The organism is Anabaena sp. CA = ATCC 33047 (assembly GCF_963870205.1).
GTDB lineage: Bacteria > Cyanobacteriota > Cyanobacteriia > Cyanobacteriales > Nostocaceae > Trichormus.
Genome location: NZ_CAWMSA010000073.1, coordinates 55365 through 102856, shown reverse-complemented (window position 1 = coordinate 102856; position 47492 = coordinate 55365). Strand labels below are relative to the sequence as shown.

The 47492-nt window shown below is 42.0% G+C and carries 39 protein-coding genes; 24 read left to right on the top strand and 15 right to left on the bottom strand.

Annotation, left to right across the window (positions count from 1 at the left end; all coding sequences use genetic code 11):
* Positions 1-246: 246 nt before the first annotated feature.
* Positions 247-2145, top strand: a complete 1899-nt coding sequence (ilvB, locus tag AACS98_RS21780) for a biosynthetic-type acetolactate synthase large subunit (protein ID WP_066383985.1) — start codon at positions 247-249, stop codon at positions 2143-2145.
* 659 nt (positions 2146-2804) lie between these two features.
* On the opposite strand, the gene AACS98_RS21775 is transcribed toward ilvB, so the two are convergent.
* The 4 genes from AACS98_RS21775 to AACS98_RS21760 all read right to left on the bottom strand — a co-directional run bounded on the left by AACS98_RS21775 (position 2805) and on the right by AACS98_RS21760 (position 7012).
* Positions 2805-3920, bottom strand: coding sequence for a Gfo/Idh/MocA family protein (locus tag AACS98_RS21775; RefSeq protein ID WP_066383983.1), 1116 nt, complete (start codon positions 3918-3920; stop codon positions 2805-2807).
* A gap of 129 nt (positions 3921-4049) precedes the next feature.
* Positions 4050-4517 (bottom strand): DUF4870 domain-containing protein, encoded by a 468-nt coding sequence (locus tag AACS98_RS21770; protein ID WP_066383981.1) that lies wholly within the window; start codon positions 4515-4517, stop codon positions 4050-4052.
* A 71-nt stretch (positions 4518-4588) separates the two neighbouring features.
* Positions 4589-5752 (bottom strand): DUF1822 family protein, encoded by a 1164-nt coding sequence (locus AACS98_RS21765; RefSeq protein WP_066383979.1) that lies wholly within the window; start codon positions 5750-5752, stop codon positions 4589-4591.
* An 84-nt stretch (positions 5753-5836) separates the two neighbouring features.
* Entirely contained in the window at positions 5837-7012 is a 1176-nt protein-coding gene (locus tag AACS98_RS21760) for a sigma-70 family RNA polymerase sigma factor (protein ID WP_066383978.1), read from the bottom strand.
* Between the two features lie 82 nt (positions 7013-7094).
* Here AACS98_RS21760 and AACS98_RS21755 point away from each other — a divergent pair, with 82 nt between their 5' ends.
* The gene (locus AACS98_RS21755) at positions 7095-7889 is read left to right on the top strand and encodes a hypothetical protein (RefSeq protein ID WP_066383975.1); all 795 of its coding nucleotides are present in this window, start codon (positions 7095-7097) and stop codon (positions 7887-7889) included.
* A 134-nt stretch (positions 7890-8023) separates the two neighbouring features.
* Here the strand turns inward: AACS98_RS21755 and AACS98_RS21750 are convergent, their stop codons facing one another.
* From AACS98_RS21750 to AACS98_RS21740, 3 genes are all read right to left on the bottom strand, one after another.
* The gene (locus AACS98_RS21750; RefSeq protein ID WP_066383972.1) at positions 8024-8431 is read right to left on the bottom strand and encodes a hypothetical protein; all 408 of its coding nucleotides are present in this window, start codon (positions 8429-8431) and stop codon (positions 8024-8026) included.
* A 266-nt stretch (positions 8432-8697) separates the two neighbouring features.
* Entirely contained in the window at positions 8698-9129 is a 432-nt protein-coding gene (locus tag AACS98_RS21745; RefSeq protein ID WP_066383969.1) for a CAAD domain-containing protein, read from the bottom strand.
* Between the two features lie 215 nt (positions 9130-9344).
* Positions 9345-9869: a signal transduction histidine kinase LytS gene (locus AACS98_RS21740; RefSeq protein WP_066383966.1), complete on the bottom strand. Its 525-nt coding sequence runs from the start codon at positions 9867-9869 to the stop codon at positions 9345-9347.
* A 488-nt stretch (positions 9870-10357) separates the two neighbouring features.
* On the opposite strand from AACS98_RS21740, the gene AACS98_RS21735 reads away from it, so the two are divergent.
* The 6 genes from AACS98_RS21735 (at position 10358) to AACS98_RS21710 (ending at position 19871) form a co-directional block, all read left to right on the top strand.
* Positions 10358-13510: a hypothetical protein gene (locus AACS98_RS21735; protein ID WP_066383964.1), complete on the top strand. Its 3153-nt coding sequence runs from the start codon at positions 10358-10360 to the stop codon at positions 13508-13510.
* A 556-nt stretch (positions 13511-14066) separates the two neighbouring features.
* Entirely contained in the window at positions 14067-14837 is a 771-nt protein-coding gene (locus tag AACS98_RS21730) for a pentapeptide repeat-containing protein (protein WP_066383963.1), read from the top strand.
* A gap of 98 nt (positions 14838-14935) precedes the next feature.
* Positions 14936-15559 (top strand): TenA family protein, encoded by a 624-nt coding sequence (locus AACS98_RS21725; protein ID WP_066383958.1) that lies wholly within the window; start codon positions 14936-14938, stop codon positions 15557-15559.
* A gap of 348 nt (positions 15560-15907) precedes the next feature.
* Positions 15908-17599, top strand: a complete 1692-nt coding sequence (gene ilvD / locus AACS98_RS21720) for a dihydroxy-acid dehydratase (protein ID WP_066383956.1) — start codon at positions 15908-15910, stop codon at positions 17597-17599.
* A gap of 239 nt (positions 17600-17838) precedes the next feature.
* Positions 17839-19152, top strand: coding sequence for a cytochrome P450 (locus AACS98_RS21715; protein ID WP_066383954.1), 1314 nt, complete (start codon positions 17839-17841; stop codon positions 19150-19152).
* Positions 19153-19181: 29 nt separating this feature from the next.
* A complete protein-coding gene (locus AACS98_RS21710) occupies positions 19182-19871 on the top strand; it encodes a hypothetical protein (protein WP_066383950.1) in 690 nt (229 codons plus the stop codon).
* Positions 19872-20019: 148 nt separating this feature from the next.
* Here the strand turns inward: AACS98_RS21710 and AACS98_RS21705 are convergent, their stop codons facing one another.
* The 7 genes from AACS98_RS21705 to topA all read right to left on the bottom strand — a co-directional run bounded on the left by AACS98_RS21705 (position 20020) and on the right by topA (position 29786).
* Positions 20020-21162 (bottom strand): NAD(P)/FAD-dependent oxidoreductase, encoded by a 1143-nt coding sequence (locus tag AACS98_RS21705; protein WP_066383947.1) that lies wholly within the window; start codon positions 21160-21162, stop codon positions 20020-20022.
* 118 nt (positions 21163-21280) lie between these two features.
* Positions 21281-22189 (bottom strand): isopenicillin N synthase family dioxygenase, encoded by a 909-nt coding sequence (locus AACS98_RS21700; RefSeq protein ID WP_066383945.1) that lies wholly within the window; start codon positions 22187-22189, stop codon positions 21281-21283.
* Positions 22190-22466: 277 nt separating this feature from the next.
* Positions 22467-25103 carry an HD family phosphohydrolase gene (locus AACS98_RS21695; RefSeq protein ID WP_066383943.1) on the bottom strand — a complete coding sequence of 879 codons (2637 nt, stop codon included), beginning with the start codon at positions 25101-25103 and terminating at the stop codon, positions 22467-22469.
* 131 nt (positions 25104-25234) lie between these two features.
* Positions 25235-26173, bottom strand: a complete 939-nt coding sequence (locus AACS98_RS21690; RefSeq protein ID WP_066383940.1) for a hypothetical protein — start codon at positions 26171-26173, stop codon at positions 25235-25237.
* A 57-nt stretch (positions 26174-26230) separates the two neighbouring features.
* Entirely contained in the window at positions 26231-26680 is a 450-nt protein-coding gene (gene aroQ / locus AACS98_RS21685) for a type II 3-dehydroquinate dehydratase (protein WP_066383937.1), read from the bottom strand.
* 19 nt (positions 26681-26699) lie between these two features.
* Positions 26700-26837 (bottom strand): hypothetical protein, encoded by a 138-nt coding sequence (locus AACS98_RS21680; RefSeq protein WP_197480108.1) that lies wholly within the window; start codon positions 26835-26837, stop codon positions 26700-26702.
* Between the two features lie 315 nt (positions 26838-27152).
* Complete coding sequence (gene topA, locus AACS98_RS21675; RefSeq protein WP_066383935.1) at positions 27153-29786, bottom strand: type I DNA topoisomerase; 2634 nt, start codon at positions 29784-29786, stop codon at positions 27153-27155.
* A 1082-nt stretch (positions 29787-30868) separates the two neighbouring features.
* Between topA and AACS98_RS21670 the strand changes: the two genes are divergently transcribed.
* The 16 genes from AACS98_RS21670 (at position 30869) to AACS98_RS21595 (ending at position 46437) form a co-directional block, all read left to right on the top strand.
* A complete protein-coding gene (locus AACS98_RS21670; RefSeq protein WP_066383934.1) occupies positions 30869-31180 on the top strand; it encodes an RNA recognition motif domain-containing protein in 312 nt (103 codons plus the stop codon).
* Between the two features lie 201 nt (positions 31181-31381).
* Complete coding sequence (locus AACS98_RS21665) at positions 31382-32626, top strand: hypothetical protein (RefSeq protein ID WP_066383933.1); 1245 nt, start codon at positions 31382-31384, stop codon at positions 32624-32626.
* An 87-nt stretch (positions 32627-32713) separates the two neighbouring features.
* Entirely contained in the window at positions 32714-32911 is a 198-nt protein-coding gene (gene rpmI / locus AACS98_RS21660; protein WP_066383932.1) for a 50S ribosomal protein L35, read from the top strand.
* Positions 32912-32937: 26 nt separating this feature from the next.
* Positions 32938-33294, top strand: coding sequence for a 50S ribosomal protein L20 (gene rplT / locus AACS98_RS21655; RefSeq protein ID WP_066383930.1), 357 nt, complete (start codon positions 32938-32940; stop codon positions 33292-33294).
* Between the two features lie 12 nt (positions 33295-33306).
* On the top strand, positions 33307-34134 hold the full coding sequence (locus AACS98_RS21650; protein ID WP_066383924.1) for a transporter substrate-binding domain-containing protein: 828 nt from the start codon (positions 33307-33309) through the stop codon (positions 34132-34134).
* A gap of 148 nt (positions 34135-34282) precedes the next feature.
* The gene (locus tag AACS98_RS21645) at positions 34283-34807 is read left to right on the top strand and encodes a tetratricopeptide repeat protein (protein WP_066383922.1); all 525 of its coding nucleotides are present in this window, start codon (positions 34283-34285) and stop codon (positions 34805-34807) included.
* Between the two features lie 591 nt (positions 34808-35398).
* Complete coding sequence (locus AACS98_RS21640) at positions 35399-37378, top strand: primary-amine oxidase (RefSeq protein ID WP_066383920.1); 1980 nt, start codon at positions 35399-35401, stop codon at positions 37376-37378.
* A 290-nt stretch (positions 37379-37668) separates the two neighbouring features.
* On the top strand, positions 37669-38016 hold the full coding sequence (locus tag AACS98_RS21635) for a hypothetical protein (RefSeq protein WP_066383918.1): 348 nt from the start codon (positions 37669-37671) through the stop codon (positions 38014-38016).
* A 231-nt stretch (positions 38017-38247) separates the two neighbouring features.
* Positions 38248-39774, top strand: a complete 1527-nt coding sequence (bchB, locus tag AACS98_RS21630) for a ferredoxin:protochlorophyllide reductase (ATP-dependent) subunit B (RefSeq protein ID WP_066383917.1) — start codon at positions 38248-38250, stop codon at positions 39772-39774.
* A gap of 469 nt (positions 39775-40243) precedes the next feature.
* Positions 40244-41440, top strand: coding sequence for a site-2 protease family protein (locus tag AACS98_RS21625; RefSeq protein ID WP_066383914.1), 1197 nt, complete (start codon positions 40244-40246; stop codon positions 41438-41440).
* A gap of 270 nt (positions 41441-41710) precedes the next feature.
* Entirely contained in the window at positions 41711-41923 is a 213-nt protein-coding gene (locus tag AACS98_RS21620) for a hypothetical protein (RefSeq protein WP_066383910.1), read from the top strand.
* Positions 41910-42182, top strand: a complete 273-nt coding sequence (locus AACS98_RS21615) for a type II toxin-antitoxin system RelE family toxin (protein WP_066383907.1) — start codon at positions 41910-41912, stop codon at positions 42180-42182. The genes AACS98_RS21620 and AACS98_RS21615 overlap by 14 nt, the downstream gene beginning before the upstream one ends.
* A 102-nt stretch (positions 42183-42284) precedes the next feature.
* A complete protein-coding gene (locus tag AACS98_RS21610) occupies positions 42285-44912 on the top strand; it encodes a protein kinase domain-containing protein (RefSeq protein ID WP_066383905.1) in 2628 nt (875 codons plus the stop codon).
* Positions 44913-45006: 94 nt separating this feature from the next.
* The gene (locus AACS98_RS21605) at positions 45007-45333 is read left to right on the top strand and encodes a DUF433 domain-containing protein (protein WP_066383903.1); all 327 of its coding nucleotides are present in this window, start codon (positions 45007-45009) and stop codon (positions 45331-45333) included.
* A complete protein-coding gene (locus AACS98_RS21600; protein WP_339373732.1) occupies positions 45320-45736 on the top strand; it encodes a DUF5615 family PIN-like protein in 417 nt (138 codons plus the stop codon). The genes AACS98_RS21605 and AACS98_RS21600 overlap by 14 nt, the downstream gene beginning before the upstream one ends.
* A gap of 86 nt (positions 45737-45822) precedes the next feature.
* The gene (locus AACS98_RS21595; RefSeq protein ID WP_066383899.1) at positions 45823-46437 is read left to right on the top strand and encodes an HD domain-containing protein; all 615 of its coding nucleotides are present in this window, start codon (positions 45823-45825) and stop codon (positions 46435-46437) included.
* Positions 46438-46686: 249 nt separating this feature from the next.
* Here AACS98_RS21595 and AACS98_RS21590 read toward each other — a convergent pair whose 3' ends face one another.
* Positions 46687-47406: a lipoate--protein ligase family protein gene (locus AACS98_RS21590; protein ID WP_066383897.1), complete on the bottom strand. Its 720-nt coding sequence runs from the start codon at positions 47404-47406 to the stop codon at positions 46687-46689.
* Positions 47407-47492 lie beyond the last annotated feature (86 nt).

The following is a 47492-nucleotide window of genomic DNA, read 5'->3' as shown; positions in this document are numbered from 1 at the left end:
CTACTCCCCCTGCTCCCCCTGCTCCCCCCACCCCAAGTCAGGGAAAATTAACTCAAAAGATGTGCTTTAGTCCTAAACTAAAATTATGATTTATGTTGTGTGGACAGTTTTTAGCATGATTGCGCTACATCAGCCACATCCAGAAGACATAAATTTCAGTCATAATTAGGTTGAGATTTTCAATTAGAATTGAAATATTAAATACAGAATTCCCGCATAAACTTAGCTATCCTCTGAGGTTTGATCGTGACTGTGAGCTTGCCTTCCCCGACTAGTCCCTCACAAACAGAGCAAAATAAACACTCTGCCAGTTCTACATCATCAGTTGTCACCCCGAAACGGGTAACAGGTGGTTCTGCACTACTGGATAGCCTCCTGCGCCACGGTGTTGAATATATTTTTGGCTATCCTGGTGGAGCTATACTACCAATCTATGACGACCTCTACAAAGTCGAAGCAACTGGCAGCATTAAACATATTCTAGTGAGGCACGAACAAGGGGCGGCTCATGCTGCTGATGGTTATGCCCGTGCGACTGGAAAAGTGGGTGTGTGCTTTGGTACTTCTGGCCCTGGAGCGACTAACTTGGTAACAGGTATCGCTACAGCATACATGGATTCGATTCCGATGGTGATTGTCACCGGACAAGTACCCCGGAAAATGATTGGTACAGATGCTTTCCAAGAAACAGATATTTACGGAATTACTCTACCCATAGTTAAACATTCCTATGTGGTACGTGACCCGGCTGATATGGCGCGGGTTGTGGCTGAGGCGTTCCACATTGCTAGTACAGGTCGTCCTGGGCCTGTGTTAATTGATGTGCCTAAAGATGTGGCGTTTGAAGAATTTGATTATGTGCCTGTAGAACCGGGTTCTGTGAAATTACCGGGTTATCGTCCGACTGTCAAGGGTAATCCTCGGCAAATCAACGCCGCAATTCAATTAATTCAAGAAAGCCGTCGTCCTTTACTTTACGTTGGTGGGGGTGCGATCGCATCCGGCGCACACGCTGAAATTCAAGAACTAGCAGAGTTATTCAACATCCCCGTCACTACCACCTTGATGGGTATCGGTGCATTTGATGAACACCATCCCCTGTCTGTGGGAATGTTGGGTATGCACGGTACTGCTTACGCTAACTTTGCGGTGACGGATTGTGATTTGCTGATTTGTGTCGGTGCCAGGTTTGATGACCGTGTAACTGGCAAGTTAGATGAATTCGCTTCCCGTGCTAAAGTAATTCATATCGACATCGACCCCGCAGAGGTGGGTAAAAACCGCGTCCCAGAAGTACCCATTGTTGGTGATGTGCGGAAGGTGTTAATTGACTTGTTGCGTCGCTGCAAACAAGCTAATATCAAACCCACACCTAACCAAACTACCGAATGGTTGAATTTAATTAACCGTTGGCGTGAAGAGTATCCTTTGGTAGTTCCACACCATGCTGACAGCATCTCACCGCAAGAGGTAATTGTAGAAGTCGGTAGCCAAGCACCCCAGGCTTTTTATACTACTGATGTTGGTCAACATCAAATGTGGTCGGCGCAATTCCTCAAGAATGGCCCTCGACGCTGGATTTCTAGCGCAGGTTTGGGAACTATGGGTTTTGGTTTACCTGCGGCTATTGGTGCGAAGGTGGCTTTTCCCGATGATGAAGTCGTTTGTATTAGCGGTGATGCTAGTTTTCAAATGTGTTTGCAAGAGTTGGGTACTGCTGCACAATATGGCATAAATGTCAAGACCGTAATTTTAAATAACGGTTGGCAGGGGATGGTACGCCAATGGCAACAAGCTTTCCACGGGGAACGCTATTCATGCTCAAATATGGAAGTAGGGATGCCAAATATTGAGTATTTGGCTAAAGCCTATGGAATTAAGGGGATAATAGTGACAGAGCGTGAACAGTTGAAGGATGCGATCGCCCAAATGTTAGCCCATAATGGCCCGGTAATTTTGGATGTTCACGTTACCAAAGACGAAAACTGTTATCCAATGGTAGCTCCTGGTAAGAGCAACGCTCAAATGATTGGTTTACCCAAGCAACCACCGAAAGCCAGTGTAGAACCAGTTTATTGTAGTCATTGCGGTACAAGCAACGCCTCTGACCATAAGTTCTGTTCTGAGTGCGGGACTAAGTTGTAGTTAGCGGCTGTGGTGATAATTTGAAGTCTTCAGTAGCAACCAGGAATTTGAGATAATTTCTGGTTGCTTGCTTTTTGCGGTGAAGAAACTGGATGGAATTGATATTGAACGCAGATGGACGCAGATAAACGCGGATAAAGACAGATAAATCAATCTATTTGATAATTATGAGCAACTTCACATAAAGTTGGTATTACCTATAAAGGGAATGGGGGAATTATGTAGAGACGTTGCATGCAACGTCTCTACATTTGTAGGGTTAACAGCTAGTTAGTGTTTTACTAACGAAACCTAACAAATGGTTACATTTAAGTACGATTTATGTCTACTGATTCACTGAAAAACCAGCCGCTCGCTAGACAATTTTGAGACTAGGGGAGCATAAACAGTGCTATTATTGATAGGTATTTAGGTGATAACCAAGCCTAAATACTTAATAGTAGGGTGAGATCCACCCGATCTTAAAGCCTGTAGACTGAGTAGTGCCGACACTTTCAGGATGAAGCAGGAAGAAAAAGCTACCTCGTGTTAGCATTAGTTAGCTTTTTTGGATCGGAATACGTTAATTCTCTTGTAGGATGGGCATCTTGCCCGTCCTAGCTTCGGGGCGGGCAAGATGCCCACCCCACAAGATGGATAATTTATTTGTTGGAAAGCCCTTATAGTTCTAAACTTGGGACATTAACCCAGTTACCAGTATTATGAGATTGATGAGATAAGTCCATCAATAATTGGGAGTAAACGCCTTCTTTGAGGGATGGTATGGTTTGCGTTTGGCTGTCTATTCCTTCTACCCATTGGTTAACTACTCTGAGAAATGCACAAATGCGTCCGTCTGGGTAATGTTGGGGGAATAATAATCTTTGGGGAATTTCGATTTCTTGCAGGGGTTGACCGGGCTGTGAACCCCAAACTTTAAATCCATGTATATAATCTTTTTGATTGTCGCTGCCTAAAACTAGAGTACCGCGATCGCCATACACTTCTACCCAATGGGTGCGGGAAGCATGAACTACAGAACTAATGGCAATTTGACAAGGTGTACCATTCGCTAATTCTAAAGACAGCAAACAAGTATCATCTGTCTCTACTGGTTTTATTTCACCGCTAGCAGGTTCTACCCTTGTAGAAATAGCAGTAGTTAAGTAGGCGTTTAATCTTTTGACTCCACCGAATAACCAATAGATATAATCAAAAGCATGAGAACCTAACGCACCTAATGCACCCCCTCCTTTCTCCTGAGATGAGTACCAATTCCAAGGGCGAGAACTATCGGCACGAGAAGAACCTAACCAATCTATTCTAATTAAACGTTGGTTTCCTACATAGTCGGTTGTCAATAATTCCGCGAACAGTTGCCACGCAGGAACAAAACGAAACTCAAAGTCTACAGTAGCAATCACACCTTTCGCTTTGGCTAATTCATACAATTCTTTCGCTTCAGCAAAATTTAAAGTTACGGGTTTTTCTAATAATAAATGTTTCCCGGCTTGCAATACTTGCTTTGCCATTTCATAATGGAGAAACGGCGGTGTAGAAATGCTGACTGCTTGCACTGTTGGTAAAGTGAGAATATCAGCCAGGGTATCACAAGCATGGGGAATATTATGAGCTTCTGCAATGGCTTTGGCTTTATTAATATCTCGGTGATAAATCGCAACTATTTCTGTGCGATGATGGGCTTGAAATGCGGGAATGTGGACTTTTTGACCAAATCCAGTCCCAACAATTGCTACTCCAATTTTACCCTGATTTGTTTGTATGCCAGAAACCATATATCTTATTGGTTAAATTTACTCTGTATTTCATAAGTCAGCATACAGAAAAAAGGGGCATTAGTCATTAGTCATTAGTTATTAGTCATTAGTTATTAGTTTTTCTCCCCCAGTCCCTTCCAGTCCCCATTACCTCAAGACTCGCATGGTGAAGGGATAGCGGTAATGTTGTCCATTATAGGCTTTGGTGGCTGCAAAGGTGACTAAAAATAATTGTAATAACAGTAGGGCGAATATAAAAGATATCCAAATTAATACTAGGGTGTCTAAAACTGTTGTGACTTGATTGACTTCACCGTTAGTTGTAACGGCAATACCACAACTGGTGAGAACTAATAGTAAGGATATTACTATGACAATTACTATATAAAAGGTGAGGGTGATTTGAAAATTGAGCGATTCTTTACCCTGAAAATCTACCCAAGGATATTTGACTTTTCTCAATTGCCAAATTGTGAACGGTATTAAGATATTTAAGGGCAGAAATAAAGGAATACCCCAGAAGACTAAGGTACATAAAAGTATCCATGCTAATAATGCTGAGAGATGACACAACATAGCCCAGATACGCATTTGTTGTAGGTGTGTTTCTCTCATGGCTGTTTATCTGATGTGGATTGATAAAGAATGCTTATCCACATTAACAATAAAAAAACACCACCAACAGCCTAGAATCTCAAAATTTCTCGGTCATAATTTTCGGGATGAGGTTCTATTTCCCAGACTATACCTTCGCCAGTATCTAGGGCAACTTCAACGTAGAGTTGTTCGACTGCGGTTGTGGCTATGTCTTCGTTGTTGGGAAAGGGTTGTAAGTCTTCTGTCAGCAGTCTGAGTTTAAAACCGCCGGGAATAACTGCGCCTAGGGTGGCATTTCGTAACTCAAACCGCCAGTAGGGTGCTTCTGATTCGCCTTGGGGTGAAATTAATAGTTCGTAGGTTTGTCCAGCGATCGCCAACCTCCGAGATAATGTTACTGTTGGTTGTACTGCTTCTACACTCCTAGCAGCCGCACTTAATTGTAAGTTCCATCTTCCCCAACCTATCGCCTCAGCTATTTGAGAAACTCCGTTTTCTAACCATTGCACAACTGAACGCTGTTCTGCAAGCCCTAAGCGGCGTTCATACAGGCTAGTGCGCCAACCACCATGTTCTATGAGTCCCCCCCACATCTCAAAAGGCACGGCTAACCGGGGGTTGATAACTTCGGGGTTGCCTAAACGAGTAATTAAGTTTTGGGCTTGGGTTAGGGGTATGCTGGCTAAGGGTGCAACTTGGCTACGTGTGGCTATTTGTGAACAAAATTGTAACTCTACAGGTAGCACGCTGATGTCAGTTGTCATCTGACTCGCATCTATAGTATAAGTGCGATCGCCTGCATCATATCTACCTTGATTCTTCAATACTGCATGGGTACTATAACCCCAAACCCTCACATAACCCCCATCCGCTTCTACTTGCACCGCTAAATAATAATCTCCCACCCAGCTAGGTAAATCTACCCATTCTTGCGGTACACGCAACTCACTGCAATCAATAGTTTCACTGGGAACTAAGATAAATCTAGTTCCGTCTAATGTGATGGCAGTTCCATTTACCAGTTCCCAAATGCTGGCTAGAGAATTGGTATGAGGCCAAATCTTTGCTTGGGGTGTAAAATCTTCTTGCAACCACGGCAAGACTGCACTCAAGCATTTTTCGTTTAAGTCGGCTTGATACCAAGCACTCGGATGGGAAAAAGACTGATTGACTTGATTTTCGGGATGGTTTGGAATTTCTAAAATCAAGTCGCTGGTATCAGCAAAGGTAAAAACGCTAGGGTTTGCAGTCATGGCACATAGTCCGAATCACTTCAAAATTCACAAGTTCAGATTTAGCCTAGAGTTCTAGGTTGCTAGCTTTGGAATGAGCATAATTTAGGAATGAGAGACATTATAGTGATTCTGTAACCAGTCTTCTATTAATGTACTCATATCCTTGAGTATGTCTGGTGTCAAGGAAATATGCAGGGTATCTTGACTCCAGCTTGCCAAAGTCCGCAATAAAGTTTCTTTAACTTTTGTCAATCTCCGGGATACGGTGTATTGTTTTATATCTAATTGTTGAGCGATCGCATCCTGATTCAGCTTTTGATTATAGTATAAAATTAAAATCTGTTGGACTTGAGATTCTAGTTGAGAAATCGCTGAAACTAACACTTGATTAATTGCTAATTTTTGCGAATTTCTGGCTTGTTCTTCTTCCTGGGCAATGATTTCTTGTATTAAAGATGGTTGTTCTGTACCTGGGAGATTATCCAAAACTTCCGAGGAATTATCATCACCCTTAGTTATATTTAGTGAGTCTGGGGTGGGATAAAGATACTTACGTACAGCTTTCGCCGCATTCAATAGCCATTTTTCTAGAGTTTGGGGATTGGCTGAGGGTGTGTTTTGGGCGTTGTAGGCTTGAGCGATCGCTTCCCAGGTGGTATCATCTGGACGAGCCAATTGACGGGAGTTAGCCGCTTTTGTCGGCACATACAGGGTTTTAAAACAATTCCAAGCCTGGATATATGCCCTAACTTCCGTTGGAGATAAACCAGCATTTTGCAAAGATTCCCCTAACCGCTTTTGGCTAGTTTTGCGTAACAAACCCCAATCTGTGCAGATATCAACTTCTTGACGTTGGCGTAGGGTTTCGCGGATGGCACTCCCAAAAATAATGCTGGCGTAGTTTTTCAGAGTGCTGCTGTGACTGGGATTAAAGGCTGTGAGGACTCGATCAACTTGGGCGATCGCCACTTGAAAACAGTCTGACAGCTTATACTGTGTACTGGTAAAACTAGCGGCTGTTTTTTGGGATATCCAATAACAAGATTCTTGCAGATAAGCTGTGAGATGTTGCTTGGCTAAAGATTGAGTTTCGGGAAGCTGCCAAAACTTAAACCAATACAACGTCCAAAAATATTCCGAAGTTTCCTTGGGGGTTTGCTGGAGACAAGTTTGGATACTACGACGCAAACGTGATTCTATCGCCCATCGATGGAAGCGATCGCCATCAAACTGCACAAAAGTCGAAAAAATTTCCATGATACTTTGCCGAGGTTGCATAAAAAACTCGCAGCCAACCTAATAAGACAACAGCAGGAGTTAAACAACACCTGCACAAACTTTACTACAAGGCAAAAGTATCATGTTTCGCCTCAGACTTAAATCTTTAACACTTGCTAGCATAGTTGCTGTCACCTCTGCAACTCCTGTTTTTGCCCAAGTTCCCATAGTACAAGACTTGCGATTAACGCCAACCACAAATTTTAATTGTGGCCCCCATTTGCGTACTTACATCGTCAAACCTCTGGATAATCGCCAAGGCTTTGGTATCCGTTGTGTCAAATTTAGCAGAAGTAGACGAGGAACAGCTATCCCGCGATTAGCTTGGTATGGCGAAGGTAACTGGAGGGGTGCAACCTACCGCCACGTAGGACAAGCTATATATAGAGGTAGGAATCTTGTGGGTTTTGCCTCAGATATTCACGGAAACGGCGAAGATATCAACAACAACTTCCCAGGAAATTTAAATGTACAAATTTTGGGTAGTGGTTCAACAATTCGTGTCACTGGTGCATGGAATGAACAATGGCAATTAGTCAGAACCACCAATTATAGACCTTTACCCAGACCAAAAACCTGTGGTAGATACTTTGATGAATATCAAGTATCTGATCTCGCAGGTAAACGCAGAGGTGAAGGCTTGCGTTGTGTTCTGCAAGTAGGGCCAAAAAACACTACTTGGTTTGGTAACGGTAATTGGGGAGGTTCTACCTATTCCCATCTAGGAACCCGTGCCGTTAATGGTTACGGTGCTAGTGATATTTGTGGTACTAATTTCGGTAGTATTTGTAATACCTTTGGTTGGGGTTCCTTGAAATTAACACCTGTTCCTGGTGGCGTGAATGTAACAGGGGCTTGGAGTGAAAAGTGGCGGTAATTAATGCAAAATTGAAAATTGTTTTGCTAATATCTGGCACCATCATTAATCACTGTAGGGTGGGCATTGCCCACAATGAAAAAATCAGGTTTTGAGCGAATTTTTAGCAATGCCCACCGCATAAAACCTAGGTGTTAAATTAAACCAGGGCCTTTTCCTCTAACATCATTTTGTTCTGTTAATTCGCCTTCTTTATCTTCATTCACTTCTGCTAATTCTTGCATTCGTGCGGCGGCATCTTCTTCTGCTTTTTGGGTGGCATCACCAGGAACTTCATAATACATTTCCGGTTCAATAGGATAGTTATTTAATAAACCTTCCTTGTCTACTGTGTAGCCATCTGTAGTGTGAATACTTGCAGCATTTGTTTGATCATCTGTAGGTGCGGCTGCTTCTCTTTCTTCTGTGGGGACTGTTTTATATAAATCTCCTTCTCTTTCTTTGCGGGCAGCAGTTTCAGCAGGTACAATATTTCTATCATAAGTATCTACTTCTGCTCTTGCAGACGAATCTATTGCTTTATTAACTGCTTCATTTGCCATAATCTACCTCCTCAATTAAAAATTTGTTAAAACTTCGAGAACTAGATTAGGCTTTTTCACTTATTGAATCTACTATCTTGAGAGGTGTTATAAAAATAAAATTAATAATTTTATCTATCTCAAGATATATACAGTCCTAAATATTTTCTAAAAAAAATAAATACCCAACTTCTTCCAGAAATTGAGTATCTGCGGTAGTTAATACCAGTTCTCTATAATGATGTAGAGACGTTGCATGCAACGTCTCTACAAACCAGAATAAAATGTTAACCAAAAAATTGGCTTTTCACTGAGTTAATTTCTGCTACCAATTCTTTGCGATTTGAAGCTTTGAGCAGATAACGGAAGATAAACCAAGTTGAGTAACTAAGTCCAATCACTTCAAAAATTGGCTCTAACAGAGGAATATCGTTGATGGCATCTAATAAAGCTAGTAATACTTTCAGTGTGACTAACACTGATAGGATTAATAAAACTGTGACAATGGGGCGGTTATATTCTTGATAAAAATTACCTACATAAGCAGGTAGTTTCGCCAATAAATCAGCTACTTGCTTTGCTATTTGCTGCCATTGAGAACTGGTGTCAGTGGCAGGTGGTAGCTTAGGTACATTCACATTATCTGCCTTGGGCAATGCTATTGTACCTTGTGGTAAATTGGTGTTTAAGGATTCCATTGGCTGTTGTTCTGTTTCCATAATTTTTCTACTTTGGTAATTACAAGAGTTTTGATCAGATGTAAATAAACATAATCATTTGCGTTGTCAATTGTCAATGAAACTAGGTTATTAGTTATACTGACTACTGAGAGTCAGGGTCATTAGTTATATTTATTTACATTCATCTAATTTTTTAGCAATTCAATATAATCTACTTGAACGATCGCGGTTTAAAATCGTAGTGGCAGATTGAATCAGTAAATCTCATATTCCTCCACACCACAGCGATGTAAAATTACCTCGGCTTGCGAGATTTCTGCATTTGTGCCATCTATCATCATTAAATAGTGTCCTTGTCGTACACGCCCTTCATAAACTCTGGCTCGTTCTTCTGGGATTCCTAAACTAATCAACCCACCTAGTAAACCGCCAGTTACAGCACCAATACTAGCACCAGCCAGAGTAGTTGCGATCGCTGTTGCTGTTGCACCTGCCAGGATTACCGGGCCAATACCAGGAATTGCTATTGTACCAAGACCAATTAATAAACCGCCTAAACCACCTAATACACCCCCAGAAATTACTCCCATTCTTACACCTTCGTCAACCTGTTCCTGCATTTGCAACTCAGGACTGACAAATTTACCGTCTTCATCCCGCGCAATTACAGAAACTCTATCCATTGGAAAGCCAATATTTTTCAATTCATGTAGTGCTTTTTCAAAGTCTTGATGGCGAGAAAATACACCTACAGCACGTTTACGTATATCTATAACCATTCTGCTTTCTCCTAAATATATCCAACAAATAAATATTTAATTTTAAATATTTAATTTTTTCAATTTTTATCAACACTATTTCTTATATTTAATAATTTTGTTCTGCAATTCCTCAACCTCTTGGTTGAATATATATGTCTATCATTAGTTGTAATTTAGTCGATATGAATCAATTTATTTTTGTTAAGTAATGTAAATTCATGTAAGGACTAAAGTCCTTATTACAAACCTTTAATTATTTATGATATTATCCTTGTGATTTGCGGCGATGCACTGCTGAAACTTCGCTTAAACTATGATTTTTTCTTTGTGTGCAGTGCATTGCCCTACTATGATTGAGAATGCTGTAAGTTGAAGTATAACTTTTGATATGTCAAATTACTACCTACGAAAGTGTAAGGTAACTGGAATTAATAAATAGACTGATGAATAAGTCATTTCTTGCTGAAATGAATATTTCATCTATCGGTCGTCAGAGATAAAATACTATGTTTCAAATTTGGGAAAAGCTATGGCTATCTCTTGGTATAGTACCTGCAACGAGATGGCCGGATTTTATCGCACCTGTAGAACCTGTTGCTGTTTTTTCTGGTTCTAAATTTTTAGTGGCTTTTTTAGCTGGTACTTTAATGGCGGTGGCATTTCATTTATTATTAACTAACCTCTCTGTCGCTGCTAGAATATCTACTTTAGGTACTGATGTTTATCCTGAGTCAGATTCAGAAACTTTTGGCGGTAAAATTCGCAAAGTTGAGGCTAAAGTCGGTACTTGGAGCATTATAAGTGCCAGTATAGCTTTATTTGCTGCTTGTTTTTTAGCAGTCAAACTGACTTTAATTGAAAGTGCTTTGTTAGGAGCTATTATTGGTGTGGTGATTTGGTCTACCTATTTCTTATTGGTAGCATGGTTGAGTTCATCGGCAGTAGGCTCTTTACTAGGTTCTATCATTAGCACTGTTAATTCTGGTTTACAGTCGTTAATGGGAACAGCAACTACAGTTATTGGTGCTGGTGCTGCACAAAGACAAGCTGTGTCTACTGCTGAAGAAATTACAGCCGCAGTGCGACGAGAATTAACTGCTGGTTTGGATGCGGAAAGTATTACTAATACTTTGAAAAATTCTTTGTCGGCGTTACCCACACCAAAATTAGATTTAGGAGAAGTTCGCAGTCAGTTTGATAAAATCTTGAGTGATGTAGATTGGCGTTCGCTACAGGCGGGGCGTAGCCCATCGCTTGCTGAGGGTGACGTACTCAAAAATGTTAATCGCCAAACTTTTGTAGATTTAATTAGCGATCGCACCAATTTATCTAAGTCAGATATTAACAACATCGCTGACCAATTAAACGCCGCTTGGCAACAAACTTTTTCACGCCGCAACCCTACAGAACAAGTCATTAATTTACTACAATCTGCTACCCCCGAAGAGTTAAAATCAGAAAATTTAGGCGCAAGATTACAGCAGTTAGTGACTGTCGGTAAAGGCGGTAATGGTCGTAATGGTGTCCTCAAGCAAGCTATGCAGTTTGGGGTAGGTGCTGCTATTCCTGCTGTTTTAGACCGAGTGGATATTTCTGATATTGATGTCGATAGAATCAGCCACCAATTACAACAGTTAAAAGATAAGGTTCAAGATATCGACGTTGATAGAATTACTCACCAACTACAAGAACTCAGAGATAAAACCACTGAGCAAATAACGTCACGATTTACAGCACCAACTGACAACACCATCAAAACAGATGTTAAAGACTACATCTTAAATTCTTTTCCTTGGCATTTCAACCGCATCACCATTAGAAATGAGTTTCCAGAAGTCATTTATGACCCCGAAGCAGACCCAACAAATGTGCGTCAGCAACTAGAAAAAATCCAACCAGATGATTTTGTGACCTGGTTGCAACAACGAGGCGACCTCAACGAAACTAAAATTACAGAAATTTCACAGCAGATGGACAGCATCCGCCAAGAAATTCTAGAAACTGTACATCATTCTGAAATAGCGGAAAAAGGTCAAGAAATTCGTCTTCGCATTGAAAATTATCTGCGTGCAACTGGTAAAGACCAACTGAAACCAGAGGCGATTCAACGAGATTTTACGAATTTATTAAGAGAATTCGAGGATGAATTCGCCGATTTTAGCACTCGCTTACAGGGTTTTGACCGGGAAGCTTTTGTACAGCTACTTTTGCAACGTCAAGACTTTAGCGAGGAGGAAGCTAATAATATTGTTAGTCAATTGGAAGGTATCCGCGATGATTTCTTAAATCAAGCCAGAGAAAGACAAGAACAAGCCACAGCTAGAGTTAATCAACTATGGCAAAGAGTAGAAGACTATCTCCGAAATACTAACAAAGATGAGTTAAATCCTGAAGGTATCAGACGCGATTTTCAAGCGTTGTTGCAAGATCCCCAAGTAGGAATTAGACAAATCAGATCACGTTTATCTGAGGTTGATCGTGATACGTTTGTAAAATTGCTCAGTCAGCGTCAAGATTTGAGCGAGGAGCAAATTAATCAAATTATTGATCAGTTAGAATCTGTGAGGGATAATGTTTTACAAGCACCACAAGCGGCTTTAGAACAAGCTAGAGAACAATATGACCGCACGATCACAGCTATTGGTGACTATCTCCGCAATACTAATTTAGAGGAACTCAACCCCGAAGGTATTAGACGCGATTTAGAAACTTTATTCAATCAGCCGCGAGAAGGTGCGGAAGCATTACGCAACAGGTTGGCGCAAGTTGACCGCGAAACTTTGGTTAAACTCCTCAGTCAACGCCGAGATTTGAGCGAAGAGCAAGTTAATCAGACAATTGACCAAGTACAAGATGCGATTCGCAACATTATCAGAACTCCCCGCAGTTTAGCACAACGCGCTACCCAACGGGTGGGGAATTTTGCCGCTAGTTTGGAAGACTATCTACGTCACACCAACAAAGAAGAACTCAACCCTGAAGGTATTAAACGCGATTTAAGATTACTGTTGCAAGACCCGCGCTTTGGCATAGAAAATTTAAGCGATCGCCTGGCTAAATTTGACCGTTCTACAATGGTGGCATTATTGTCGCAACGTGAGGACATTTCCCAAGAGGAAGCTAACCGCATTGTTGAACAAATCGAGTCAACTCGTCATACTATTGTCGAGCAAATCCAGCAACTCCAGCAACGGGTACAGTCAGCCATTGACCAAATTTTTGCCAGGATACGCAACTATCTAGATTCTTTAGAACGTCCCGAACTCAGCTATGAGGGTATTAGGCAAGATTTTACTAAATTGTTTGATGATCCACAAGTGGGATTTGAGGCTTTGCGCGATCGCCTGAGTCATTTTAACCGTGATACCCTAGTAGCTATCTTAAGCTCTCGTGAGGATATTTCCCCAGAAGACGCTAACCGTATTATCAACCAAATCGAAGCCGCACGGGATAGCGTACTGCACCGCACCCAACGCATTCAGGAAGAAACCCAAAAACGCCTGAAAGCTGTACAACAGCAAATGAGAAAGCAAGCCGAAGAAACTAAAAGAACCGTTGCGAGTGCGGCTTGGTGGCTATTTGGTACGGCGTTGACTTCGCTGGTTGCCAGTGTAATTGCTGGTATCGTAGCCGTGACTGGTTTACCTTTACCTGGCTGATACAACAGTTTTCGACTAATTAAATCATTTGTAGAGACGTTGCATGCAACGTCTCTACATTTTTTTGTGGTTTATTGACGTGCAAATTTCTGTATATTTCTGCTGACGCACCCTACAGCAAACTGATTTGTTTGCATAATTCTTGGTGGTGCTGGCGATATATATCACAAATATGTTGTAATCGCCTGATGGATATTACTGATATGATATCAGCGATCGCCTATTTTTAAAAAATATAAATTATACCTAGTATTTTGTATAAGTATCAGTTATGATTGTCTTGTGGTGGGGAGTGTAAATTATGCTAGAGAAACTGTTTTTAGCAGCCATCCTAACATTGACTTTCTGTTTATTTACACAAGTGTATGGCTGGCCTGCGATAGAGATGACTGAACAAATAAATATATACTACAACCAGGTGATGACTCTGAACGAAATTGATCAATAACTTAGGTCTTTACGGAGGGCAATCAGTTCAGGTAACACCTATCATAAACTTGGGTATAAATTTGTATGGGTTAATTTGAATACAGAGCAGATAATCACCTAAGAGATTATGAAAAACCTAATTTTGACCACCTCCGTATTTTTAACTACTATTAGTCTGACAGCCACTGCTCAAGCCGCTAACCCCGAACATCTCCGACAGTTATTGTCTACAAAACAATGTCAAAATTGTGACTTAACTGGCGCAGGTTTAGTCATGGCTGACTTATCAGGAGCGAATTTAAGCGGCGCAAACCTGGCAGGTGCTAATTTAAGTCGCGCCAACTTAAGCGGTGCTGATTTGCGGGGAGCTAACTTAGGTGGTGCGGGTTTATTTGGTGCAAACTTGAGCAATGCTAAACTAGGCGGTGCAAATCTCGCTAGTGCTGACTTGAGAAGTAGTTATCTCGCAAATACAGAATTTACTGGTGCTTATTTAGAAGGGACAAACTTTCAAGGTGCGCTAGGTATCCCGTTACAAATTGCCACAGCAGAACAGTTTTATGCTTGGGGTGTCGCGGAAGCACAAAAAGGCAATCAAAAGCAAGCTATCGATTATTTTAATCAGGCGATCGCCTCTCAACCAGAATACGCAGGTGCATACTTAGCCCGTGGTATTGCTAAATTTCAAATATTTGACCGTCAAGGCGCATTCCAAGATGCACAAACGGCGGAAAAACTGTTTACCACTCAGCAAAACGCCACCGGAACACAAACCGCCCAAGCTTTTATCAAAGAACTGCAAACCCCCTACACAGAAAAAATCAGCGCAGGTAAACCTAGTTTCTTTGACTTTGTAGGTAGTCTCGGTTCGGTGTTACTGCAATTTCTGCCTTTTTAAACGCGGAGTGGCGCGGAGGTAACGCGGAGGAACGCGGAGAGGATGAGGGAAGGGAGGGAAGGGAGGAAGAAAGACTAATGACTAATGACTAATGACTAATGACTCTATCTACTGACTTGTGGACAGCAAACCAAGACTTGGCCGCAGCTTGCTTAAAGCATCCTTTTGTGCAAGGCATTGGTAACGGTACTCTAGAACAGAGCAAATTTGCTTATTATGTAGGACAAGATGCTTTTTTCCTAGAAGCCTTTGCTCGCGCCTATAGTGTTGCTGCGGCTAAAGCTCCTGACTGGGCAGGTTTCACCACTTTTCACGCTTTAGCTGGGGGAGTTTTACAAGAATTGCGACTGCATGAAAGCTATGCGGCTCAGTGGGGGGTGAATTTAAAGTCTGTAGAACCGGGAATGGCTACCCGTCGTTACACTGATTTTTTATTAGCTACTGCTTGGGGTGGGGATGTCGGTTTAACTGCGGCGGCGATGTCTCCCTGTATGCGTCTGTATGCTTTTTTGGGGGAACAGTTAGCTAGTCATGGCATTCCTGAGCATCAATATGCTGACTGGATTCGTACTTATAGTAGTGCTGATTTTTTGCCGTTGACACAGCAATTAGATTCTTTGGTGGAGAATTACGCTACAGTTACAGCGTCAACTCACTCAACTTATCGTTATGCGATGTCATGCGAACTGGAATTTTTTCAGGCTGCATGGATGGTTGTTTGAATTTTTTAAACGCGGAGGAGCGCGGAGGTAACGCGGAGGAACGCGGAGAGGATGAGGGAGGGGAGGGAAGCTCTTAAGGGCAGGTTTTTAATAAAGTAATGAGTGAGGACTGTAAGGTTCACGAAATAATCAGAATTTCATCCACCCGTACACCCTTACACCCCTACACCCCTACACCCTAAAACCAGTATTTTTGGGCGCAGTGTAAAAAACCTGCCCTTGAAAGGGGGAGGGAAGGGAGGCAGAAAAATTTTTACCCAGTCCCTTCCAGTCCCCAATCCCCCATAAGCGTGAGAAAATTTGATATACAATCGCAACACAAGCGGTTACGGTACGGAAGGAAAAACGATGTCGGATAATTTTAGAAGTAAGGTTGTCACTCAAGGGGTGCAGCGATCGCCAAATCGCGCTATGCTTCGTGCGGTGGGTTTTCAAGATGAAGACTTTACCAAAGCAATTGTCGGTATTTCTAATGCTTACAGCACTATCACCCCTTGTAATATGGGGATTAATAAGTTAGCACTTAGAGCCGAAGCTGGTATTAGACAGGCTGGTGCGATGCCGCAAATGTTCGGCACAATTACTATTAGTGACGGTATTTCAATGGGAACTGAGGGGATGAAATACTCCCTGGTGTCACGCGAAGTTATTGCTGACTCTATTGAAACCGCTTGTAATGGTCAAAGTATGGATGGTGTAATTGCCATCGGTGGCTGTGATAAAAATATGCCAGGGGCAATGATTGCTATGGCGCGGATGAATATCCCTGCTATCTTTGTCTATGGTGGTACGATTAAACCTGGACATTACAACGGTAAAGACTTAACTGTTGTGAGTTCTTTTGAAGCTGTGGGTGAATACAGTGCCGGTAAGATTGACGATGATGAACTGTTAGCAGTTGAACGTCAAGCTTGTCCTGGTGCTGGTTCTTGTGGTGGGATGTACACCGCCAATACCATGTCCTCAGCCTTTGAAGCTATGGGGATGAGCTTACCTTATTCTTCCACTATGTCGGCGGAAGATGATGAGAAAGCTGATAGTACCGAAGAATCAGGTAAGGTATTAGTAGAAGCGATTCGCAAGCAACTTTTACCCCGGCAAATTATCACCCGTAAATCTATAGAAAATGCTATTTCTGTCATTATGGCGGTGGGTGGTTCTACCAATGCAGTATTACATTTTCTGGCGATCGCTCGCGCTGCTGGTGTAGAATTAAATCTAGATGACTTTGAAACTATCCGTGGTCGTGTCCCCGTTTTGTGTGATTTGAAACCAAGCGGTCGTTATGTCGCCACAGATTTACATCGAGTTGGTGGTATTCCCCAAGTCATGAAAATGTTGCTGGTGCATGGTTTACTCCACGGTGACTGTATCACTATCACCGGGAAAACCATCGCCGAAGTCTTAGCAGACATACCCGACGAACCACCCGCTAACCAAGATGTGATTCGTCCTTGGGATAACCCCATGTATCCCCAAGGTCATTTAGCCATCCTCAAGGGTAATCTGGCATCAGAGGGAGCAGTAGCAAAAATTACAGGTGTTAAAAAGCCCAGCATTACCGGGCCAGCACGGGTATTTGATTCTGAAGAAGAATCTTTAGATGCCATCCTCGCAGGTAAAATTAAAGCAGGTGATGTAATTATCATCCGCTACGAAGGCCCCAAAGGCGGCCCCGGTATGCGGGAAATGCTAGCCCCTACCTCAGCAATTATCGGTGCTGGTTTAGGCGACGCTGTAGGTTTAATTACCGATGGGCGTTTCTCTGGCGGTACTTACGGGATGGTAGTCGGACACGTTGCACCAGAAGCAGCCGTTGGCGGTAATATTGCCCTAGTAGAAGAAGGTGATAGCATTACCATTGATGCACATTCCCGCCTCTTGCAAATTAACGTTTCTGATGAAGAATTAGCCCGTCGTCGCGCTAACTGGAAACCCCGTCCACCCCGTTACACCAAAGGTATCTTAGGCAAATATGCCAAATTGGTAGCGTCTAGCAGCGTCGGCGCAGTCACGGATTTAGACTTATTTAATGAATAGTCTATAATTCTTGACTAAAAGATGAGCCGTGTCTTTGGTAACACCTGAAAATAGAGTTTTCCAAGTCTCGGACTCATCTTTTTTTGTCAGGACTTACGCAACTGCCATATTAGTAGGGTGCGTCAGATATCAAACATAAATTTATTGACAACATTTAACCAGTCCGACGCACCCTACAAGACATATTGAATGTCACACTTACGTAAGTCCTAATTATGTACTTTCAAATCACTTGATAGATGAAAAACAATCAAATTCCTCCCGGAAGTTTTGGTTTACCAATATTAGGTGAATCGGTTTCATTTCTGTTTGACTATAAATTTATTGAAAAGCGATATCATCGCTATGGCGATATTTTTAAAACTCATCTTTTTGGCAGACCTACTGTGGTGATGGCTGGCCCAAAAGCTGTAGAATTTGTGCTTTCTAGCCATATTGAGCATTTTTCTTGGCGTGAAGGATGGCCGGAAAACTTTAAAATCTTGCTGGGCGAATCATTATTTTTACAAGATGGTGAAGAACACCGCAGAAATCGCCGTTTAATGATGCCAGCTTTGCATGGGCCAGCCTTAGCTAATTATGTGTCTACAATGGCAGATATTACACAAAACTATCTCAAAAAATGGGAAAAAAAACAAGAATTTACTTGGTTTGATGAATATAAACAATTAACATTTGATATTGCTAGTCAATTATTATTGGGTACTAAACCTGGTGCAGAATGTGTCCGTCTGAGTCAGTTATTTAACACACTGAGCAATGGACTATTTGCTATTAATCTTTTACCCTTACCATTTACCAAATTTAACAAAGCTCTAGCCGCACGTAATCAGATTTTAGAGCATTTAACGCAGGTAGTCAGGGAACGTCAGCAAAAACCTACAAAAGATGCTTTGAGTTTATTAGTACAAGCTCAAGATGAAGATGGTAACAGTTTACGTGAGAAAGAATTAATCGCCCAAGCTGTGCTTTTATTGTTTGCAGGACATGAAACTACAACTTCGATGTTGACTTGGTTATGTGTAGAATTAGCCCGTCATCCAGAAGTTATGCAACGCGCTAGAGAGGAACAATTACAGCTTGCTAGTCAAGGTGAATTAAGCTTAGAACAGTTAGGGAAAATGCCCTATTTAGAGCAAATTTTATTAGAAATTGAAAGATTACATCAACCTGTAGGGGGCGGTTTTCGTGGTGTAATTAAAGACTTTGAATTTAATGGGTTTCATGTACCTGCTGGTTGGCAACTCTTGTACTCAATTTTGATGACTCACAACCTAGAGGAAATTTACCCAGAACCAGAACGTTTTGATCCAGAACGTTTCAGTCCCCAGCGTCAAGAACATAAACAGTATCCTTTTAGTTTAATTGGTTTTGGGGGCGGGCCACGCATTTGTATTGGTCTAGCTTTTGCCAAAATGGAAATGAAAATTGTTGCAGCCCATCTTTTACGCAGTTATGATTGGGAAATATTGCCTAATCAAAGTTTAGATACAGCGCGAATTCCCACAAATCGCCCTAAAGATGGGTTGCGGGTTCGGTTTCAGCCTTTGTAAAATATGAAAAACTTCCCATAGACACCAATATGTCCACAGAAGTATTGCAAAGTTGGCAAACAGTTGTCAACTCTGCACAGCAATTCGGGGAATCTTTACAAGAAACTGCTACGAAAACCATTGATCATGCTAAAGGTTATGTAGACCAAAATTTGCAAGTGGCTGATCAATTTAAAGCGACAACATCCACAGCTATTCAAACAGCAATATCAGCTTCTATTCATGACTGGCTAGTACAACACCCAGGATTTTTAAGGCTAGTACAAATTCTAGCTTGGGGAACTAATCACCCAATTATCAGTTTAATAATTTTGCTGTTTGGGCTAACACTCATCTGGAGTATAATTAAAGCAATTATGCGCTTGATTGAGACTGCTAGTTGGTCAATTCTGCAAGTACCATTAAAATTTATTGTCGCTTTCATTAAAGTTAGTTTTTTCTCTTTAAGCAAACTCGGCATTTTTGCTTTTAAAAACTTTACTCATAACCAGACAATAGATAACACACCTGATTTATTATCTCCTAATTATCAAACATTTACCCCAGATAAACAGCAAAGACTAGCTGAAATTTCCCGTCGTTTAGACGAAATTCAGCAAGAACAAAAAGAACTGTTACAAGAAGCCGCTAGTTTAATTGCTGATGATACCATAGATATCAAAATCGCAGAAGTCAATTTAACCAGTAGTAGAGACGTTGCATGCAACGTCTCTACTTAAGCGCGAAAAGGACAATACCCTACTTCCTACTGGACTGACACAAATTCTCTATGAAGTTGTATCAAATAAATCATGTAGAGACGTTGCATGCAACGTCTCTACAGTGCAGAATAAAGTGCATATTCATCAAGACGTAGTGGACTACAATTTAATTAGGTGATAATTGGGTAATTATCTCATCTTGATTACCTGTTAAATATTGAGCAAATCTCTGTGCTAACGGTGGTACAAAAACTAGAGGGTTGCTAAATCCAGAGAAAATATGCACCCCTGGAAATCCTGGGATGCTACCAATTAAAGGGAGACTATTACTACTAAATGCTACTAAACAATGATGCCATGTTCCCGGCAAGTTACCTAACGCTGGTAAAACTTTCTTAATACTTTGTCTTAACCAATATTCACTTTCTTGTGCATTGACTTGAGCATCAGCATCTGTGAGAATACGACTGATTTGACCCAGACGTAAACTACCATCGAGAAATTGAACTGCACCAGCATCTAATATCGGTGATACTGGTTGATGACTCGGTTGATTCCACAATTGATCATCTTGAGTTGATGCAGATTCTAATTGAAATCTTTGCAGATGCGCTGGCATAATTAAGCTGCGTAGCTGTAAATCAACGGGTGCAGTGGCGATAATTTCTGCATGGGTAAAATACAGCTTGATGGGAATACCTGCGGCTTTTAGTAACTGTCGGCTGAGTCCACCAGCACATACTACCACATTCGCGCTGTGATAAGTTCCGTTAGTTGTGTTTACGCCATTTGCTAAGATTTGCACGACTTCGGCTATTTCTAGCTTACCACCATGACGGATAAAGGCTTGAATATAGGCTTGTGCGGTTTTTTCTGGATGAATATGTCCGTGTTTGACAGTTAAAGCACCGGCGATCGCCTCTCGATTTAACAGTGGTTCTAATTCACAAGCTTCTGATATACTCAGTAAATGCGGAGGTACTGCACACTGAGCATACAATTTCGCTGTTGCTTGCGGGTCACTGTCTGCGCTGATGGTGAGTAATAAGTCTAATTCTCGTAACTCAATATCAGCGTTTAATTCTGAAGACAAAACTTGATAACGCGCGATCGCTTCCTGGCATAATTGACGAGTAAGTGGTGTAGTTCCAGACCAATAAGCTAAACCACCATAACTGTAACGGGTTGCATTTTCTGGTTTTGCGTCTTTTTCCAGTAACAATACGCTAAATCCTGTTTTGACTAATTCATAAGCAAGTGCAGCACCCGTAATACCACTACCAATTACAATCAAGTCATAGGTTTTCATTTAGTATACCTGTTGTATAAATATTTTTTTTGTTTCGCGCAAAGGCGCATTCGCCGCAAGGCGTTCTCGCAGAGTAGACGCAAAGAATAAGGTGACAAGAAGGACTTTTGCAAGCAGTCTAGTATGTTGCTTGTAGACGACTTAAGAGATATTCTCCCGCAAGGATAGGAGGATAAATTGCTGGTTGTTGTTTTGTGCAAGTTTCCAAACAAGTAATTTCTGTGTCATCATTTGGATGACAGAAAAACGCTAGAGAATAACGCGACTGTTTGATTCTTTCATCATTGGGAATCATGACTCTATGCTTAGTTGAACAAAATACATGATTTGTCCATCGCTGCATTAAATCACCCGTATTTACTAACACTGTACCAGGTATTACGGGTGCTGCAATCCATTCTCCCTGAGTTGTCTGCACTTCTAACCCGCCGATGTTATCTTGAAATAATAAAGTAATACTCCCATAATCGGAATGTTCCCCAGCACGCACTTGTCCCGCTTGGGGTGATGTTTGCAATGGTGGATAATGTAGCAGTCGCAATGTATGATGATGTTGATTGTGTCTGGTGGTGAAAAAGTCTGCTGGTAATTTTAAGGCTAAAGCAAAAGCTTGGAGTACAGTATTCGCTAATTCTGTACAAGCTTGATAAAATGCAAGAATTACCGGATTTTGTGCTGGTGAAACAGAAGATAACCCAGGTTTAAATAATTCTTGATTGTTGATATTAAACGCTTCTTTTAAATCTCCTGGTTGTTCAGGGTTAAGGCGTTCTCTTTCTACACCAACATAACCTATATTACTAAATTCATCACTCCAGGCTAACTGTTGCTTGATAGCTAAAGGTGAGTTAAAGAAAGATTGACTCAGTGAGAAAACTTCTTTTAATAAGTCTGGAGAAATTCCGGTATTTTGTAAATACATGAAACCAATTTCATGACAAGCTTGATAAATTTGTTTAACTACGGTTTGCTGGTTGGCTGTATGATTATGTTTAAACTCTGCTAAATCAATTAGTGGAATTATCATACTTTTAATCAGTAAGTCGGTGGGAATAAATATAATTATGTTAAGTAATGTAAACTTATGGAAATCGCTTTCGTAGTAAGGACTTTAGTCCTTAAATAAGGACTGAAGTCCTTACTACAAACTTTAATTATTTACACTGTGTTACTTAACATTGCTTTTAAACCTATGATTATTCGCCGTGAAATACAATGGAATCGGAGGGTTCAGAGGAAGAAAAACTAATGACTAATGACTAATAACTAATGACTAATGACTAATAACTAATGACCAATGACTATTAACTATTAACTTTATTCTTAGCTTTTAATTGTGGGTAAGCAATGCGTTTATGATGGAATTGTTGCCAAACTTCTACGAAGATTTCAGCGATTTGTGTCATTTCTTCCCTTGTTAATCCTGAATCTCTCAGTTGATTATCTTGCCATCTAGCACGGAAAATATTATTGAGCATGGTGAAAGCTTGCTCAGGATTCACATCTTTGAGCGATCGCAGTGCAGCTTCACAAGCATCCGCTAACATCACAATCCCGGTTTCCCGTGATTGGGGAATCGGGCCATCATACCGAAAATCAACTTCATTTACCTCAATGCTGGGGTCTGCTTGCGCCATTTGTTGCGCTTGATGATAAAAATACGCTATCAGCATTGTACCCTGATGTTCGGGAATAAACGCTTGAATCGCTGTTGGTAAGCGGTGTTTCCGCGCCATGACTAAGCCTTCGCTAACGTGCTTTTTGATGATTTCTGCACTTTTCCAAGGATCTTGTATCTCTGTTTCGTGTTTGTTCGGCCCGCCCATTTGATTCTCAATAAATCCTAAAGGGTCGTGCATTTTGCCGATATCATGATATAATGTCCCAGCCCTGACTAATTCCACATTACATCCTAATTTTTTCGCTGCCGCTTCCGCTAGGGTGGCTACTGATAATGTGTGTTGAAAAGTTCCTGGTGTTTCTGTGGCTAGGCGTTTGAGTAAGGGACGATTGGGATTTGCTAATTCTGCTAACCGAATCGGGGTAACTACATCAAATAACTTTTCTAGATAGGGACTCAAGCCTAAAGCCACAATACTCCAAGCCAAACCAGATAAAACTAATAATCCTGCTGCTTGCAGCACAATATACCAAGCTGAACCAAAGGCGGCACCAATCAGGAGTTTCATAATTAAGTAAACACCACCTTGAGTCAAGGCGATCGCTACACCCAACAGCGCGAATTCTTCCCGCGATCGCAATCTTTGAGCAATACAACTACCCAAAATTCCGCCCACAGCACCAGCTAAGAGTGTAATTGCACTCACTTCTAAGCTTACTGGTAACAACAGCAACAGTAATACTATGACTGTCACCCCCAAGCTACGCCCATAAAAGCTACCCAACAGCAACCCTACACCCCCCCAAGTAGTGTAAGGTAAACCCATCGCCAGCACTCCAGGGGTACTCAGGGTTAATAGTAAAACTAATAAGTGATCCCGTTGTCGCAAGTGGTATTTAATATTTCTTTCTACCAACACAAAAGTACCAATTGCTCCCGTCACTAAAGTTGCTAATTGCAGCAACCCTAGCCAGTTATTTTCTCGGCGAATCAGTTGATAATGCTCTAGTATTTCAAAATGCTGTTGTGTAATCCTGTCTCCCTTATTGACAATGATCTGACCTCGCTTGACATTAATTAACACAGGTGTAACATCAGCTGCGGCTTGTTGCGCTTGTTTTATGCTTTGTTCTTCGTCTTTTTTTAAATTAGGCTCTAAGACGGCTAGCAACACTTTGCTGGCTAAAGCTTCCGCATTTTTAGGTACAAAAGCTTGTACTTGTAAGCTGACGGCATTTCTTAAAATACTATCTGGTAATCCCCAAGGAATACCTTGGGTAAGAATGCGTTCTGCACTTTGATGAATTCCTGCTTGTGTTTTTGTCCACTCATGATCTGGCAATTGCAGCAGGACTGTTTGATTGTAGACTGTTTGTGTGGTAATCGTATTCAGTCTGAGTAGTTGAGCATGGGCTTGGCTGTATGCTTGACGAGCTTGAGTAATCCGAGCTAAAAGTGTGGATAAGTTCTGCTCGCTAGTGGTGATGCGATAAGCTACTAATTCGGCTAATGCTTGCGTCAACTCACTTTTGCTAGCAATATTAACGGTTTGATTGCCCTGATTTTGACTGTTTTGACTGCTGGTAAATTTATTGTTCCTAGCAGGTTGATTGATTGTATTTTGTCTTTGGATAGCAGTATTTTCAATAGAGGTTAATAACGCCTGCCATTCCGACTCAGAGCAAGAGCGTAGATAATGCTGGGTAGGTATAGACAACACCGAAGCATCGTAAAACGGAAAAGAACCAGCTATGTTACGAATGGTGTTACCTTCATCTAGGATTTTTTGTAACTGTTGATTGATATTTTCAGTAATTTCCGCATCAATCATTAATACTGGTGTGGAAGCTTTACTGGCATTTTTGCGTTTATCTGCGGTTCGCGTCTTATCTTCAATCGTGTCAGCATAAGGCGCGTTAATTGTCTGCGGTGCAATAGTTCCTACTTTTAATTGGGGTTGGTTGTATAATTTATTTCCTATTACACCAGTCAGTGATACAACTGCGATCGCTAAAATCAACGAAGAACGCTTTTCGTGTGCCCAGGCTAGACCTACTGCATCAATCCTACTTTGATTTTTGCCCAATTTTGTCATTGCTCTGAGGTCTATTTTGCGTTTTTGGTGTTCGCTATTGTAACTATTTTTTAATAAATTGAAGAGTATATTTTTGAGGACAAATTTTGGGGATGCGTTCCTAGAGGTTTGACGTTTTTCATGTACACTCACAAGAAATCTACCTTTACGGCTAATTAATTTATACCTTCGCCGCCAATGGCTCAATTGCTGATTTAAAGACTGAAAAAATAGCTGTCTTTTCATTACCTCTAGCCGTAAACAAGAAGCAGGGGAGCGGAGGGAGCAGGGGAGATGTTTCCCCACAATTCTCTAATTTTGTAGGCGTAAGCCTAGCCGTAGGCTATGGGTGAATGTTCAGTGACTCTCACCCATGCTCAACGCGCCCGGATGACGCGAGGAGCTGCATAAACGCAAGGTGAAGCTTGTCCATCAGACATAACACATTCTTCTGCTTGAGATTCTAGAGCATTGAGAGCAGGATCATACACTCCCGACCAAACAGCCGCCAGTGCATCAGCCAATTCTAGCATTGGCGAAATTTGGCTCAGTTCGTCGGTGGTTGCATCTGCTGATACCAGTGCAACTCTCCAATTGACAGGAATACTGACACTGCTGTTATAAGTTCCAGATAAAACACCAGTGATAGCACTGATAGTTGGGGAATGTAAAATCCTCGGTTTTTGTCGCCAGCTACCATGCTCAGGATTAGCCCGTGAAACCGCTAACCGAAAGTCTTCTAAGGTACTGAGAAAGTAGTAAAAAGCCAGAGAAACGCTCAGAATTAGCTTGTCTTCTCTATCCAACTCGGCTTGTACTCTTTCTAACCCTGCTGAGGCTGCTAACAAATTATGTAATTTAATTAAGTTTTGTGGGATTGAGGTAGGAGTCTCGCCAATAAAGGTAATGATTTGTGGGATTAAGGTTTGGGGTTGTAGTTTTTCTGTGAGTGATTGCGCGATCGCATACCCTATAGCTAGAATACTATCCCTCACCACTAGATTGTCATGCCATTTTGACAGTCTCAGTAAATTTTGGTGTAGTTTTACTGGATTGTCATGAAAAAACAATGATATGGGAATTGAGGCGAAAATTACTGTTTTCGGCTTTAAATCCGTAAATTTATGTGGATAAAGCTCTAACCAATTATCTATATCTAATTTGCCCAGTTTAATTAAACTCGTAGCACCGGGAACTACTGCTTGAGCCAAGTCAGAATGAATCTGCTGGTTTGCCTGGTGCATCTGCGCTAAGGTTTCCCCTAGTAATCCGCCCAGTAAAGCACCTCGGAACCGATTTACAAGTGAATAACGCATAGTCTCCAGAAGTAAAAAGTTAAAAGTTAGTTATTTTACCTTTTTACTTTTAACTTTTTACTGAGTTACATGATGCACCAAAGCTTGTAAACCTAACAGGTAACTTTGTACACCAAACCCACTGATTTGACCAATGACTACCGGGGCTATGTAGGAATGATGGCGGAACTCTTCTCTGCGGTAAATGTTACTGAGATGCACTTCTACCGTCGGTATATTTACAGCAGCGATCGCATCTCTTAACGCCACACTCGTATGAGTATAAGCCCCGGCATTTATCAGAATTCCTTGATGTTTTCCTAATGCCTCATGAATTGCATCCACCAACACGCCTTCATGATTTGACTGCACAGGAAAAACCTGTGCTTGTAAATTTTTTCCTGCTGCTTCTAACAGACAGTTAATTTCTGCCAAGGTAGTAGAACCATAAACTCCTGGTTCTCGTTGTCCCAGCAAATTTAGGTTTGGCCCATGCAGCACCAAAATACTTAAATGTTTTCCTGTCAATTATTACACCTGCGGCCTCTTATCTACGACGCGATCGCTCATCTACAGGGATCGGAATCAGTTCTGGTTCCGGCTCTACTTCAGGCCCTAGTAGGGCTTCAATCAGCTTACGCGCCAATTCTTTTAGCTTTTCCAGTACCTTATCTATATAGTCCATTAAACTGACTGCTCCTGAGAGACTACCTCAATTTTAATTAACAGCTACGCAGAAACTGGCGTAATGTTGCACCTCTGGCTGGCAACCAGGCTGATACACACTTTTGTATTTTGGGCATAAACCAATTTTAAAAATTTAGTGTTGTGATCTGCCTTACTTTTTAGAGTATCACATTCGCCACTGATTGAACTGTATTATTCAATGGACAATGGGCAGGGGGCATGAGGAATTGGACATTAGCCAATAGTTAAAAGCCATCACATCAAAATATATGCAGTGACTAATGACTAATGACTAATGACTAATGACTCATAACTAAGCCTTTGCCGTTTTTTTCTTGCTGGTTGTCGTGGACTTGGATTTAGTCGTGGTGGATTTAGTTGACTTGCGGGTTTTGCTAGTCGAGGCTTTAGCGGCTAGCAATTCCAAGGCTTGAGATAAGGTGACATCTTCCACAGATACACCTTCTGGTATCCCCACGTTAGTCTTGCCGTGCTTAATGTAAGGGCCATAGGGGCCGTCGTAGATATTCACTGGTGCATCATCATCGGGATGAGTACCCAATTCCCGTAAAGCCGCTTTCGACTTACTACTGCTAGCACCACGGGTTTTTTTCTGTTCTGATAACAATTCCAAAGCCCTGGCTAGGGAAATTGTCAAGACATCATCACCAGCTTTTAACGAACGGTAATCTTTACCGGCTTTTCCTTGGTCATGGACAACATAGGGGCCAAAACGTCCTAAACTAGCTTGGATTTTACAACCTGTTTCTGGATGTACTCCCAAAGTCCGGGGGAGTGACAACAAACCAATGGCTGTTTCTAGGGTAATGGTTTCGGGAGTCACACCCTTGGGCAAAGATGCTTGCTTAGGTTTGGGGTTTTCCTCTGTCTTGTCCCCTAACTGCACATAAGGGCCATAAGCTCCAATTTTCACGTAAATCGGTTCACCCGTTTCCGGATGACGACCTAGTTGATCTGGGCCGGCGGTTTTTTGTCTTAGCAAGACTTCTACCTGTTTAGGGTTGAGGTCGGCTGGTGTTAAATCTTTGGGAATGGAAGCGGTAACTACACCGTCACCATTTTCGACTTCAATGTAAGGCCCATATTTACCAATACGGATTTTAGCGGCTAAATTTTCTAGTTCTACAGTTCTGGCTGTATTCGGATCAATTTGGCTTTCTTGTTCTTTAACCAGGGTTTCCAAACCTTGCTCCCCTAAATAAAAATCCCGTAGGTAGGGTAGCCAGTTAGCTTCACCTTCGGCGATATCATCCAAAGTTTGTTCCATTTTCGAGGTGAAACTAGGGTCAACGATATCGGGGAAATGTTTTTCTAACAAGTCGGTGACGGCGAAGGCGGTAAAGGTAGGAATTAGGGCATTATTCACCAGTTGGGCGTAACCTTTATCGAGGATAGTGCCGATAATGCTAGCGTAGGTACTAGGACGACCGATACCTTCACTTTCTAGGGTTTTAACTAGGGTAGCTTCGGTGTATCTGGCTGGGGGTTGGGTTTCGTGACCGATAGCTTCTAAATCTTGACAATTGGGGTGATTACCAACTTTCAAGTTAGGTAGAATTACTTCCTGGTCTTCTAATGCGGCTTCTGGGTCATCAGAACCTTCCACGTAGGCGCGGAGATAGCCAGGAAAGTCGATCCGCTTCCCGGAAGCGCGGAAACCAGCATCTTCAACTTTTAACTGGACGGTGATTTGGGTTTGGCGGGAGTCAGCCATTTGACAGGCGACGGTACGCTTCCAAATCAAGTCATACAGGGCTAATTCCCGACCACTTAAGCCGGTTTCTTGGGGGGTGCGGAAACTGCTGCCGGCGGGACGAATGGCTTCGTGGGCTTCCTGCGCGCCTTTAGATTTGGTGGTGTATTGTCGGGGTTGGGGACTGAGGTATTCTTTGCCATAGCGTTGTTCGACACAGCTACGGGCAGCTGCGATCGCCTGTTCTGACAAATGCACCGAGTCTGTACGCATATAGGTAATATACCCTTGCTCATACAAGTTTTGAGCAATTCGCATAGTATCCCGTGCAGACAGACGCAGTTTGCGGTTTGATTCTTGCTGCAAGGTGGAAGTGGTAAACGGGGGCGCAGGTTTGCGGGTTACGGGGCGTTCTTCCACTTCGGCAACTGTCCAGGGTTTATCGGTCAGTCGTTCCTTGAGGGCGATCGCCTGCTCCTCAGACAACAGCACCACATTGCGCCCGGCGGCGATTTGCCCGGTGGATGGGTCAAAATCCGCCCCCGTTGCCACTTTCGTGCCTCCTAGGGTGACTAACTGGGCGGTAAATGGGCTTTTATTGTGCTGTAGGTAGGCTTTTAAATCCCAGTATGTGCCTTCTCGGAAAGCCCGACGCTGACGTTCTTTGTTGACTAACAACCGCACAGCCACAGACTGCACCCGTCCGGCAGATAATCCCCAAGCGATTTTTTTCCACAAGAGGGGGGAGAGGGTATAGCCTACTAAGCGGTCTAAAATCCGGCGAGTTTCCTGGGCGCGGACTAGCTGCTCATCGATATTCCGGCAATTTTTCAAAGCCTTGGCGATCGCGTCTTGGGTGATCTCATGGAACACCATCCGCTTAGTTGGCACTTTCGGCTTGAGCAACTGGTATAAATGCCAACTAATGCTTTCACCTTCCCGGTCTTCGTCAGTTGCCAGGATCAGTTCATTTGCTTCCTTTAAAGCATCTTTAAGCTGGGTGACAACTTTCTTTTTGTCTTTAGGTACAACATATACAGGTTCAAAGTCTGCGTCCACATTTACCCCAAGCTGCGCCCATGCTTCCCCTTTGACAGCAGCAGGAATTTCACTCGCCGACTGGGGTAGGTCACGCACATGACCCATCGACGCTTCTACCCGATAGTTTTTTGGCAGGTAGTTGCGAATGGTACGAGCTTTAGTTGGAGATTCGACAATGACGAGAGTTGACATGGAGATTTCAAAAAAAGAGTAGCTGCGAAGCTAAACAGTCAAATTGATGTAATTTTGGCGAAATGTCAAGATGAAAATCGTACTTACTGTAGTTTAAGCCTCATGAAACCTTGACTCATAAGGCGAAAATCCTGCCAATGTTGGGTGCAGTCCTTGATAGAGGTTAAGGTAGAACATCGCTGGATGTGAATTTTTCAGCTATTTCTAATCTTTAACTTATCAGAGGCAGAATTGGCGACTACTGTTTTCACGATACCCCACCAGTCAAATACAGGAATAAGTTTTGTCAGCATCTGGGGGTGTAGGGGGGCAGGGGAGGCAGGGCGAGAAGACTTTCCCCAAAATTCATTAATTTTTTAGGCGCAAGCCCAGCCGCAGGCTATGCGTGAATTTTAAATTGTGAATTGATTTGTCCCCAATCCTTGTTTCCTCAGTCTGTGCCAAAATTAAATCAAATTTGCCAGAAAAAGCGTAGTGGTGTTTTTACTTATCCCCAACCTTAGCATTAGCGTAGCCAGAATCCCCCAATTCTCATTCAGGGAGTGCTAACGAATACAGCAAAGTCCACCCCAAAACCATCGCCATCTCAATGGTCAAGAACATAGACAAAGGCCGCACCGCAACGGGTGTTAATTCAGGGTATTAACTGCACCCGCATCTGTGAACAATTACCAGCAAGTGAATTTAGATAGTTGGGTAGAATATACCCTTTTACAGATTGACAATCCCATTGATATCGAGGCAATTTACTTATTAAAAATAACTGCTTTGCCGCACGGGAGCGAGTCACCTTTTGCTGATTCCTCCTGCTACTAATTCAGCATGGGAGGCTATTTGCAGGGTGAATAGGAGTCTTGACACAGATGATTTAGCTGTGCCAAATTGATTTATCTATAGTCATAAAACCCCGTATTCTACCATACATGAAACCAAATATTTAAAATGAGACTTTACGAACCATGAAGTTGTGCTAAAATATAATAGGAGAAGTTAAGTTCGGCGATACGTATCTTGTTGTTAGTCATAATTGCAAGCGGCTCTCCGGATCAACATCTCTGCCCCAATGGATTCTGGAGAGTTTCATGTCAATCTACGTAGGGAACCTATCCTACAGCGTCACTCAAGACGACCTCACTAAAGTATTTTCCGAGTACGGAGAAGTTAAGCGTGTTCAGTTACCTACAGACAGGGAAACTGGACGCGCTCGTGGCTTTGGTTTCGTTGAAATGGAAACTTCAGCTGCTGAAGATGCTGCTATCCAAGCTTTGGACGGTGCTGAATGGATGGGTCGTGTAATGAAAGTTAATAAAGCTCGTCCACGGGAAGAGAAAGGCACTCGTGCAGGCGGTGGTGGTTGGGGAAAAAATAATGGTGGATACTCACGACAATATTAAGTCTTGAGAAAATTCAACCTTTAACAAAAATAACTTATCCCATAACTGGCGGTTCGGTCATTTACTGAACCGCTTTTTGGATTTGTCGGTAAAATACTTGATGATTTCTAAATACCAAATTCTTAACAGGTATTGTAAAACTTATTGAGAATTGTGACCGTCAACTCTATGAAGACGATACATATCTGATCAGAAGTTACGATGAAATCGAGAAATCAAAGATTGCCTTTGGTGAGTAAGAAAGGCTGGGTTTTTGGTCTGGCATTCACAAGTCTAGTATTATCTGGGTTTGATGTGGCTGGCAAAAATACAGCGATGGCATCTCCTACACCAGAAATTATACAATTAGCGCAACGCTCCCAGAATCGCTTACCGCGCAACATTGCCAATGCTATAGTTAGGGACGCATCACAGCGTTCAGGGGTAGCAATTAGCAATATTACCATTTCTCAAGCTACAGGCAAAACCTTTGCTAATTCTTGTATATTTAACTTTGGCGAGGTTTGCACTAGGGAATATCGACCGATTGAAGGCTGGGAAGTGATTGTACAGGTACGGAATCAATCATGGACATATCATGTCAATCAATCTGGTTCCCAAATCCTGTTAGATCCTCAAGTGAGTGTAGAGGGAAATACCCTACCCGAAGCGATCGCCAATAATGTTGTGAGGGATGCTAGTAGACGTTCTGGTGTCTCAAGACGAGAAGTAGAAATGATCTCAGCCAAACCCAGAACTTTTAGTAATTCCTGTGAGTTGAACTTTGAGGAAATTTGCCCACAAATATATAACCCCATTTTAGGCTGGGAAGTAGAGGTTAGGGTGCGGAATCGTGTCTGGGTTTATTACGTAGACCGCTTCGGTTCTAAAATCGTTCTAGATCCCAAAGTCAGTCAACAGGGAAATCATACACTACCTAGAACGATCGCTAGTAATATTCTCGTTGATGCAGCTAGGCGTTTTGATGTCACCATACCTGAAGTAGAAATCACTGGCGTTAGCCGCAACACCTTTGCTAATTCCTGTGTATTTGCATTTGGAGAAGTGTGTACTGAGGAATATCAACCCATTGAAGGCTGGGAAGTCACAGTCAGGGTGCGGAATCAATTTTGGACTTATCACGCTAGTGAAACTGCTTCTCGACTGGTTTTAGATCCCAAAGCGATGACAGAGGGAAAAAATACACTACCCAAAGCGATCGCTAATAATATTTTGGATGATGCCATCAAACGTTCTGGCTTATCTCAACGACAAGTAGAAATTACCAACATCACAGCCAAAACTTTCGGTAATCCTTGTGAGTTCAACTTTGGGGAAATTTGCACCAAGGAATACAACCCCATCTCAGGCTGGGAAGTCATTGTCAGAGTGCAGAATCAATTTTGGACTTATCATATCAATCAAATAGGTGATCGAATTGTCTTAGATCCCAGATTTGTAGGTTAAGTTTAGCAGTCCATTGCGTTTAGCTTTTAGTTTCAAACTTGTTTGATTAGTATATAATGAGGGATTGTGTCGAATTAAAGTCAATCCATGCCTAAACTGAAAACACGCAAAGCCGCCGCGAAACGGTTCCGCGCCACTGGTAGCGGTAAAATCGTCCGTCGCAAAGCTTTCAAAAACCACCTTTTAGAACACAAAACCACCAACAAAAAGCGTGGCTTGTCTAAAATGGCAGTCGTGAACGAACGCGACGAAGAAAATGTCCGCTTGATGCTGCCTTATTTGTAAAATAGTAGACTCTTTAGGAATAGAATATGACCCGTGTAAAACGCGGTAACGTTGCTCGTAAACGCCGCAATAAAATCCTTAAACTAGCTAAAGGTTTCCGTGGTTCTCACTCGACTCTGTTTAGAACCGCCAACCAACAGGTAATGAAAGCACTACGCAGTGCTTACCGCGATCGCAAAAAGAAAAAGCGCGATTTTCGCCGCCTGTGGATTACCCGCATCAACGCTGCTGCTAGACAACATGGTTTAAGCTACAGTCAGTTGATGGGCAGTCTGAAAAAAGCTAACATTCAACTCAACCGTAAAATGTTGGCACAGTTAGCAGTTCTCGATCCGGCTGGCTTCAGCAAAGTTGCTGAAATGGCAATACAAGCTAAAGGTTAAAGGTGAACAAGGATGAATAACAGATGTAACAGATGGCAAAAAATTAGTCGGTTACATCTGGTATTGTCCGTTACCATAATTTGCCTTTTCTGCGTGTTTTTCCCAACAGGCTTGACTGCATCTGCCGCAGAAATGCCAGAAATTCAACGACGGGGTTATATAATTGTTGCAGTTAAAGATAACTTGCCGCCTTTGGGATTTCAGGATGCAAGCGGCAAACTGCAAGGCTTAGAGATTGACTTGGCACAGCGTTTAGCGGCGGATTTGTTGGGGAAAGCCGATGCTGTAAAATTGCAACCAGTGAAGAATCGCGATCGCTTACCCTTAGTTTACAATCATCAAGTAGATATGGCGATCGCCAGAGTCACAGCCACCGAATCACGCTCACGCTTAGTGAGTTTTAGTGTTCCCTATTATTATGATGGTACTGTCATAGTCACCAACAACGACTCAATCAAACAGTTGAGTGATTTGAAACGTCAGAAAATAGCTATCTTAAACCATTCTAGTACAATTGCTGATATTCGTTATTACATCCCCGAAGCGAAATTAGTAGGGGTGAGTTCTTACGCAGAAGCGCAAGATAAGATAGAAAACCAAGCTGTAGTAGGGTTTGCCGCAGATGCTAGCGTATTGAGTGGTTGGGTGAGAGAAAATAACCAGTATCGGATATTACCGACAAAATTATCAACAGCACCCTTATCTGTAGTCATGCCCAAAGGATTACAGTACGATGAGATGAGGCGGAAAGTCAACGAAGCGATCGCCAGCTATATCGCCAAAGGCTGGTTAAAAGAACGGATCGAATATTGGGGGTTAGTCGCGTCGCTACGCTCCTAATTCAAAATTCAAAATTCAAAATTCATTATCCCCAGTCAACAGTCAACAATCAACAGTCAACAGTCAACAGTCAACAGTCAACAATCAACAGTCAACAAAAAACAGATAATAGATATAGAAGCAAGTTTAATATTTTGATTTGAAGGCAATGGATAACAGTCTAGCGGTTGTTTATCTCTCTGTGTTGGTGGGTTTACTAGCATTTACAGTTGTGACTGTTTTTCGCCAACTGTTCAAAACTCGCAAACGTGAGAGTGCTTTATCGCGCTTACGCAACAAATTGACTAAAGAGAAGGGTACAGTACAAGAATACTACGAACTAGCTTGTATTTATTCTGAGAAAAAAGTGTTTAGCCAGGCTTTACCGTTGTTTCAAAAAGCCCTGAAAGCTGCCGAAGAAGAAGGAGAAGAAAATACTGCTCCTATTTACAATGGTTTAGGTTACGCTTATTTTGCTCAAGAGCAATATGATTTAGCGATTCGTCAGTACAAAGAAGCTCTAAAATTGAAACCAGATTATGTAGTAGCACTCAATAATCTGGGTCATGCTTACGAGCGTAAAAAATTGAATGCTCAGGCGTTACAAATGTACGAAGAAGCCCTAAAATTTCAACCGAATAACGCCACAGCAAAACGTCGTGCTGAGTCTTTGCGGCGTTTGGTAGTTGCTTAACATCAAAGTTTGTAGTGTACCCCTCCGGGGAAGCAAGCTACGCGTAGCGTCCGCACCAGAGGACTTTAGTCCTCTCCAAGCGATACTACGCTAACAAGATAACGTAGAAATTGTTTGTAGTAAGGACTTTAGTCCTCTCCAAGCGATACTACGCTAACAAGATAACGTAGAAATTGTTTGTAGTGAGGACTTTAGTCCTCTCCAAGCGATACTACGCTAACAAGATAACGTAGAAATTGTTTGTAGTAAGGACTTTAGTCCTCTCCAAACTAACAAGATATAGCAGATTGAACCGAATAAAACACATTATTATCTGCGTTTATCTGCGTTTATCTGCGTTTAATTATTTTTCTGCTCACTCTCGTTCAACACCACTGTAAGGACTAAAGTCCTTACTACGAACAGAATACTTGAACGCTTCACTCTCGTTCAACACCACTGTAAGGACTAAAGTCCTTACTACGAACAGAATACTTGAACGCTGATACATCCCCGATTTTTTGAAAAAGTCGGGGATTTAATTGTGCTTTAATGCGGTTTTTTGTCTGATTTTTGGAAATAAATAACAATCAATTTCCAAACTGCTGAAACATGAATAAGCGAATTAGGCTATTTTGTTGTTTAGCCATTAGTATTATTGTCGGGTTTGTTCTCTCACTGAAATTAATGGGGACAGTTACCGCACAACAGCCAAAAATAACACATCCCCTTACAGCATTAACAGAGGCGGAAATTAAAACGGCTGTAGCGGTAATTAGAAAAGAAAAGCCTTTGAGTGATGTGGCTGGTTTTCCCCTAATTGCGTTAGCCGAACCAGATAAAAACGAGGTGTTAAAATTTACACCTGGGCAACCATATCAGCGTCAAGCTTTTTTGGTAGTGTATGAGCGATCGCAAAATAAAACCTATGAAGGTGTTGTTGACCTGAAAACGCAACAAATCACATCTTGGCAGGAAATCCCCAAAGTACAACCTGCAATCATGGCTTCAGAATACGAGATAGCAAGGCAGGTTGTCAAGTCTGATCCTCGATGGCAAGCAGCGATGAAAAAGCGGGGAATTACAGATTTTAACCAAGTGCAGATTAGTTGCTGGGCGGCAGGAATTTTAAGCCAAGAAGAAGCCGCAGCAGGTAGCCGCATTTGTCGGACTTTATTATTTTATAGAGGCGGCTGGAATTATTACGGCAGTCCCATAGAGGGTGTATTAGCCACAGTTAATTTAAATACAAACACAGTCAGCAGTTTTATGGATAACGGCATAGTTCCCATATCTAAAACGAATTGGAACTATGATTTACAGTCGTTAGGTAAACTGTTGTCACCACCAAAACTGTTAAAAATTCTGCAACCGAATGGTAAGACTTTCCAAATTAAAGGTAATGAGATAACTTGGCAAGGTTGGAAATTTCGCTATATGATGCACCCCCGTAGCGGGTTGGTGTTATATCAAGTCAGCTATCAAGACGGTGAAAAACAGCGTCCTGTATTATACCGTGCCAGTTTATCGGAGATGGTAGTACCTTATGGTGATCCTAACCCCACTTGGTCATTTAGAAACGCCTTTGATGTCGGGGAATATAATCTAGGGTTACTAGCCAACACAATGGAATTAGGGAAAGAAGTTCCTGAAAATGGCGTATTACTTGATGCTGTGTTTGCCAATGAAGAAGGCGAACCTTATACAATGCCGGGAGTAGTGGGTATTTACGAGCGCGATCGCGGTATACTCTGGAAGCACTACGAATATAACACCCAACGTAATGATGTCCGCCGTAACCGAGAATTAGTCATCACCATGACTGCGGCAATAGACAACTATGATTACACCACTAATTGGATATTTCATCAAGACGGGACAATAGAAGTAGAAAACGACTTAACGGGGATTGTTTTAGCACAAGGAACGACTGAGGAACAAGAGACATTTAACAATTCCTATGGACGGATGATAGCAAAAAACACCTTTGGCGTAAATCATCAACACTTTTTCAACTACCGCTTAGATTTTGATGTTGATGGACAAGCTAATTCTGTCATGGAAATGAACGTAAACAGCTTACCAATGGGTAAAAATAACCCTGTAGGAAATGCCATTATCGTAGAAGATACCCCCTTAAAAACAGAAAAAGCGGCAGTAAGGGATGCAGATATCAAACATAGTCGAGAATGGATGATAACGAGTGCAGACAAAAAAAATAATTTAGGTGCTGCACCTGCATATATGTTAATGCCTGGAAGTAATACAATATTGTTTCCAGTAGAAGGCGCAAAAATTCGCCAGAAAGCTGGTTTTGCAACTCATCATTTTTGGGTGACAAAATATCAACCTAATGAATTATATGCAGGTGGTAACTATCCCAATCAAACCGCACCGGGAGAAGGTTTACCAAAATATACTGCTGACAATGAATCATTGACTAATGAGGATATTGTGGTATGGTACACAATGGGTATTACTCATGTCCCTAAACCAGAAGACTGGCCAGTAATGCCAGTTCATAAACTAGGATTTAAACTAAGTCCGAGAGGATTTTTTAGTCGTAACCCTGCGCTGAATTTACCAGAATAGCTGAGAGATAAATATAGCTATATCTGGCATCATTCTCAATTAGTGAAAGGTGGGCATTGCCAACAATGTAAAACTAAGGTTGCGAGTAAATTGCCAGCAATGCCCACCCTACAAAAACTCGCATCCAGTTAAAATTAAATTAAATTCTGATTAAGATGACAATTTTAGCGATTTTCTTCTGAAAATTTGGGAAAAATAAATCAGCAGCATTTCCTGAAAGTATGAGAATCAAATCCTTAAACCAAACCCATCTACTTCTGATAATCTCCATCCTGCTGGCTATTTTCTCAGTGTCATCTGTCGTCAGAGATATCTTTACAGAAAGACAGAGACAACAAGCGAAACAGCGACTAGAAGATAACTTAAAACAAGGTGAATTACTCGTCAAACAAGATAAACAAAAAACAGCAGAATTTACCCAAGTAAACACCAAACTCAAAGAATGCAACGTAAAACTCAAACAACTAGGACTTGAGAAATTTCCAGAAGAATGTAATAACACATTAACCCAAGCCCAAACATTAATTAAAGACATCGAAACAAATAAACAAAAATACGAACAACTTCTGGAACAAATCAAACAAGATTATTGCCTAGCTTACCCAGACACAGAAAATCAAGATTGCAAAAAACCTTAACACCCAAAAAAACCTCCGCGCCCCTTTGCGTTTACCTCCGCGCCCCTTTGCGTTTAAAAATCTTATAAAAGTAATTAATACCTACAAAAACAGATAACAAAAAATTGCAGAACTTTAAGAATCATGTAAATTAAAAACCATCAACTGGTTTTAAAGACAAAATCAATCAAAATCAAAGAAGTAATCAAGCCCTTATAGACCAGTTATTTAAAATAACGCGGGAGAATATTAATGAAACTAGCTTACTGGATGTATGCAGGCCCAGCCCATATTGGTACACTGCGAATTGCTAGCTCATTCAAAAACGTTCATGCAATAATGCACGCACCCCTGGGCGATGATTACTTTAACGTCATGCGCTCCATGCTATCGCGAGAAAGGGACTTTACGCCAGTTACAGCTAGTGTAGTTGACCGCAACGTTTTAGCGCGTGGTTCTCAAGAAAAAGTAGTTGATAACATCACCCGCAAAGACGCAGAAGAACACCCAGACTTAATTGTATTAACACCCACCTGCACCTCTAGCATTTTGCAAGAAGACTTGCACAACTTTGTCGAAAGGGCGCAGTTAGAAGCGAAAGGTGACGTAATGCTGGCGGATGTTAACCATTATCGGGTTAACGAATTGCAAGCAGGCGATCGCACCCTACACCAAATTGTACAATTCTACATTGAGAAAGCCCGTAAAAAAGGCGAACTCCCCACCAACAAAACCGAAAAGCCCTCAGTTAACATCATCGGTATTTCTACCCTTGGTTTCCACAACAACCACGACTGTACTGAACTCAAAAGGTTGATGGCTGACTTAGGAATTGAAGTCAACGCCGTTATTCCTGAAGGTGCGTCAGTTCACGAATTGAAAAATTTACCCAAAGCTTGGTTTAACCTTGTACCGTACCGGGAACTAGGCTTAATGGCGGCTAATTATCTACAAGCAGAATTCGGTACACCTTACGTAGACATTGCCCCAATGGGTGTTGTAGAAACTGCCAGATGTATCCGCAAAATTCAGGAGATAATCAACGCCCAAGGTGCTAACGTTGATTACGAAGAGTATATCAACGAGCAAACCCTGTATGTATCTCAGGCTGCTTGGTTCTCCCGTTCCATTGACTGTCAAAACTTAACTGGTAAAAAAGCGGTGGTATTTGGCGATAATACCCACGCCGCCGCCATGACTAAGATTTTATCACGGGAAATGGGGATTCATGTAGTGTGGGCAGGAACATACTGTAAATATGATGCTGACTGGTTTCGGGAACAGGTAAGCGAATACTGCGACGAAGTGCTGATTAGTGATGATCATGGTACGATTGGGGATGCGATCGCTCGCGTAGAACCTGCGGCTATTTTCGGTACGCAAATGGAACGCCACATCGGCAAGCGGTTGAATATACCTTGTGGTGTCATAGCTGCACCTATCCATGTGCAGAATTTCCCTATTGGTTATAAACCATTTTTAGGTTATGAAGGTACAAATCAAATTACAGATTTAATCTACAATTCCTTTACTTTAGGAATGGAAGATCATTTGTTAGAAATCTTTGGCGGACATGATACCAAAGAAGTAATTACTAAGGGAATATCTGCCGAATCTGATTTAAATTGGACAAAAGATGGTTTAGCAGAATTAAATAAAATTCCTGGTTTTGTGCGTGGGAAAGTGAAGCGAAACACCGAAAAATTTGCACGCGATCGCGGTATTAAAGATATCAGTGCTGAGGTACTTTATGCAGCGAAGGAAGCTGTGGGTGCTTAGAGGATAAAACCTAACCCCAAGGGGGAATTGTAGAGACGTTTCATGAAACGTCTCTACATTAATTTTTTGTTTCGCGCATACCGCTAAAGCGGAACCGCAGGGAAGGCGCATACCGCAAGCGGATCTCGCAGAGTAGGCGCAAAGAAGAGCGTAAGAAGGGTTTGTAGTGAGGACTTTAGTCCTCTCCTAAAGACGCTACGCCCAAAAAATCAGGACTAAAGTCCTTACTACGAGCTTAAAATACTATGGCAGTTGGGTAAGTCCCGTATAACTTGAAATCTTTATCAATCTCAGTTTATATTTTTCTGTTTTTTAAAGGCTGAAGTCGATTTGATTGTCTATTCTAGGATCTAGGGTAGATCAAGCAGCAACCGCGCTTTTATCTATCTATTCAATAAAAAATTTGTATGTAAAACACACATACCTGTGTGGTATGTCTGCTGAAAATCTTTAGGTTCAGGGCGTTGTAATGCAAACAAATTGGAAAATCGGGTCTTTATTTGGTATTCCGCTATTTTTAGACCCTTTATGGTTTTTAATTTTGGGATTAGCGACTCTCAATTTTGGCGTAGCTTACCAAGAATTGGGAACTGTCACAGCTTGGAGTGCAGGGTTAATCATGGCACTGTTGCTGTTTGCCTCGGTATTATTGCATGAATTGGGTCATAGTTTAGCGGCGCGATCGCAAGGAATTAAAGTTAATTCGATTACCCTATTTTTGTTTGGTGGTATCGCAGCCATAGAAGAAGAATCAAAAACACCGGGTAAAGCGTTTCAAGTCGCCATTGCGGGGCCGTTGGTGAGTATTGGGTTGTTTTTGTTACTGCGATTAGGGAATAATGTAGTTCCTGATAGTAGCCCAATTAGTATGATGGTGGGAGACTTGGCGAGAATTAACTTAGTTGTTGCCTTGTTTAACTTGATACCAGGGCTACCTTTAGATGGAGGACAAGTTTTAAAAGCTGCACTCTGGCAAATTACCGGAAATCGCTTTCAAGCGGTACACTGGGCGGCAAAGGCAGGACAACTTTTAGGATATGGTGCGATCGCCTTGGGATTTGCGGTAGACTACTTTACTAGAGAGTTAGTCACTGGATTGTGGATAGCATTGTTAGGTTGGTTTGCAATTCGTAACGCCAACAGCTACGACCGTGTTACCACATTACAAGAAACCTTACTCAAAGTCACAGCCACCGATGTAATGACTCGTGATTTTCGCGTCATCGATGCAGACCAAACCTTACGTAGTTTTGCGGATGCTTACCTGTTAGAGACAACAGCCCCAGAAGTTTATTTTGCAGCTTCCGATGGACGTTATCGGGGAATGGTAGCCATTGAAGATTTACGCTTAGTCGAAAGAAGCGAATGGGAAACGCAAACACTCCACAGTATAGTGCATCCCCTGACAGAGATACCCACAGTAGCAGAATCAACATCCATAGCAGAAGTCATCAACCAGTTAGAAAATGACAACTTACCACGTATTACCGTACTCACACCTGCGGGTGCTGTGGCTGGGGTAATTGACAGAGGAGATATAGTTAAAGGATTAGCGCAGAAGTTAGGCTTGCGGATGACCGAGGACGAAATTAAGCGCATCAAAGAAGAAGGTAGTTATCCGCCTGGGTTGCAATTGGGCGTAATTGCTAAGTCTACTGTGAATTGATTTTGATGGGAATTTTTCAACGCCGATGCACGCAGATAAACGCAGATAATTAGCCAGTGTTATCAGTGTTTATCAGCGTGTATTTTAACATTTTGCACTAGGGTGGGCATTGCTTGCAAGTTGCTAAGACCCTGAGTTTTATGTTGCTGGCAGTGCATCGCCTTATGCTTATTGAGAATAGTGTAGAACACCCACCGTAGTAGTTTTAGAATAACTGCATCAAAATAGTAAATAAGACTTGTAAACAACCATAAATTTGATGTTAGACAAATGCTAGAAATCAGCAAAAATTACGTCATGGATGAAAATCAGCAACCTATTGCTGTACAAATTTCTATAGCTGACTTTGAAAAAATTGAAGAAATTCTAGAAAACTACGGTTTGAGCAAGCTAATGGAAGAGTCAGACAATGAGGAACGCCTTGATAAAGATGAAGCATGGAAGTATTACCAATCTTTAAAGAAAAAGAATGTGGCAAGTTGAATACACTAAAAAGTTTTTGAAGGAATTAGCAGATTTACCAGAAGATGTTCAAGCCAGAATTGAACCTATTGTCTTTCAAGAACTAGAGTCAGAGAATCCCTTTGATTTGGGCTATTTGCAAAAAATGAAGGGCTACGAAGATAAATATAAAATTCGTGTAGGCGATTACAGAATAGGTATTGCTGTTGACAAGGAAACACAAACCTTGATTTGTCAACGAGTCGCACATCGTAAAGATATTTATAGAATTTTCCCTTGATCAGCTGTGCTAAGTTGAATTTTTATCGTCTAGAATAGCTAGCAATAAAACCAAGTTCTGCTTATGCGAAAATAGATACCAAGGAAACTACGGTTTTTATTTATGGTGTGGAATCCAGGGCAGCAGTTATTTGGCGATCGCTACATAATTGAGAAAAAGCTAGGTGAAGGAGGAATTGGTATTACTTACCTGGCGAAAAATCGACAGGGTAAATTGCGGGTAATTAAAACCCTGCGTGAAGCAATACTTAATCATCCTGCTTGGATAGGGCATCAAAGTAAACTCAAGCAAGACTTTAAAGAAGAAGCATTACGCCTAGCCTTATGTCGCCATCCCCACATCGTAGAAGTCGAAAACGTTTTTGATGAGGGTGACTTACCATGTATGGCGATGGAGTACATTGCAGGAGAAGATTTAGGTAAGCAGATCACCGAAAAAGGAGCATTATCAGAAGCAGAAGCACTCGGATATATTAGGCAAATTGGCGATGCTTTGACACTGGTTCACGAAAAAGGCTTGCTGCATCGGGATTTAAAGCCAAGTAACATCATGATGCGTGCAGGTAAACCAGAAGCCGTACTGATTGATTTTGGTCTTGCTAGACAATTTATATCTGGTGCAGTTTTACAGCATACACAAAGTTTTACTCCCGGTTACGCGCCACCAGAACAGTATGCACCAGTAGAAGAACGGGGAGAATATATAGATGTTTACGCCTTAGCCGCCACCTTATATTCTTTGCTGACTGGAGAGTTACCAATGCCAGCACCAGCCAGACTACAAAATTTTACCCTGCAACCACCAAAAGATTTTAATCCCAGTGTGAGCAACAGGGTGAATGAGGCGATTATGAAGGGGATGGCACTAAATTACAAGTTTCGTCCCCAGTCGGTGCAAGAGTGGTTAGATTTGCTGGGTGTAAGCTTCATACCGCCAACAAAACCAGTTACACCTCCTGTTTACACACCTGTATCTTGGGAATGCGTCCAAATTGTTCCAGGTATTTCTGGAATCATAGCTTTTGATTCCAAAAAAGAAATATTAGCAAGTGCGGCTGGTAGGGTTATTCACTTGTTTTCATCAACTACAGGTAAACTTATCCGCACCCTGAGTGGTCATTCTAACTCGGTTTATTCCCTAGCTATCAGTAGTGATGGGCAAATTCTCGCCAGTGGTAGTGAAGACCCAATTATCAAACTCTGGTCAATAGCCACAGGAAAAAAAATTCGTATCCTGACTGGTCATTTTAGCTCGGTTCATTCCCTAGCCATCAGTAGTGATGGGCAAATTCTCGCTAGTGGTAGTGAGGACACAACTATCAAACTCTGGTCAATAGCTACAGGACAAGAAATTCGCACCCTGAGTGGTCATTCTGGCTCGGTTTATTCCCTAGTCATCAGTAGTGATGGGCAAATTCTCGCTAGTGGTAGTGACGACACAACTATCAAACTGTGGTCAATGGCTACAGGACAAGAAATTCGCACCCTGAGTGGTCATTCTGGCTCGGTTTATTCCCTAGTCATCAGTAGTGATGGGCAAATTCTCGCCAGTGGTAGTGACGACAGCACTATCAAACTGTGGTCAATAGCCACAGGACAAGAAATTCGCACCCTGAGTGGTCATTCTGGCTCGGTTTATTCCCTAGTCATCAGTAGTGATGGGCAAATTCTCGCCAGTGGTAGTGACGACAGCACTATCAAACTGTGGTCAATGGCAACAGGACAAGAAATTCGCACTCTGGCTGGTAATTCTGACTCGATTTCTTCCCTAGCCATCAGTAGTGATGACCAAATTCTCGCTAGTGGTAGTTGGGACGACACTATCAAACTGTGGTCAATGGCAACAGGAGAAGATATTTGCACTCTGGCTGGTAATTCTGACTCGATTGATTCCCTAGCCATCAGTAGCGATGGGCAAATTTTCGCTAGTTGTAGTTACAGTTACGACCCAATTATCAAACTGTGGTCAATAACCACAGGAAAAGAAATTTGCACCTTGACTGGTCATTCTAGCAGGGTTGATTGCCTAGCCATCAGTAGTAATGGGCAAATTCTCGCTAGTGGTAGTTGGGATAAAACTATCAAACTGTGGTCAATGGCAACAGGAGAAGAAATTTGGACCCTGGCTGGTCATTCTGGCTCGATTTATTCCCTAGCCATCAGTAGTGATGGGCAAATTCTCGCTAGTGGTAGCTGGGACGATACTATCAAACTGTGGTCAATGGCAACAGGGGAAGAAATTTGCACCCTGGTTGGTCATTCTGACTCGGTTAATTCCCTAGCTATCAGTAGTGATGGGCAAATCTTGGCTAGTGGTAGTGGCGACAAAAGTATCAAACTGTGGTCAATGGCAACAGGGGAAGAAATTTGCACCCTGACTGGTCATTCTGGCTCGGTTAATTCCCTAGCTATCAGTAGTGATGGTCAAATTCTCGCTAGTGGTAGTTGGGACGATACTATCAAACTGTGGTCAATGGCAACGGGAAAAGAAATTCGCACCCTGACTGGTCATTCTAGCAGGGTTAATTGCCTAGCTATCAGTAGTGATGAGCAAATTCTCGCTAGTGGTAGTTGGGACAACACTATCAAACTGTGGTCAATGGCAACAGGGGAAGAAATTCGCACCCTCAGTCATTTTGATTCAGTTCAATCCCTCGCCTTTAGCCCTGTTGGTGGTTGGCTTGCTGCTGGAGACTATAGCGGAAATATCAAAATTTGGCGACGCAGCTAATAGTGCAATCACAGCGTCAAAATAGTAAGTAGGACTGGCAAACAATTCTCAAACATAAAACTTTAAATAAAGTGTCATGAGTAGGAAGTAGCTTATGAACACGCGATTGCTTGATTCACTGGTACAGATAATCGAATCCCTTACCCCAGAAGAGCGTATCTTTTTACAAGAACAACTCAGTAACAAGCCAATTCAAATTACATCTGGTGTCTGCGGTGGACAGCCACGCATTCGCAATACGCGCATCCCTGTATGGACGCTGGTGGCTTTTCGCCAACAGGGAGCAGATGAGGAAGAGTTACTGCGAAACTATCCTACTCTCACAAGTGATGAACTCACAGCCGCATGGACTTATTATGAACAGCACCGGGAAGTATTAGACCGAGCAATTATCAAGTTCACTAAGGATGAGGATGATTAAGCTCTACTCTAATGAGAACTTTCCAATGGATATAGTCAGAGAACTGCGCCAGTTAGGTTACGATGTCCTGACTTCCTATGAAGCAGGACAAGCAAATCAAGGTATCCCTGATGAGGAAGTTCTTACCTTTGCGATGCAAAACGAGCGAGTTGTCATCACCCTCAATCGTGACGACTTTATCGCCCTACATCGTAGCGGTATTTCTCACAACGGCATCATTATCTGTAAAACTGATAGAGACTATATAGGGCAAACTCAAACTCTGCACGCCTACCTGCAAAATCTAAAGTCACAAGGTCATGCTTCTGCGGTGACACTGCAAAATCGCCTGATTCGTGTCAAAAAGCAGAACCAGCCTAAATCCAGCAAACAAGTTTTTATTATTCAAGAATACCCAAAATAAGCATCAAGGTTTTAATTTTATTTGGTTGACTTACTTAACACTGGCGAAACCGTTAAGCTGAGTAAAGTAATTCTTGTAAAATCCCCGTGTCCATTAACCGCCTGACTCAACAAATCCAATTCATCATCGAAATTGACCGCCTGAAGCTAATACTGCGCCAAACCTTACTAACAGACGGTTCGCGTCAAGAAAATAGCGCGGAACATTCTTGGCATTTGGCAATTATGGCATTTACTCTGTCAGAATATGCTCCAGATGGGGTTGATATCTTCCGCGCTATCAAGATGCTATTGATTCATGACTTGGTAGAAATTGATGCCGGGGATACCTTCTGTTACGATGTGCAGGGTAACGAAAGTAAAGCACATAAGGAAGCACAAGCCGCATTGCGTCTGTTTGGACTGTTACCACCAGAACAGGGGGAAGAATTTCATCAACTGTGGAATGAGTTTGAAGCGGGAGAAACACCCACAGCTAAATTCGCCGCCGCTTTAGACCGCATCCAACCTTTACTGCATAATCAACAAACGCAGGGAGGTACTTGGCGCATTCACGGAATTAGGCGAGATCAGGTGATGAAACGGGTAGCACCAGTAGAAACAGGTGCGCCGGAACTTTGGCCGTTTGTGTTGCAATTGATTGATGACTGTGTGGCGGCTGGTTATTTGCAGGAAACACCTGTTCTGAAGGCTGAAGATTAGGCGTGGTTTGGTAATGCACAGTTTTGTGGTGTTGATTTAAGGGATGAATTATGGTCACGCAGAGGCGCAGAGGGACTTTTATATTTGATTTTGATATTGCCCACTAGCTTACAGATTGAAAAACCCCTCTCCAAACCTCTCCCCTACAAGGAGAGAGGCTTTAAAAGCCGGATTATTTGTCGAAACCGAAGATATTTAAGCCCCTCTCCGCGTCGGAGAGGGGTTGGGGAGAGGTCATCAAACTTACTATTAACTTAAAATATCATCCCACTCTGATAGACATAGGGGTTGTATTTCCATCTCTATGTCAAAACAATCCCTCGCCGCAGCTGTCAAAGCTGTGATAATCTGGTCTACAGTCAAATTTGGCGGTAACTGCACAGGTTGAAAAGTCTCCCCACCAAATACTTGAGTAAATAATTCTGCATCTGGTTGCAATCGCATAGAACCATGTTGCAAAATTGCGCCACCTCGTCTTAATTGTGCGCTACCTATTAATTTAGCTCCATTTGGTAAGACTAAATCTGCACCTGTAGCTGTCCCGAAGCAGTTGGGGTTATGAATGTAGCCACGTCCGGCTGTACCATAATCTAATTTTACGCCGATCGCTCGCCATCCTTGCAGCAAAAATTCACAAATCTTTTGATAAGTTTGCAACCGATTTCCCATTAATCCAGAGGTAACAACAGTATAAGTTAAATCTCCTTGGTGTAACACTGCCCTACCACCTGTAGGACGACGCACTAAATCTAATGTGTGATTTTTCCAGGTGAGGTTTTCCCAATGTTGCGGATGTTGTCGTTGATGATAACCTAGAGAAATCGCAGGTGGCGACCAAGTGTAAAATCTTAGTGTTGAAGGTTGTTTTCCTGATAGGTGCTGTGTTAGCAACCATTGGTCAATTGCCATCTGCACACTACCAGACGCTGCTAATAAAGGAATTAGTCGCCAAACCTGCTTGTTAGCCATTGAGAATTGGGAATTACTTAAGAGAATATTTGAAAAGTATGATTGTTAACTTCAAAGTCTCTCAAACCTAACCCCCCCAGCCCCCA

What these genes read in the sequence shown, in the direction of transcription:
- AACS98_RS21775 (WP_066383983.1), bottom strand. Translation starts at nt 3,920, where the DNA reads ATGGTTTCTGGCATACAAACAAATCAGGGTAAAATTGGAGTAGCAATT.
- AACS98_RS21770 (WP_066383981.1), bottom strand. Translation starts at nt 4,517, where the DNA reads ATGAGAGAAACACACCTACAACAAATGCGTATCTGGGCTATGTTGTGT.
- AACS98_RS21765 (WP_066383979.1), bottom strand. Translation starts at nt 5,752, where the DNA reads ATGACTGCAAACCCTAGCGTTTTTACCTTTGCTGATACCAGCGACTTG.
- AACS98_RS21760 (WP_066383978.1), bottom strand. Translation starts at nt 7,012, where the DNA reads ATGCAACCTCGGCAAAGTATCATGGAAATTTTTTCGACTTTTGTGCAG.
- AACS98_RS21755 (WP_066383975.1), top strand. Translation starts at nt 7,095, where the DNA reads ATGTTTCGCCTCAGACTTAAATCTTTAACACTTGCTAGCATAGTTGCT.
- AACS98_RS21750 (WP_066383972.1), bottom strand. Translation starts at nt 8,431, where the DNA reads ATGGCAAATGAAGCAGTTAATAAAGCAATAGATTCGTCTGCAAGAGCA.
- AACS98_RS21745 (WP_066383969.1), bottom strand. Translation starts at nt 9,129, where the DNA reads ATGGAAACAGAACAACAGCCAATGGAATCCTTAAACACCAATTTACCA.
- AACS98_RS21740 (WP_066383966.1), bottom strand. Translation starts at nt 9,869, where the DNA reads ATGGTTATAGATATACGTAAACGTGCTGTAGGTGTATTTTCTCGCCAT.
- AACS98_RS21735 (WP_066383964.1), top strand. Translation starts at nt 10,358, where the DNA reads ATGTTTCAAATTTGGGAAAAGCTATGGCTATCTCTTGGTATAGTACCT.
- AACS98_RS21730 (WP_066383963.1), top strand. Translation starts at nt 14,067, where the DNA reads ATGAAAAACCTAATTTTGACCACCTCCGTATTTTTAACTACTATTAGT.
- AACS98_RS21725 (WP_066383958.1), top strand. Translation starts at nt 14,936, where the DNA reads ATGACTCTATCTACTGACTTGTGGACAGCAAACCAAGACTTGGCCGCA.
- ilvD (WP_066383956.1), top strand. Translation starts at nt 15,908, where the DNA reads ATGTCGGATAATTTTAGAAGTAAGGTTGTCACTCAAGGGGTGCAGCGA.
- AACS98_RS21715 (WP_066383954.1), top strand. Translation starts at nt 17,839, where the DNA reads ATGAAAAACAATCAAATTCCTCCCGGAAGTTTTGGTTTACCAATATTA.
- AACS98_RS21710 (WP_066383950.1), top strand. Translation starts at nt 19,182, where the DNA reads ATGTCCACAGAAGTATTGCAAAGTTGGCAAACAGTTGTCAACTCTGCA.
- AACS98_RS21705 (WP_066383947.1), bottom strand. Translation starts at nt 21,162, where the DNA reads ATGAAAACCTATGACTTGATTGTAATTGGTAGTGGTATTACGGGTGCT.
- AACS98_RS21700 (WP_066383945.1), bottom strand. Translation starts at nt 22,189, where the DNA reads ATGATAATTCCACTAATTGATTTAGCAGAGTTTAAACATAATCATACA.
- AACS98_RS21695 (WP_066383943.1), bottom strand. Translation starts at nt 25,103, where the DNA reads ATGAAAAGACAGCTATTTTTTCAGTCTTTAAATCAGCAATTGAGCCAT.
- AACS98_RS21690 (WP_066383940.1), bottom strand. Translation starts at nt 26,173, where the DNA reads ATGCGTTATTCACTTGTAAATCGGTTCCGAGGTGCTTTACTGGGCGGA.
- AACS98_RS21680 (WP_197480108.1), bottom strand. Translation starts at nt 26,837, where the DNA reads ATGGACTATATAGATAAGGTACTGGAAAAGCTAAAAGAATTGGCGCGT.
- topA (WP_066383935.1), bottom strand. Translation starts at nt 29,786, where the DNA reads ATGTCAACTCTCGTCATTGTCGAATCTCCAACTAAAGCTCGTACCATT.
- AACS98_RS21670 (WP_066383934.1), top strand. Translation starts at nt 30,869, where the DNA reads ATGTCAATCTACGTAGGGAACCTATCCTACAGCGTCACTCAAGACGAC.
- AACS98_RS21665 (WP_066383933.1), top strand. Translation starts at nt 31,382, where the DNA reads ATGAAATCGAGAAATCAAAGATTGCCTTTGGTGAGTAAGAAAGGCTGG.
- rpmI (WP_066383932.1), top strand. Translation starts at nt 32,714, where the DNA reads ATGCCTAAACTGAAAACACGCAAAGCCGCCGCGAAACGGTTCCGCGCC.
- rplT (WP_066383930.1), top strand. Translation starts at nt 32,938, where the DNA reads ATGACCCGTGTAAAACGCGGTAACGTTGCTCGTAAACGCCGCAATAAA.
- AACS98_RS21650 (WP_066383924.1), top strand. Translation starts at nt 33,307, where the DNA reads ATGAATAACAGATGTAACAGATGGCAAAAAATTAGTCGGTTACATCTG.
- AACS98_RS21645 (WP_066383922.1), top strand. Translation starts at nt 34,283, where the DNA reads ATGGATAACAGTCTAGCGGTTGTTTATCTCTCTGTGTTGGTGGGTTTA.
- AACS98_RS21640 (WP_066383920.1), top strand. Translation starts at nt 35,399, where the DNA reads ATGAATAAGCGAATTAGGCTATTTTGTTGTTTAGCCATTAGTATTATT.
- bchB (WP_066383917.1), top strand. Translation starts at nt 38,248, where the DNA reads ATGAAACTAGCTTACTGGATGTATGCAGGCCCAGCCCATATTGGTACA.
- AACS98_RS21625 (WP_066383914.1), top strand. Translation starts at nt 40,244, where the DNA reads ATGCAAACAAATTGGAAAATCGGGTCTTTATTTGGTATTCCGCTATTT.
- AACS98_RS21620 (WP_066383910.1), top strand. Translation starts at nt 41,711, where the DNA reads ATGCTAGAAATCAGCAAAAATTACGTCATGGATGAAAATCAGCAACCT.
- AACS98_RS21615 (WP_066383907.1), top strand. Translation starts at nt 41,910, where the DNA reads ATGTGGCAAGTTGAATACACTAAAAAGTTTTTGAAGGAATTAGCAGAT.
- AACS98_RS21610 (WP_066383905.1), top strand. Translation starts at nt 42,285, where the DNA reads ATGGTGTGGAATCCAGGGCAGCAGTTATTTGGCGATCGCTACATAATT.
- AACS98_RS21605 (WP_066383903.1), top strand. Translation starts at nt 45,007, where the DNA reads ATGAACACGCGATTGCTTGATTCACTGGTACAGATAATCGAATCCCTT.
- AACS98_RS21600 (WP_339373732.1), top strand. Translation starts at nt 45,320, where the DNA reads ATGAGGATGATTAAGCTCTACTCTAATGAGAACTTTCCAATGGATATA.
- AACS98_RS21590 (WP_066383897.1), bottom strand. Translation starts at nt 47,406, where the DNA reads ATGGCTAACAAGCAGGTTTGGCGACTAATTCCTTTATTAGCAGCGTCT.